This is a genomic window from Streptomyces sp. NPDC044921 (genome assembly GCF_056432865.1).
In genome coordinates, this window is the sequence record NZ_JBWKIF010000012.1 from 1 (window position 1) to 55593 (window position 55593).

A 55593-nucleotide genomic window follows, 5' to 3' on the forward strand; every position below is an offset into this window, starting at 1 on the left:
CGTAGATGTCGCAATCCACACCGAACCCAGAAGGCCCTCACCCGTTCAAGCACCCAGCACGCGTGTCACCAACGTCCCGGGACAGCACAGCTAGCTCCTGTCGTCCCGCTCGCACACGAAGACGGCCGTGCCGGGGATCAGGTTTCCGCGCAGCGGCGACCAGCCGCCCCACTCGGACGTGTTCCAGGCCGGCCACTCGGGCTCGACCAGGTCGACCAGCCGGAAGCCCGACGCGACGACGTCCCGGACGCGGTCGCCCAGCGTGCGGTGGTGTTCCACGTAGACCGCGCGGCCCTCCTCGTCCTGCTCGACGTAGGGCGTGCGGTCGAAGTACGAGCCCGACACCGACAGGCCCTCGGGGCCCGGCTCGTCCGGGAAGGCCCAGCGGATCGGGTGCGTCACCGAGAACACGAGACGGCCCCCGGGCCGCAGCACCCGGTGCACCTCGCGCAGCACCTGGCGTGGATCGGCCACGAAGGGCAGCGCCCCGTAGGCGGAGCAGGCCAGGTCGAAGGAGCCGTCCGCGAAGGGCAGCGCACCGGCGTCGGCGCACACCAGCGGGAACGATCCGCCGATCCGCAGCGCGTGCTGCAACTGCCGGTGCGAGATGTCCAGGGCCACCGGACGCGCCCCTTGCGCGGCCAGCCAGCGCGAGCACTGGGCGGCGCCGGCGCCGATCTCCAGCACGTCCCGGCCCTTCAGCTCCTCCGGCGGGCCGAGCAGCTCCGCCTCCACCTCGTCCAGGCCCTCGGGGCCCCACACGAAGCGGTCGTCGCCGAGGAACGTGCCGTGCTCGGTCTGGTACTCGTCCGCGTTGCGGTCCCACCAGCCGCGGTTGGCGCGGGAGCTCTCCGTGACGCCGGCGCTGCGCCGGGTGGCCTCGGGTTCGGACGGTTCAGGCTCTTGGATGATCGGCTCCCTCGTCGTACTCTTCCGTCCAGCCGGTCCCGGAGGTCACGAAGGGGTCGTCCAAGGGCCCGCGTGGCCTCGGACGACACGACTTGTGCCGGGTATGCGGGTGTTCCGCCCCGCGTGGGCGGCTTCGCGCATTGACCCTGCCCGGCTGCCCCCGTATGCTACAAGTTGCGCTGCGGGCCTGCGCACCTCAGACGTAGCAGGCTGCGCTCGCATCTGTATGTATGTCCCCTCGGTTGTCGAGGCGCCACCGATCTTGTGTGGCGCTTCCTTGGCTGTCCGGCTTCTGCAGAGCGAAACGGGCTCCCGGCGTAGCAGTACCTACGACTTCAATGTCCGTACCGGAGCCCTTTCCCACATGACGAGCAGCACCGAGACCACCGCCACCACCCCGCAGGTAGCGGTCAACGACATCGGTAACGAGGAAGCCTTCCTCGCCGCGATCGACGAGACGATCAAGTACTTCAACGACGGCGACATCGTCGACGGCGTCATCGTGAAGGTCGACCGGGACGAGGTCCTGCTCGACATCGGTTACAAGACCGAAGGTGTGATCCCGAGCCGCGAGCTCTCGATCAAGCACGACGTCGACCCGAACGAGGTCGTCGCCGTCGGCGACGAGATCGAGGCCCTCGTCCTCCAGAAGGAGGACAAGGAAGGCCGCCTGATCCTCTCGAAGAAGCGCGCCCAGTACGAGCGTGCCTGGGGCACCATCGAGAAGATCAAGGAAGAGGACGGGATCGTCACCGGTACCGTCATCGAGGTCGTCAAGGGTGGTCTCATCCTCGACATCGGCCTCCGTGGCTTCCTCCCGGCCTCCCTGGTCGAGATGCGCCGCGTCCGCGACCTCCAGCCCTACGTGGGCAAGGAGCTCGAGGCCAAGATCATCGAGCTGGACAAGAACCGCAACAACGTGGTCCTGTCCCGCCGTGCCTGGCTGGAGCAGACCCAGTCCGAGGTCCGCCAGACGTTCCTCACCACCCTCCAGAAGGGTCAGGTCCGTTCCGGCGTCGTCTCCTCGATCGTCAACTTCGGTGCCTTCGTGGACCTGGGTGGCGTCGACGGTCTGGTCCACGTCTCCGAGCTGTCCTGGAAGCACATCGACCACCCGTCCGAGGTCGTCGAGGTCGGCCAGGAGGTCACCGTCGAGGTCCTCGACGTCGACATGGACCGCGAGCGTGTCTCCCTGTCGCTGAAGGCGACCCAGGAAGACCCGTGGCAGCAGTTCGCCCGCACCCACCAGATCGGCCAGGTCGTGCCCGGCAAGGTCACGAAGCTGGTTCCGTTCGGTGCGTTCGTCCGCGTGGACGAGGGCATCGAGGGTCTGGTCCACATCTCCGAGCTGGCCGAGCGCCACGTGGAGATCCCGGAGCAGGTCGTCCAGGTCAACGACGAGATCTTCGTCAAGGTCATCGACATCGACCTCGAGCGCCGTCGCATCAGCCTCTCGCTGAAGCAGGCCAACGAGTCCTTCGGTGCCGACCCGTCGGCGGTCGAGTTCGACCCGACCCTGTACGGCATGGCCGCGTCCTACGACGACCAGGGCAACTACATCTACCCCGAGGGCTTCGACCCCGAGACCAACGACTGGCTCGAGGGCTACGAGAAGCAGCGCGAGGAGTGGGAGCGCCAGTACGCCGAGGCGCAGCAGCGCTTCGAGCAGCACCAGGCGCAGGTCATCAAGTCCCGCGAGGCGGACGCCCAGGCCGCTGCCGAGGGTGGCGACACCGCCGCTCCGGCCGCGTCCGGTGGTGGCGGTTCGTACTCCTCCGAGGGCCCGGACAACTCCGGCGCGCTGGCCTCGGACGAGGCGCTGGCCGCGCTGCGCGAGAAGCTGGCCGGCGGCCAGAGCTGAACGCGCACTGAGCACTAGCTCCTGACCGAGGGGCCGTACCTTCCGGGGTGCGGCCCCTCGGTGCTGCTCGGGTCGCCACCCCGGGCCGCCAAGATCAATAATCTCCTCGGTCCGGGAATGCCCCTGCCCGCAACGGCGTTGTCGCGTGTGGACACGAGGAGGAGCGGTCACTGTGCTTGATCCGCAGGATTTGTACGCATGGGAGCCGAAAGGGCTGGCCGTCGTCGACATGGCGCTCGCCCAGGAGTCGGCCGGACTTGTCATGCTCTACCACTTCGACGGATACATCGACGCGGGCGAGACGGGCGACCAGATCGTCGACCGGCTGCTCGACTCGCTGCCCCACCAGGTCGTCGCCCGATTCGACCACGACCGGCTCGTCGACTACCGCGCCCGCCGCCCGCTGCTGACGTTCAAGCGCGACCGCTGGAGCGACTACGAGGTCCCCGCCATCGAGGTGCGGCTCGTCCAGGACGCCACCGGCGCGCCCTTCCTGCTGCTGTCCGGCCCCGAGCCGGACGTGGAGTGGGAGCGCTTCGCCGCGGCCGTGCGGCAGATCGTGGAGCGGCTGGGCGTGCGCCTCTCCGTGAACTTCCACGGCATCCCCATGGGCGTGCCGCACACCCGGCCCGTCGGCCTCACCCCGCACGGCAACCGCACCGACCTCGTCCCGGGCCACCGCAGCCCGTTCGAGGAGGCGCAGGTACCCGGCAGCGCCGAGTCCCTGGTCGAGTACCGCCTGCTCCAGGCCGGCCATGACGTCCTCGGCGTCGCCGCGCACGTCCCGCACTACATCGCCCGCTCGCCCTACCCGGACGCGGCCCTGACCGTCCTGGAGGCGATCACGGCGGCGACCGGTCTGGTCCTGCCCGGCATCGCCCACGCCCTGCGCTCGGACGCCCACCGCACCCAGACGGAGATCGACCGGCAGATCCGCGAGGGCGACGAGGACCTCACCGCCCTCGTCGAGGGCCTGGAGCACCAGTACGACGCGGTGGCCGGCGCCGAGACCCGCGGCAACATGCTCGCCGAGCCGGTGGACATCCCGTCGGCGGACGAGATCGGCCGGGAGTTCGAGAAGTTCCTGGCGGAACGAGAAGGCGACAACTGACCCGGCCGCCGCACCGGTTGCGCACCCTCTGCCCGGCGCCCCCGGCGCAGCGTCTAGGCTGCGGCCATGCTGAAGGTGGGCCTGACCGGCGGCATCGGCGCCGGCAAGAGTGAGGTGTCACGGCTGCTCGTGGAGTGCGGAGCCGTGCTGATCGACGCGGACCGCATCGCCCGGGAGGTCGTCGCGCCGGGGACGCCGGGGCTCGCCGCGGTGGTGGAGGCCTTCGGCGAGGAGATCCTCGCCGAGGACGGTGGCCTGGACCGGCCCAGGCTCGGCTCCCTCGTCTTCGCCGACCCGGCGAAGCTCGCCACCCTCAACGCGATCGTGCATCCGCTGGTCGGCGCCCGCTCCCGCGAGCTGGAGGAGGCCGCCGCCGAGGACGCGATCGTCGTCCACGACGTCCCCCTCCTCACCGAGAACGGCCTGGCACCGCTGTACGACGTGGTGATCGTCGTCGACGCCGGCCCCGAGACCCAGCTCGACCGGCTCGTACGGCGACGGGGCATGACCGAGGAGGACGCCCGTGCGCGGATGGCCGCCCAGGCGACCCGGGAGCAGCGCCGCGCGATCGCGGACATCGTGATCGACAACGACGTGCCGCTGGAGGATCTGGAGCGCCGGGTGAAGGACGTGTGGGCCGAGCTCGTGCGCAGGTCCCAGGCGTCCCGGCAGTCCCCTGCGGAATAGCGGCACCGCCGGGGGGCGTTGAACCGGGGGAGTGAGGGAAGGACTCTGCCGTGCCCGAGACCAGCGGTTCGACCGGACGTACCCCGGAGACGCACGTCATCGACTTCCGTGCCGCCGAGCAACTGCTCGCGGCGCGTGACCCGCGGGGTGCGGTGAAGCTGCTCGACGAGGTCGTCGCCGCGCACCCGGAGAACACCGCCGCTCGGCTGCTGCGCGCGCGTGCCTTCTTCGCGGCGGCGCAGCTGAGGCCGGCGGAGCTGGAGTTCTCGATCGTGCTGGAGCGCGAGCCGGACAACGCCTTCGCGCACTTCGCACTCGCCCGCACCTTCGAACGACAGGGCCGTCCCGACCAGGCGAAACGTCACTTCCGCCTGGCGGCCGCGCTGGACCCGAACCCCGAGTTCCTGAAGGCGGCGCGCTTCGACTCGTGAGGGCGTGCTCGCGGCGGCCGCGGGCCCGGGGCCTGTCTCCCGGAGGCCTTGGGTGGAGGGCCTTCGCCCTGGAGGCCTTCGTCCTAGGGGTCTTCGCCCTAGAGGCCTTCGCCCTGGGAGCGGTCGTCCGGCGGCGGGTTCTCCGGCGGCCGGGGGCTCTCCGGACGGTGATCCTTCGAGCGGTGGTTTTTCGAAGGCTGGTCCTTCGAAGCCTGGTCCTTCGAAGGCTGGTCCTTCGAGCGGTGGTCCGGCACGCCGTGGTCAGGCGAACCGTGGTCCGTCGGCCTGCCACCCGTCGACAGGTCGTCCACCGGCCGGTAGGGCGGGATGCCCGGGCCCGGCTGGTAGTGCGGGCCCTGGCGGATGTGCCGGAGGACGACCACGAGGTCGATCGTGACGACCAGCAGCAGCACGCCGCAGGCGATGGCCCAGCCGGACCGCCCGGCGAGCGCGAACGCGACCGTCCCGGCGACCGCCCAGACCAGCCCCCACAGGCTCAGCCAGAAGCGGGCCCGCAGTGCGCTGCGCGCCGTCCTCGGTTCACTGCCCGTACGCATCGTTCGATCACCACTCCTCCGGGAAACGTACTCTTCGTCGCGGGGCTTCACCAAGGCCGACAGGGGAGCCGCGCATGCTGCCGGACGCCGACGCCCTGCCGGGGATTCTGCTCGACCAGGCGGTGCCGCACGAGGACATCGACGACCTGGTCGCGCTGCGGCGGACGCTCACCCCGGATTCGGACCCGGACCCAGTACCCCGTACCTGTGTGTGCGGATGCGGGACGGCTGTTGGACAGCGATGAGTTCCGGAGCGCGGGGCGGTCCACCTCTGCGACACCGGCACGGGCCGCACGGCACGACGGAGCGCGTGGCCCGCGCGGACCGCTTCCCAGGGAGACCCTCATGTCCGAGACCACCGCTTCCGCAGCCCCCTCCACCGCTTCGTCCCTCCCGACCGGCGTCGTCGGCGGCGCGTCCGCGACGCCGTGGGGGCGGCGCGCCCGGATCGCGCTGCGCGGCCTTCAGGTCCTGCTCGCCCTCTTCTACGCGATCGCCAGCGCCCTGCCCAAGCTGATCGGGCACGAGTCGGCCGCCGGGTCCTTCGAGCGACTCGGCTGGGGCAGTGCGGGGATGTACACGATCGGTGTGCTCGAACTGGCCGGGGCGGTCGCCCTGTTGGTCCCGGTGCTGCAGTCGGTGGCGGCGGTGGCGCTGGGCGCGTTGATGGTGGGCGCGTTCGTCGTGCAGACAACCGTGCTCGACGGGGAGCACGCGGCGACGCCCCTCATCCTGGTCGTGCCGCTCGCCCTCATCGCCTGGGCGCGACGGGGGCACAACGCGGATCTGGTGAGGCTGCTGCGGCGGAGCGCGTGAGGTCGCCCGGCTGGGACCGACCGGGGCCGAGCCCGGTCAGGGCCTCGGCTTGCGCGACCCGCTGTCCGGTCCGGGGCCGAACCCACGTCCCGGTCCGGGGCCGAAGCCGCCGGCGGGGCCCGGGCCGGGCATGCCGCGCAGGCGTTCCAGCTCGCGGCGGTCCCGCTTGGTCGGGCGGCCCGCGCCGCGGTCGCGGATGCCGGCGGGGGCGACGGCCTCGCGGGGCGGGGGCGGCGGGGAGTTGTCGATGTAGCACTGCGCGGCCACGGGTGCGCCGACGCGCTTGCGGATCAGCCGGGTGACGACGACGATCCGCTCCCGGCCTTCGTGCCGAAGACGGACCTCGTCACCGACGCGTACGCCGTGGGCGGGCTTCACGCGTTCGCCGTTGACCCGCACGTGACCTCCCCGGCAGGCGGTGGCGCCCAGCGAGCGCGTCTTCACGAGACGCACGGACCAGATCCAGCTGTCGACCCGGACGGTCTGGCCGCCCTGCGGACCGGCGGCCTCGGCAGCGGCGATGGCGGCGGCGACCTTCGGGTCCGGCACCTTCGCCTGGCCCGGTCCGGAGTCGGCGTGCGGGATGGCGGGCCGCTCGGCACCGGCGGGTGCGTCGGGTGTGATCTCCCCCGTCTCCCCGGTTCCTCCGGTTCCGGTCGTCCTGCCGTACTCCGCATCTCGAGAAGCCATGTGTCCGACCTTAGCCCTCCGGAACGGCCGAGCGTGCGGGGATCATCGGTACCGAACGGGAGCACGGCCCGAGTCGCCAAAAATAATTTTGCAAAAAGTCTTCTGTCGACGTGTGCGGGCGCTCTAACCTCCCGTCATGGACAGCGACGAGCACCGCCGCGTACTCGACCCCGAGCACGACACCGCCGCCCTCAAGGCCCTCACCCACCCCTTGCGGATCCGGTTGCTCGGGCTGCTGCGGCAGGACGGGCCAGCGACGGCCAGTGAGCTCGCGGCGCGGACGGGGGAGTCGTCGGCGTCGACCAGTTACCACCTGCGAGTGCTGGCGAAGTACGCGTTCATCGGCGAGGCCGAGCACCGGGACGGTCGGGAGCGGCGGTGGCGGGCGCTGCACACCGTGACTTCCTGGAGCAACGAGTCGATGGAGTCCTCCGCGGCCGGCCGTGCCTTCGTCGGGCTGGCGCGGCGGCGGCAGATCGAGCACCTGGAGTCGTCCCTCGCCCGGCACGAGGCGGACATGGCCGCGGGGCGGTTCGGCCAGGAGTGGGTGGAGCCGTCCGGGATCAGCGATCTCATGCCCCGGCTGACGGCCGAGTCGCTCACCGAGCTCTGGGGGACGATCGCCGGGAAACTGGAGGAACTGACCGCCCGGGACGCGGACGACCCGCGCGCCGAGCACGTCATGTTCCTCACCGCCGGACTGCCGCTCGCCCCGCCCGAGCGCACCGCGGGCGACCCGGCCGGGCAACACGGGGGCCAGGGGGCCCGAGGGGGCCACCAGGACGAGGCGCGAGAGGTCCCAGGGGCACACGAGGCCTCCTCGTGACGGACCGGCTGGCCGAGACGCCCGGGATCCCCGGGACACCGGTCCTCTCCGGCGTCCCCGAGCCGTCCGGGCCGACCGGGCCGCGGACCGCCCGCCGTCGTTACGTCACCGTCTGCGCGTTCCTCTGGCTGCCGCCGGGACTGGGGCTGGCCTCGATGGTTCTGCTGTTCGGCGAGCGCGGCTTGTCCCTCGCCGCCGTCGCGGGGCTGTTCGCCGCCCACTCGCTCACCGTGGCCGTGCTGGAACTGCCCACCGGCGGCCTCTCCGACGTCCTCGGGCGGCGCCCGGTGCTCGCCCTGGCCGGCGTGCTCAACGTGGTCGCCTTCACCGTGCTCGGCCTCGGCACCGCCGTCTGGGTACTCGCCGCGGGCATGGTGCTCATGGGCGCCGCCCGCGCCCTGGCCAGTGGGACCGCGGAGGCCTGGTACGTCGACACCGTCCACCGATCCTCCGGCCCCGACGCCGAGTTGCGCACCGGGCTGGCGCGCGGCGGTACCGCCACCTCCGCGGCGCTCGCGGCGGGCCTCCTGATCGGCGGCGGCCTGCCCTGGCTGCTGGGCCTCGGACCCGACGCCGGAGCCCGGCTGAGCGAGGCGACCTCCGGGGCGGTGCTGCCGTTGTCCGTCCCCCTCCTGCTGGGAGCGGTGCTGCGGATCGTCTTCGTCGGCTACGTGCTGACCGCCCTGCGGGAACCGCCGCGGCCACCGGCCACACCGCGCTCCGTGGTGCGCGGTGTCCCCGTCACCGTGCTGAGCGGGGTGCGGCTGGGCGGACGGGACGCGCTGGTGCGCCGGGTCCTGCTCACGGCCGCGGCCGTCGGCAGCGCCCTGGCCGCCGTCGAACTGCTCGTCCCGGGCCGCACCGTCGAGCTGACCGGTGGTACCGGCTCGGGAGCGCTGGTCTACGCGGTGCTGGCCTGCGCGGGCTTCGTCTGTTCCGGGATCGGCAGCCACCTGGCGCCGCTCGCCGCCCGGGTCACGGGCAGTGGTGAGCGGGCCGTGCTGGGGTGTCTCGCGACCGGCGCGGGCGGACTGCTGCTGCTCGGCCTCACCGCGTCCGCCGCGCACCCGGTCGCGACGGCCCTCGCGGTGGCCGGCTTCGGACTGGTGTACCTCGGTCTGGGCGCGGCGTCCCCGAACGGAAACGAACTGCTGCACCGGCGTGTCCCCGGTGCGAACCGCGCCACCGCCCTGTCCGTGCAGTCCCTCGCCCAGCAGCTCGTGGGCGCGCTCACCGGCCTGGTCGTCGGTGCCCTGCGGCCGGGGCCGTTGCCCTGGTTGCTGACGGGTACGGTCCTGCTGGCCGGGGCCCTCCTCTGGCTCCGGCGGGTCCGGCCGTCCCCGACCCCGTGCCCGCCGTGCCCCGCGCGGGGGCCTACCGTGGAGTGATGGACGCCAGCGGTCTCCCCCTCCTCGACCGGCGCATCGCCGACTGCCGGGCCTGTCCGCGGCTGGTCTCCTGGCGCGAGGAGGTGGCCCGCACCAAGCGGGCCGCCTACGCTGACTGGACCTACTGGGGCCGGCCGGTGCCCGGGTTCGGCCCGGCGGACGCGCGGCTGCTGATCGTGGGACTGGCCCCCGCGGCCCACGGTGGCAACCGCACCGGCCGGATGTTCACCGGTGACCGCTCCGGGGACGTCCTCTACCAGGCGCTCCACGACATCGGGCTCGCCTCGCGGCCCACCGCCGAACACGTGGGCGACGGGCTGGAGTTGTACGGCGTGCGCGTCACCTCACCCGTGCACTGCGCCCCGCCCGGGAACAAGCCCACGCCCGGGGAGCGGGACACCTGCCGCCCCTGGCTCGTGCAGGAACTGAGGCTGCTGCGGCCCACGCTGCGGGCCGTCGTCGTGCTCGGCGGCTTCGGCTGGCAGGCCGCGCTGCCCGCGTTCGCCGAGGCCGGCTGGCCCGTGCCCCGGCCCCGTCCCGCCTTCGCCCACGGCGCCCGGTACCCGCTCGGCGACCTGGACCTCTTCGGCTGCTTCCACGTCAGCCAGCGCAACACCTTCACGGGCCGGCTCACCCCCGCGATGCTGCGTGACGTGCTGCGCAGTGCGGCACGTGCGGCGGGACTCCGTCCCGCCGAGGAGCGGCCGCGGACGGGCGAAGGCCGGCCGGACTAGGGAACCCCGTCCCCGAACAGGTGCCGGACGGTGGAGCGGTAGTTGGTCCGTACGTGCGTCAGCGCGAGCGCGCGGGCCCGGTCCGGGTCCCCCGAGGCGATGGCCTCGTACAGCTCGCGGTGCTCCACGAGGAGCTGGGGCCACTCCTCGTTGCGGCGGGTCATCCAGCGCAGCCGGCCGGCGACCGGCTCCAGGGCCTCGGTCAGCAGGCCGTTGCCGGCCATCGCCATGATGCGGTCGTGCAGACGGCTGTTGACGTCGGTGATCGCCTCGGCGTCCCCGGCCTCGGTGGCGGCGGCCGCGCGGTCCAGCAGCTCCCGGACCTCGGCCAGGTCCTCGGGGGTCGCGCGGGACGCGGCGAGTCCGGCGGCGTAGACCTCCAGGGCCTCACGCAGTTCGAACAGTTCCTTGACGTCGGTCGGGGTGAGACGGCGCACGACCGTGCGGCGGGGCGTCTCGAAGTGGACGAAGCCCTCGGCGACGAGGGAGCGGATGGCCTCCCGGACCGGCACCCGCGAGACGCCGAAACGCTCCGCCAGCTCGCGTTCCACCAGGCGGTCGCCGGGGCGCAGGCTGCCCGCGATGATCTCCCGGCGCAGTGCGGCCGTGACGCGTTCGCGTACCGCTCCGAGGGGTTCGATCTTCGTCATGCGCCCATCTTCGTCGACGCGGGGCGTCTTTTACGGAGCGTTAACGAGAGCGACATCGGTCAGAACGGTTGACGGGGAGACCATGAGCGCAGTTTGGTATACCAACCCCCCCCACTGGGCGGCTGCCCCATCGAACGGCTGCCGGTCGAGCAGTCGCCCTTCGAGCAGTCCCCGCCGAGCATTCCCCGTCCCCTTGCTCAGGGAGGCCCCGTGTCCCTCGCCGACCGTGCCGCGACCACCGGCACCCCCGCGTTCGTCCCCGACCCCCGGCTCACCAACGAGGACCTCGCGCCCGCCGGGAAGCGCAACTGGAAGGTCTTCGACCTCTTCGCCATGTGGATGTCCGACGTCCACAACCTCGGCAACTACACCTTCGCCGCCGGACTGCTCTTCCTCGGCATGAACGTGTGGCAGATCTTCACGTCCCTGCTCGTCGGCTTCGTGATCATCTACATCGGCATGAACTGGATGGGGAAGATCGGCCAGCGCCACGGCGTGCCGTTCCCGGTGGTGAGCCGTATCGCCTTCGGTGTCTGGGGCGCCAACATCCCGGCGCTGATCAGGGCCGTGATCGCCATCATGTGGTACGGCATCCAGACCTACCTCGCCTCCGTCGCCGTCAACGTCATGCTGCTGGCGGCCTGGCCGGGCCTGGAGTCCTGGACGCACACCTCCTTCCTGGGCCTGGACGCGCTCGGCTGGGTCTCCTTCGTCGCCCTGTGGCTGGTGCAGGCGGCGATCATCAGCCGCGGCATGGAATCGGTGCGCAAGTTCCAGGACTTCTGCGGTCCGGCGATCTGGCTCGTGATGATCGTGCTGGCCGTGTGGATCCTGGCCAAGGCCGGCTGGACGATCTCCCTCACCTCCACCCCGCACCCGGTGTCCGTCGGCGAGCAGTGGCGCCAGTGGTTCGGCGCGATCGGACTCGTCCTGGCCACCTACGGCACGCTGATGCTCAACTTCTGCGACTTCTCCCGGTTCGCGCCCGACTACCGGTCCGTCAGGCGCGGCAACTTCTGGGGCCTGCCGATCAACTCCACGGCCTTCGTGATCGTCTCCGTCATCGTCACCGCGGGCGCCTTCGAGGTCTTCGGCAAGGAGATCACCGACCCCGCCCATCTGGTCGCCGAGATCGGCAACACCTGGGTGCTCGTGCTGGGCGCGCTGACCTTCGCCATCGCCACCATGGGCGTCAACATCGTCGCCAACTTCGTCTCCCCGGCGTACGACCTCGCCAACGTCTGGCCGCAGAAGATCACCTTCAAGGTCGGCGGCATGATCAGCACGGTCGCCGCGCTGCTGGTCACCCCCTGGAACCTCTTCTCCAGCCCGACCGTCGTCAACTACTTCCTCGGCGGTCTCGGCGCCTTCCTGGGCCCGCTGTTCGGCGTGATCATGGTCGACTACTACTGGGTCAAGCGCGGCCGCGTGAACGTCGACGAACTGTTCGACGCCACGCCCGGCTCCCGCTACCACTACCGCCGGGGCGTCAACCCCAAGGCCCTGTGGGCGTTCCTGCCGGCGGCCGGTGTCGCGGCGGTGCTCGCCCTGGTGACGACGTTCGGCGCCGTGGCGCCCTACTCCTGGTTCATCGGCACGGCCATCGCGGCCGGACTGTACGCGGCGCTGTGCCGCCCCGAGCGCGCCACCGCGGAGGTCTGAGAGACGTGCGGATCGTCGTCACCAACTGCAACACCACGCAGGAGATGACCGAGGAGATCGTGCGAGGTGCCCGGGCCGCCGCAGGCCCGGGCACCACCGTGACCGGACTGACCCCCGCCTGGGGGCCCGCCTCCGCGGAGGGCTGGCTCGACAGCTACCTGTCGGCGGCGGCCGTCCTGGACACCCTGCGGACCTACGACGGGCCGCCGTACGACGCCGTGGTGATGGCCGGGTTCGGGGAGCACGGGCGCGAGGGCGTACGGGAGCTGGTGGACGTCCCGGTCGTCGACATCACCGAGGCGGCGGCCCATCTGGCCTGCCTGCTGGGCCGCCGCTACGGGGTGGTCACCACACTGGAGCGGTCCCGGGGCCAGATCGAGGACAGCCTGGAGACGGCGGGCGTCGCGCGGAACTGCGCCGCGGTCGTCGGCACGGGCCTGAACGTGCTCGACCTCACTGACGACGAGCGCACGGAGACGGCGTTCCTCGCCGCCGCCGAGCGGGCGTGCGCGGCCGGGGCCGAGGTGCTGGTGCTGGGCTGTGCCGGCATGACCGGCCTGCAGCGCGCGGTCGGGGAGAAGCTCGGCCTGCCGGTCGTCGACGGCGTCGCGGCGGCGGTGAAACTGGCGGAGTCGCTGGTGGCGCTGGGACTGACGACCAGCCGGGTGGGCAGCTACGCCGAGCCGCTGCCGAAACGGAGAGTGTGGGGGAGGGCGGACGGGGGCGGCTCATGAGGGGCCGTCGCCCGTGACGTCGGACGGGCCGTCGTGTGCGACGTCGGACGGGCCTTCGCCGTCTCCCGGGGCGCCGGACGGGGCATCGAGTGCGACGTCGTCGTGGTGGGCCCCGTAGAGATCCACCTGGCGGGCCATGACCTCGCGCATCGAGGTGCCGCGCGGGACGCCGTACACGGTCCCGGGAAAGTCCAGCGCCTCCTGGATCTGCCACAGTTCGTCGTGCTCGCCGGGCGCGAACAGCCGCGCCCGGGGTGCTCCCGCCGCGATCCAGCCGATGGGCAGGACGGTGCCGGGCGGGAGCACCGAGTTCACGTGCAGCACGCTGTGGATGCGCAGTTCGGACCCGGCGCCAGCGACGGCCCCGGGGAAGACGCAGGCGCCGGTGGCCACGAAGACCTCGTCCTCCAGCGTGCCGCCGTTGACGTGCGCGTGCGGCCCGACGAGCACGGCGCCACCGAGCACGGCGGGGTGCCGGGCCCGCCCCCGCACCAGCGCGTTCTCCATGACGACGACGTCCGAGCCCACCCGCACCTCCCCGTCCTCGGCGGTGAGCACGGCCCCGTGCAGCACCCGGCTGCGCTCACCGAGGACGACGCCCCCGCACAGCACGGCCGTCGGGGCGACGTACGCGGACTCGGGGACGACGGGGCGCTGCCCGCGATGCTCGATCAACATGGCGGTCCTCCAAGGGGCGGTCCTGAAGCGGGCGGTCCGCCGGGCGGCGGTCGCCGCCTATCCGGGAACGACGGCCGTGGCCGTGATCTCCACCAGCTGTCCCGAGTACCCGAGGCACGCCACGCCGATCAGCGTCGAGGAGTGCGGACCGGCACTGAGCCCCGACGCCTCGACGACGGCCCAGACGGCGGACAGGACCGACGGTTCGCTGCTCACCACGTACACGTCGGTCGTCACGACGTGCTCCACATCGCTGCCGACGGCGCGCAACTGCTCGCGCAGATTGCTGATCACCTGCTCGGCCTGCCGCACGGGATCCCCGGGGCCGACCACCTCCCCCCGGGCGTCCAGGGGCACGGACCCGGCGAGGAAGGCCAGCCGTGCGCCGGCCTCGACGACCGAGACGTGGGAGTAGGCGGGCGGCGGGAAGAGGCTCGGGACGGTGACACGGCGGATCACGTGAGGGCTCCGATCTGCGCACGACGACGCTGCGGAAACGGCAACCGGGCAACCTGCCGATCATGCGTGTCCCGGCCGTCCGAGCGCACCCGTATTTCGCCGTGCCGGGTCCGGCGGGGGAGCGGACGGTGCCGTCAGCCGGCCCGCGCGAACTGGACGCGGGTCGGCTGTAGCGCGTCCGGGCGTACGGTGACGCCGTCGACGGTGAGCTGTTCGCCGTGGATGTCGGTGAGCCGGAGGGGGCCGCCGCAGCCGGTGCCGTCGGGGGAGAGGAAGTAGTTGTACTCCGTGCGGGTCAGCCGCTGCCAGCCGCCGCCGGTGCGGACCTCCAGGCGGGCCAGGGGGTTGCGGTGCCCCAGGGCCTGGATGCCGCACCAGTGGCGGCTGGAGCCGGTCTTGTAGCGGATCGAGATCGTGCCGGAGGTGGCGGGGCTCAGCAGGCTCCAGCTGATCGGTATCCGGCCCGCGGACAGCCCGGCGAGCTTCGCGAACGCCTCCTTGCTGAGGTCCAGCTGCCCGGGGGCGCAGGGCAGGGGGCATTCGTTGGTGACCCGGACCGTGACGGAGGCGCCGTTCGCCGCGCGGACCAGCAGGTGGGCCCCGCACGCCGCGGACGTCTCGTAGTCGGTGTGGTTCATCGCCGCGACCATGAGGTCGGGGCTCGGGCCGTACGAGCAGGCGCCGTCACCGTCCGCGGCGTCGTAGTGGGTGGCGATGCCCCGGTAGGTGACGCCGGGCTCGACGCGGCCCGCGAGCGGCGCCGGGCCGGACGCCTGCCGTGCCGGGGTCCGCGGCGTGGGGGCGGGCGAGCGGCGCGCCGGGGTGGCGGCCGGCGGGGGCGTCCGGGTGGGAGAGGCGGTGGAGGGTTCCGGCTTCGCCTCCGGGGCGGGCGCCGGCTTGCCGGCCGTGGGCGTGCCGCTCCGGCGGCCGTGGACCTCGGAGCCGGCCGCCGTACGGACGGTGTCCGGCGCACCGCCGGGGCGGAGCGCCACGACGAGGGAGACGACGAGCCCCACCACCGCCACGGCGGCGGCACAGAGCAGCGCCGTGCGCCGCTCACGCGGACGACGGGGACGGCGGTGGGATGCGGGTGCCACGGATGAGCCCTTCGAGTCCTTGCGCGGTTCGGGAGACGCGCGCTTCCGACTCGTCAGTGGCCACCGGGCCCGGGAAGGTTGCCGTGGACGGCACTCCGGTCACGCCACGCCGGTCACGGCACGGGGGCCGCGGGGCCACGGGACCGTGTATCCAGGGGATTGCGTACATAAAGAACGCGGCCGTCGAGGTCGTCCGTCACGTTCCGGAAACCTTCCCTCCGGGAACCCCGCCTACCGTGGAGGTCACACCACGCCCCGGCCACCGTCGCCCGAAGGCCCACCCCCGCCTCCGACCGGACGACAGGAGCCCCGTGTCCCGCCGCCCCGCCCCGCACCTCCCGCCCTGGCTCGCGCACGCCCTGCGCGCTCAGCGGGGCCCGGTGCCCTGGAACGCGGTGACACGGGGAGCCCTGTCGGCCGGGCCGCTGCTGCTCGTGGCCGTCGGGACCGGGCACACCACCCTCGGAGTCGTCGCCGCCATCGCCGCCATGCTCGCCGGGATCAACGACCGGCCCGGGAGCCGGCGGGCCTCGGTCAAGCGGCTCGGGGTGCCCGCGCTCGGCGGTGCCCTGGGGCTGGTCGTCGGCACCTACGCCGGGCAGGAGACCGGCGCGGTCGTGCTCACCGCGCTGTTCACGGTCGTCGGGCTGGTCGCCGGCGGGATCAGCGCGGTGGGACCCGTCGCGTCCGCCACCGGCACACAGCTGCTCGTCGGCGTCGCGGTCGGGGCCGGGATGCCCCTGCCGGATCCGGGCTGGGAACGCGCGCTGGCCTTCCTCGCCGGCGCCGGCTGGCTGCTCGGCCTGCGGCTGGCGCTGCCCACGCCCGGGTCATTCGCCGGGGACTTCCGGTTCGACGGGGAGCGTGCAGCGGTGGCCGGGGTGTACGACGCCGTCGCCGAGCTCCTCGACGCCGTCGGCGGGCCCGACGCCATCCGCCGCCGGGCCGCGCTGACCGCCGCCCTCGACCACGCCCAGGACGCCCTGGCCGGACCCCGGTTGCGGCGGTACGCCTCCTCCGCCGCCGAGCGGCGGCTGCACGCGCAGTACGCGGCCGCCCTGCCCCTCGCCGAGGCCGCCACCGCGCTGGCCTGGGCGGAGGAGGCCGTGTCCGAGCGGGCCTCCGAGGGCCCCAGGCGGCTCGCCGCCGCCGTACGCGGCAACAGTCACACCGGGCCCCTGCCCGCTCCCTCCCGCTCGGCGCCCGCCCTGCGCGCCCTCGACGACGCCCTGCTGCACGCCGCCGAGGTGTTCGACCAGGGCCGGGGCGGGGACCTGCACACCCGGCCCCGGTCCACCGGGAACCGGTTGCGCGCCGCCTTCGGAGACGCCGGACGCGAGTACGGGCTGCGCGTCGCCCTCTGCTTCGGGGCCAGCGCGGCCGTGGCCCAGGCCCTGCACCAGAGCCGGTGGTACGGGCAGCACGAGCACTGGTACTGGCTGCCCGCCACCGCCGTCTTCCTGGTCAAGCCCGACCTGGGGCCGCTCGCCTCCCGCGTGCTGAACCGGGCCGCCGGGACCGTGCTCGGCGCGCTCCTGTTCGCCGGGTTCGCCGCGGTCCTGCCCAGACCCGAGGGGCTGATCGCGCTGGTCGCCCTCAGCGGCGCGCTGATCCCCGTCGCCACGCGGCACTTCGCCGCCCAGACGGCCGTCGTCACCGTCCTCGTCCTCGCGCTCGTCATGGTCGGCGGCGAACCGCAGGCCTCCGCGGGCCGGATCGGCGAGACGCTGCTGGCCTGCGCGATCGTGCTGATCGCCGGCCACCTGACGATGCCCGGGCAGCGCGGCGGGGGAGTACGCGCCCGGCTCGCGGCGGCGAGCGAGGCCGCGTACGCCTACCTCACCCACGTCCTCGACGAGGCCGACGCCCCGCGCATCGGCAGCGCCGGCACCCCCTCCGACCACCGCGCCACCCGCTGGACCCTGCGCCGCGAGGCGTACCGCACCCTCGCCGAGGCCCGTACGGCCGTCTCCCTCGCCGCCCACGAACTGCCCGCCCTCGCCCGGCACACCGAGGGCGCGGACGAGGTGGCCGCCCTCCTCGAACGGCTCGTCGACACGACCACCGCCTGCGCGGTGCATCTCGACGACACGGGCCGGATCGGCCCCCGCCACCGGGAACGGCTGGCCGCGGTCCTCACCGAACTCGCCGCCCCGGCGGAACGCCTCGGCCTGCGCCCACCCCGCCCGTCCCTCGCGGGGTAGCACACCCGGCGGCCAGCGCGACCAGTGCGACCGGCGCGGCCGATACGGCCGGCAGGGTCGGCACGGCCGGCACAGCCGCGCCGCCGCGTCACCGGGTGGCGCGGTCCGGCACCCGTCTGCTCAGCCGTCGATCCGTACCCACACCGGCGCGTGGTCCGAGCCGGGCGCGCCCCGCCGCTCCCCGGGGTCGGGGCCGACCGAGGGCAGGGCGGGCGGGCCCTCGCCGGGCAGGCCCGTGCCCGCCGCCGAGGCCCGGCGCACCAGGCGGTGGCTCAGCAGCACGTGGTCGATCAGCTCCCGCCGCCCGGAGTTGACGCGGGACCAGCGCTGCCCGGCCGGGATGAGCGGGGCCACGTTCCACAGGCGTGCCGCGTCGCCCCGGTCCGGCCGGTCGTGGCCCGGCGTGCCGATCTCCGAGCCGGGCGGGCCCAGCAGGATCTGCGTGGTCGCGGCCTGCGCCTCGTCGTTGAGGTCGCCCAGTACCGCCACGTCCCTGCCCTGCCCGTCCCCGTCGAGCAACTCGTCCGCGAGGGCGCGCAGGGCCGTCGCCTCCGCCGCCCGCCGGTACAGCGCGTAGGCGCCGTAGCGGGCGCGTTCGCCCTCGTCGCGGGGGTGGAAGCGGCCGTCCGGGTACGACAGCAGCTTCGACTTCAGGTGGCAGACGGCCACCCGCAGGGGCCCGTCCCCGACCTCCACCGCGAGCACGCCCCGCCCCGCCGCCGTCACCACCGCCCCGGAGTCGTCGACCTGGACGGGCCGCACCTCGGCCGGGAACCCGGCCGTGTCGGCCAGCACCGTCGGCTCCGCCCGGCTGAGGAACCCCACCCGTACGCCCCGGCTGTCCGCGTGCTCGGACAGGACGGTGTGCCAGTCGTCGTCGAGCATCCCGGCCAGGTCCTCGAGGGCTTGCGGGTCGCCCACCTCCTGCACGCCGAGCAGGTACGGGTCGAGTTCCGTGATCACGGCGGCCAGGGCGGCGAGCTTCGCCCCGTACGCGGCCTCGTCCCCCGGGCCGTACGGGCCGCCGGGCCGGTAGAGGTTCTCCAGGTTCCAGGTGCCGAGGAGCATGCCGGGCTCCTTTCCGAAGCCGACCGGCGGGGTGGTGGGGCCAGGGTGCGCGCCCGGCCCGCCCCGCGACAGAGCCGCGGCGAGAAGTGCGGTTCGGCTCATACCGCCCTACGACCTCGTCGTACGTTGGCGTGATGACGCCTTCTGCCGCGGACAGTCCCGCCGAGCTCATCATCAGCGCATGTACGGTCCTCGTGCACGACGATCAAGAGCGGATCGGGTTCCGGGAGGACGCCGCGATCGTCGTACGCGACGGGATCGTCGAGGCGGTCACCGGCAGCGGGGCGGTCGCGGACCTGCCCGCCGCCGAGCGCGTCGACGCCCGCGGCCAGGTGGCCCTGCCGGGCCTGATCAACTGTCACACGCACGCGCCGATGGTCGCGCTGCGCGGCCTCGCCGAGGACCTGCCGACCGAGGAGTGGTTCAACGACGTCGTCTGGCCGGTGGAGTCCAACCTCACCGACCGCGACGTCGCGTTGGGGGCGCGGCTGGCCTGCGCCGAGATGATCCGCGCCGGCGTCACCTGCTTCGCCGACCACTACTTCGCGATGGACGCGGTCGCGGACGTGGTCGCCGAGTGCGGCATGCGGGCGCTGCTGGGCCAGGCCTACTTCTCCCCCCAGGGACGCGAAGGGCGTGAGCGCTCCCTGGACTTCGCGCTGCGCCGGCGCGGCTCGGCCGGCGGGCGCATCACCACCGCCCTCGCGCCCCACGCCCCCTACACGGTCGACGACACCGACCTCGCCGCCACCGCCGGCCTCGCCCGCGAGCACGGCCTGCCCGTGCACCTGCACGCCGCCGAGAACCGCGCCCAGACGGAGACCAGCCTCGCCCGCCGCGGCGCCACCCCCATCGAGGTCCTGCACCGCACGGGCATCCTCGACACGGACGTCCTGCTCGCCCACGGCACCGGCATCGCCGACCGCGACCTGCCCCTGCTGGAACGGGCGGGCGGCCGTACCGCCGTCGCCAGCGCGCCCCGCGGGTACCTCAAGTTCGCCTGGCCCGACACCACACCGGTGCGCGCGCTGCGCGACATCGGCGTCGACGTGGGGCTCGCCACCGACGGCGCCGCCTCCAACAACTCCCTCGACGTCTGGGAGTCCATGGCCCTCACCTCGCTGGTCCAGAAGTCGGCCGAGGGCGATCCGCGCTGGCTGACCTCCCGCCAGGCCCTGCACCACGCCACCCTGCAGAGCGCCCGGGCCGTGGGGCTGGGGGACGTGGTGGGCAGGATCGCGCCCGGGCACAGGGCCGACCTCATCCTGGTCGACCTCACCGGGCCGCACACCCGGCCGGTCCACGACCTCGCCGCCACCCTCGTGCACAGCGTCCGCTCCGCCGACGTGCGCACCACGATCGTCGACGGACGGATCCTGATGCGGGACCGCGAGCTGCTGAGCATCGACGTGCCGGCGGTCGTACAGGAGCTGGAGGACCGGCTGCCCGCGCTCGTGGACCGCAGCCACGGCCGACGCGTCCAGGAGTACGACACCTGAGCCCCCTCAAGGGGGGCGGGACGTCGTCCGGGATTTCTCCGGGGACCTGCCCGGGCGGCGATGAGTTCCGCTCCTCCCGTCGGTCACCACCCCGGACGGACCGTTGTCACAGGAGGGCCCATGTCGCTTCCGGAGATCGTCTCGCGCGAGCAGTGGCGCGCGGCGCGCGCGGAACTGCTGGTGAAGGAGAAGGCCGCCACCCGCGCGCGGGACGCGCTCAACGCCGAGCGGCGCCGACTGCCCATGGTGGAGATCGCCGAGGAGTACGTCTTCGAGGGAGGGGACGGCAAGGCGACCCTGCTCGACCTGTTCGAGGGCCGGCACCAGCTCGTCGTCTACCACTTCATGTTCGCGCCCGAGTGGGACGCCGGGTGCCGCAGCTGTTCCGCATTCCTGGACCAAGTAGGGCATCTCGCTCATCTCGCGGCGCGTGGCACGTCGTTCGCGGCCGTGTCCCGGGCGCCGTACCCGAGGATCCTGCCCTTCAAGGCGCGGATGGGCTGGTCGCTGCCCTGGTACTCGTCGTACGGCAGCGACTTCAACCGCGACTTCGAGGTGACGCTCGAACGCGACGGCGAGCTCGTCGAGCGGCCCGGCCTGAGCTGCTTCCTGCGGGACCGCGACCGCGTGTTCCACACGTACTCGACGTACGAGCGCGGCCTCGACGGCCTCGGCTCGACCACCAGCCTGCTGGACCTCACCGCCCTGGGCCGGCAGGAGGAGTGGGAAGAGCCCAAGGGGCGCGCGTCGGCTCTCGGGGCTCCTGCGGGCAGTGAGCGTGTCCGGTATCACGACGAGTACGACGACTGACACGCAAAGTGAGCAAATCAGCCAAGCGGCTGAGAATTCGCTCACACTTGACGGTGAACGCGTGTCAACTACGTCTCAGAACCATCACTTCCCGAGCCGTTCACCCCATGGTTGGCGTTTAACTCTACGAGTGCAGCGCTACATGGAGGTGCAGGGTGGTGAACGGGCGAACGGTGCTCGAGCGCTTTCCCGCCGGCGGGCCGCGTGGCTCCTGGCCGGCGGAGGAGTTCGCGCAGGCGCGGCGTCTTGAGGGCCTGCCCGCCGAGGTCGTCATGGACCTGGCATCGGACATGTTCCTGGTCATCGTGCGCAGCGCGGACGGCGCCGACGCCACCGCCTGACCCGTGCGGCTCCGTGTTCGGCGGGCGTCCTCAGCCCGCCTTCGGGGCCGGCACCTTCCCGGCCGGCGGGGCCGGCGCGGCGAACTGCTCCGCCTGGAGCGCGTACAGCTCGGCGTACAGCCCGCCGGACTTCAGCAGTTCGTCCGGCGTCCCGGACTCCACGAGCCGCCCCTGGTCCAGGACGTGCACCAGATCCGCGTGGCGTACGGACGCCAGCCGGTGCGTGATCAGCACGACCGTCTGACCGCTGTCGGCCAGGGCGCGGATCCGCTCGAAGACCTCCAGTTCGGCCCGGGCGTCCAGGGCCGCCGTCGGCTCGTCCACGATCAGGATGCGGCCCCTGCGGTAGGCCGCCCGGGCGATGCCCAGCCGCTGCCACTGGCCGCCGGAGAGCTCGTGCCCGCCGGAGAAGTTGCGGGCCAGCAGCGTGTCCAGCCCGCGCGGCAGATCCGCGATCACGGGCTCCGCCCCGGCCTCGGCGATCGACGCGGCCAGCCGCTCCTCGCCGATCGGCGCCGCAGGCCGCCCCAGGGCGACGTTCACCCGGGCCGTGAAGGGCCACCTCTTGAAGTCCTGCGCGACCATCGCGATCCGTTCGGCCAGCCGGTGCCGGTCCGCGGTCGCCGCGTCCACGTCGTCCCACAGGATCCGCCCCCGGTCCGGCTTGTACAGTCCGGCGAGCAGCTTGACCAGCGTTGTCTTGCCGGAGCCGTTCTCCCCGACGAGTGCCACGATCCGGCCCAGCGGCAGGGTGAGCGTGACGTCGTCCAGGGCGGGACGGGCCGAGTCCCCCGGGTAGCGGAACGTGACGTTCTCGAAGCGGATCTCGCGCGGGTCCTCCGGCAGCGCCCGGCCCCCCGCCGGGATGGCCCGCTCAGCCGCCTCCGCGTACAACCGGTGCAGGTCACCGACGAAGAGCGCCTCCTCGTGCAGCGCGTTGACCTCCACCACGAGTGTGTCGAGGCTCTGCGAGCCGGTGCGGATGGCGATCACGGCCGTACCCGCCACGGACAGGGCCATCGCCCCCGCGAGCAGCAGCCAGCCGAGCGTCGCGTACGTCGCCACGGTCGCGAGGCCGGTCCAGGCCGCCGCGATCAGGCCGGTACGGGCGGCGAGCCGGGCGAGCCGGGCCTGCTCGGCCTCCGCCGTCTCCGACATCGCGCGGAAGTGCCGCAGCAGGAACGCGCCCACTCCGTGCACCCGGATCTCGGGGGCCGCCTCCGGCTCGATGAGGAGGTTGCCGAGCAGCCGGCCGGCCCGGACGTGCTGCACCCAGGCGTGGAAGGACTCGTAGCGCCGCCGGGCGACGGTCAGCGCGCTCCAGGCGCTCGGCAGCACCATCGTGGCCAGCAGCGGCAGCAGGGCCGGGTGCAGCACGGTCAGCACGCCGGCGGCCGCGACGAGCGAGATCATCGCGTTGATCACGCGGGTCCCGTACGAGATCATCCGGCGGGCGGAGGCGGCCCCGTACTGCGCGGTGTCCAGCAGCTTGTGGAAGGCGTGGTCCTCGATGGCGGACAGCTCCACGACCGCCGCCCGCTCCAGGTACCGCTCGGTCGCGACCCGCTCCACCTTGGGTTCCAGGCGGCCGGTGGCGTAGGTGCTGGCGGCTCGCAGCAGGGCCGCCAGCAGCATCACGGCGGCCACCGTGACCAGCGCGGGGACGGCCCCGCGCAGCCGGTCCTCGATGGGGCCGGCGACCATCAGCCGGGCCAGCACGCTGTTGACGGCGAGCAGGCTCACGGCCTGCGCCACGCCCCGCCCCGCCTCGGCGGCCAGCACGACGCGCGCGGCGCCCGGGTCGGCCTGCCGGGCGAGCCGGAGGCTGGACGCCAGCAGTGAGGGGAGCCGGGTGACCATGGCGCGGAAGCTCAGTTCGAGGAACGCTTCGGCGTGCTGGTTCCAGCCCATGTCGTAGCGGAGCGGCCCGCCGAAGAGCAGCCGTTCCGACTCGGACACCTCCGGCGCGGTCCGCTTCTTCGCCACCGTCGACCGACCTCCCCGCTCGTCCCGCCGCCCCGGTTCGTCCCGGCTCGTGAGCGGCCACTATCGCGGGGCGGAGACGGCCGGGGCAGGGCGCAGCCCGGGGCGCCGGATGCGCGCGGGCGCACGACGTGACGTGCCGAGGCCCGCGACGGCGCGGGAGGTGGGGCGGGGGTGACGGCGGTGTGCCGCGGGCTCGGCCCGGCAGAAGGGGTGCGGCCCGGGTGGGGGAGGGGCGATGGCTCGGGTGCGGGGGAGGAGGGGGCGGATCGACGCGGGGTGGGTCGTGCCTACGCGCTGACCGGCCGTGACCAGGCGGGAGCCGTCCCCGTCACGCGGCACAGGGTCAGATACAGGGGGATCGGCGGGGTGTACGGAAACGTGCCGTCCGGCCGGTGGATCAGCCGGGGCATCTCCGGCACGTCCGACACGACCGCTCCGGCGGCGTACCGCGCGGGGGCGGGCCACTCCAGGGCGTGGTCGGAGTCCGACGGCACCAGCCACCACCAGTGCGCGGCGTCGGCGTAGACGCAGCCCACGCGGGGCAGACGGGGCATGATCAGCGGGCCGAAGTGGGCGGGCATCGCCACGGCGTCGCAGCCCAGCGGGGTGGTCATGCCCTCGGGTACGGGCAGGCGCAGGACCGGGAGCGGTGTGCGCTGCGCGCGCCGGAGGCGGGCCAGGGTGTCCAGGTGCAGGACCCGGCCGCCGGGCCTCATGCCGGTCCCCGCTCTCGGCGCCGCTCCTGCGGGGGGACCTCCGGGGCGGCGGGATCCGGGTGGGTCCGATGCCGTGCCTGGTGGGTGTCCTCGCCGTCGCCCGGGTCGTCGGACGGGCCGCGCTTGGGGCGCGCGCCCCAGCCGAGGTCGTTGCGGGGTGCGTCCGGGCCGACGGCGCCGGGGTGGCCGGCGTCGACGCGGGGGTCCTTGAGCTCCGGGTCGTCCAGGGCGCCGCTCCAGTCCAGGTCGTTCCAGGTCCCGGCGCCGTCGTCCGGGGTGTCCGCCGTGCGCGGCAGCTCGGCCCAGACCAGCAGCCCGGGCCCGTGTTCGTGGGCACCCCAGGCGTGGCACAGGGCGTCGACGAGGAGCAGTCCCCTCCCGTGCTCCTCCTCGGGCCGGGTCCGGCTGGCGGCGTGGGGCTGGCCCGGGGCGCAGCCCTCGTCGCGCACGGCTATCCGCACCAGGTCGTCGCCGTCGTGCAGCTCGCACACTATGCGGGTGCTCGCCGTGTGCACGATGGCGTTGGTGACCAGCTCGGAGACCACCAGGGCCGCGCTGTCGCACGTGTCCTCGCACACCGACCAGCCGGTCAGCCGGGCCCGTGTCAGGCGTCTGGCCTGCGCGGGAGAGCCCGGATGTGCGGCCAGCTCGAAACGGAACCGGCGCCCGGCAGCCGCCCCGAGGGGGCCTGCTCCCGCGGCGGCGCCGAGCCCGAGGGGGCCTGCGGCGGCGTCTGTTCCTAAGGGCGCGGACGGAATCACGCTTGCCACTATCGCCCCGGCGTGAACACTTGGCAAGTGTCACTCTGAAAATTGCAGAGTGCGGTGTGACGGTCTGGAAGGGCGTGGCACACTGCTCGCAACAGCACCCCGCGCGGCGCCAGTTGAGATCGTCGAAGAAGTGTTCGAAATGCTGTGCTCGAATTCGCTCTTCGAAAAGGTCTTCGAATGGCGCCGCAGGGCTGTCAGCGTTCTTTCTGTGGCCGGCTCGTCAGGACTTCTCGTGGAGGTGGAGCGTGAGCGAACCGCGGTCCGCGCCGACGGTCGGCCAGGTCGTTCTCGGCCGACGCCTATTGGACCTGCGGGAACGCGCCGGGATGAAGCGCGAGGAGGCCGCCCGCATCCTGCGCGTCGCCCCCGCCACGGTCCGCCGGATGGAGATGGCCGAGGTCGGGCTCAAAATCCCGTACCTGCAACTGCTCCTCAAGGCCTACGGGATTTCCGACGAGGAGGCCGACGCCTTCGTCCAGCTGGCCGAGGAGGCGAACAAGCCCGGCTGGTGGCAGCGCTTCCACGACATCCTGCCCGGCTGGTTCTCCATGTACGTGAGCCTGGAGGGCGCGGCCGGCGTCATCCGCAGTTACGAACCCCATTTCGTCCCCGGGCTGTTGCAGACCGAGGACTACGCGCGCGGGGTGCTCCGCTCGGGCGCCATCGGCCAGACCCGGCCCGAGGACATCGAGCGCCATGTCGCCCTGCGCATGCAGCGCCAGCAGCTCCTCACCCGCGAGGACGCGCCCCGGCTGTGGGTCGTGATGGACGAGACCGCGCTGCGGCGCCCGGTCGGCGGCCCGGAGGTGATGCGCGCCCAGATCGACCGACTGCTGGAGGCGACCGCGCTGCCCAACGTGACGCTGCAGATCGCCCCCTTCGCGGCCGGGCCGCACCCGGGCACGTACGGACCGTTCGTGCTGTTCCGATTCGCCATGCCCGAACTGCCGGACATGGTCTACAGCGAGTACCTGACCGGCGCGGTCTACCTGGACGCGCGCGCCGAGGTGGCGACCCACCTCGAGGTCATGGACCGCATGGCGGCGCAGGCCGCCACGGCACATCGCACGAAGGAGATCCTCCGGGATCTCCGCAAGGAGCTGTGAATGGATCGCATCAAGCCGCGCAAACACGTCTACAACGGCATGCCCGCGCGCGACTTGGGCAGCGAAGGCTGGCACAAGCCGTGGAGCGGCGGCAACGGAGGCAACTGCCTGGAGGCGATGAAGCTCGCCGACGGCCGGATCGCCGTCCGCCAGTCCACCGACCCGGACGGGCCGGCGCTGATCTACACCACCGCCGAGATGACCGCCTTCATCGAGGGGGCGAAGGCGGGGGAGGCGGACTTCCTGCTGTCCTGACGTGCTCGCCGTTGCTCACGCTCGACCTGATCCGGCTGGTGCCGCGTCGCCGGGGCCGCGCAGCCGCAGCCGCATCGCCGATACTGAATCACTGGTGCTGAAGTGACCACCCTCTGTGCCTTATGGAGTGCCTCATGACCGGGCAGGACCCCACGTCGGCCGTCAGGATCGACACGACCAGACCCCATCCCGCGCGGATGTACGACTGGTACCTCGGTGGCAAGGACAACTATCCGGTCGACGAGGAGATGGGCCGTCAGATGCTCACCCTCGACCCCCGGGTGCCGGTCATGGCGCGCGTCAACCGCGCGTTCATGCACCGGGCCACGCGCTGGCTGGCCCGGAACGGCGTGCGCCAGTTCCTGGACATCGGCACGGGCATACCGACCGAGCCCAACCTCCACCAGGTCGCCCAGGAGATCGCCCCCGACGCCCGGGTCGTCTACTGCGACAACGACCCCATCGTGCTGGCCCACGCGGCGGCCCTCCTGCGCGGCACGGACGAGGGCGCGACCGAGTACCTCCAGGCCGACGTGCGCGATCCGGACGCCATCCTGGAGGGCGCGCGGAAGGTCCTGGACCTCACCCGGCCCGTCGCGCTGTCGCTCATCGCGCTGCTGCACTTCGTCTCCGACGAGGACGGCGCGCACGACCTGGTCGGCCGGCTGCTCGCCGCACTGCCCTCCGGCAGCTACCTGGTGATGACCCACGCGACCTCCGACTTCACCCCGGAGGAGTCCGCGGCCGCCACCGCGAAGATGCGAGCCGCCGGGGTCACCCTCGCCCTGCGCTCCCGCGAGGAGTTCACCCGCTTCTTCGACGGCCTGGACCTCGTCGAGCCCGGCGTCGAGGTGCCCCACCACTGGCACCCCGAGCTGGGTGAGCCCGTGCCCGGGCAGGACGACGGGGTGATCCCGGGGTACGGGGCGGTGGCCCGCAAGCCGTAGCGGCTCGGGCTCCGGCTCCTCCCGCTCCACGGGCCGGTCAGGGCGGCGGCAGTGCACCGCACAGCGCCTCCAGGGCCGGCCCGTAGGCGTGCTCCGAGGGGGTCGCGTACCCGACGACGAGCCCGTCGTCCACCGGCATGTCCGTCTCCGGGTGCCGGAACGCGGCCAGGCCGTCGAGCGCGACGCCCTGCCAGGCGGCGGCCTTGACCGCGGACGCCTCGGTCCCGGGCGGCAGCCGCAGCACCGCGTGCAGCCCGGCCGCGACACCGGTCACCCCGATGTGCGGCGCGTGCTCGGCGAGTGCCGCGACCAGCCGGTCCCGGCGGCCGCGGTAGCGCTGCCGCATCCGCCGCACGTGCCGGTCGTACGCCCCCGACGCGATGAAGTCCGCCAGGCACAACTGGTCGAGGACGCTCGCCCACGCCTCCCGTTCCCCCTTGGCCGCCCGCACGGCCCCGACGTACCGCTCCGGCAGCACCATCCAGCCCAGCCGCACCGCCGGGGACAGGCTCTTGCTGACCGAGCCGATGTGGATCACCCGCTCGGGGTCGAGGCCCTGGACGGCGCCGACCGGCTTGCGGTCGTAGCGGAACTCCCCGTCGTAGTCGTCCTCCAGGACCAGCCCGTCCCGCGTGCGCGCCCAGTCGACCACGGCGGCCCGGCGCGCCGGGTGCAGCGGGCCGCCGGTCGGGAACTGGTGCGCCGGCGTCAGCAGCACGGCCCGCTCGGGCCCCAACCGGTCCACCCGGGCGCCGTGTTCGTCCAGGGGCAGCGGCACCGTCCGCACCCCCGCGGCCGCGAGGACCTCGCGGTGGAACCCCAGCCCGTACGCCTCCACCGCCAGGGGCCCGCGCAGCACACCCCCGCCGAACAGCAGCCGCAGCGCGTGCGCGAAGCCGGAGCAGACCACCACCCGGTCCGGCTCGGTCCGTACGCCCCGGGCACGCGCGAGGTACTCGGTCAGCGCCTCCCGCAGCTCCCTGCGGCCTGCCGGGTCGCCCGGCCCGAACACCTCGCGGGGCGCCTGCTGCAGGGCCCGCCGGTAGGAGGCCAGCCAGGCCGTGCGCGGGAACGCCGAGGCGTCCGGGGTGCCCTGCGTCAGATCGTGCCGGGGGACACGCGCGCGTGCGGGCGCCCGTCCGGGCCCGCGGCCCGCGGCCCGCAGCGGTGCCACGCGCTCCGCGACCCGCGTGCCCGAGCCCTGCCGCGCGGTCAGCCAGCCCTCCGCGACGAGTTCGGCGTACGCGTCCGCCACCGTGTTGCGGGCCACGCCGAGGTCCGCGGCGAGCGACCGGTACGGCGGCAGCCGGGTCCCCGGAGCCAGCCGTCCACTGCGGACGGCCTCCCGCAGGGCCCGGATCAGCGCCGCCCGCCGACCGCCCGGACCGGACAGCTCCAGATGCAGGTCGGACCCGATCCGCTCCGCCGCATTGACCCACGAATCCGTCATGAAAATGCACCCTATCGTGGGTCTTTCCGGCCCGTAGGTTGAACGGCATGACGACGTACACGAGCTCGCACCACACCCCCGTGAAGACGCCCCGGCTGGAGTTCGCCAAGGCCGCCCCGAAGGCCTTCCGGGCCCTGGTCGCCTTCGACGCCGCCGCCCGCGAGGGCCTCGACCCGGCCCTCGTGGAACTGATCCAGATCCGCGCCTCCCACCTCAACCACTGCGCGTACTGCCTCCACATGCACACCAACGACGCCCGCAAGGCCGGAGAGCGCGAGGACCGGCTGCACATGGTCGCCGTGTGGCGCGAGGCCCGGCACTTCTTCACCGAGCGGGAGCAGGCGGCCCTCGCCCTCACGGAGGCGGTGACGCTGGTGGCCGGCGCGGGCGTCCCGGACGACGTCTACGCCGAGGCTGCCGCCCGGTTCGACGAGCGGGAGCTGGCCCAGGTGCTCGCCCTGATCTTCACGATCAACACGTGGAACCGGGTGGCGCTGTCCACGCGGAAGGTGGCGGGGACGGACGAGCGCTGAGGGGGGCGGAGCACCGGGAGTCCGGCCCGGTGGTCACACCGCCATCGGCCGGTCGTACGGCCCGATCGGCGCCGGCAGTGCCGAACTGCCCGTCAGATGACGGTCCACGGCGGCCGCCACCGCCCGCCCCTCGGCGATCGCCCAGACGATGAGCGACTGTCCCCGGGCGGCGTCCCCCGCGGCGAACACCCCGGGCACGTTGGTGGCGAACCCGGCGTCCCGCGCGATCGTGCCCCGGGGATCCAGCTCGAGGCCCAGCTGGTCCACGAGCCCGTCCTGCCGGTCCGGCCCCGAGAAGCCGAGCGCGAGCAGCACGAGGTCGGCGGGGAGCGTCCGTCCCGTGCCGTCCACCGGGCGGCGCCGCTCGTCCACCTCCACCAGGTGCAGCGAGCGGACATGCCCCCGCGCGTCGCCGTCGAAGCGCAGGGTGGACGCCGCGAACAGCCGCGCGTCCGCGTCCGCGACCGGGGCGGTCCGCAGATCACGGGCCTCCTCGTGCGCGGCGGACAGCCGGTAGACGCGCATCGGGTAGGTCGGCCACGGCTCGGTGTCCTCGTCGCGCTCCGCGTCCGGCAGCGCGTAGATGTCCAGCTGGGTCACGGACGCGGCGCCCTCCCGCACGGCCGTGCCCAGGCAGTCCGCGCCGGTGTCGCCCCCGCCGACGATGACGACGTGCTTCCCGGCGGCCGACAACGGGGACGTGTCCAGATCGCCCTCGCACACCCGGTTGGCCAGCGGGAGGTACTCCATCGCCTGGTGCACACCCGTCAGCTCGCGCCCCGGCACCGGGAGGTCGCGCCAGGCCGTCGCGCCCGTCGCGATCACCACGGCGTCGTAGCGGCTCCGCAGCTCGCCGGCGCCGATGTCCCGCCCGACCGTCGTCGACGTGCGGAACTTGGTCCCCTCGGCCCGCATCTGCTCCAGCCGCCGTTCCAGGTGGCGCTTCTCCATCTTGAACGCGGGGATGCCGTACCGCATCAGCCCGCCGAGCCGGTCGTCCCGCTCGTACACCGCCACCGTGTGCCCGGCCCGGGTCAGCTGCTGCGCGGCGGCCAGCCCGGTCGGTCCCGAACCGATCACCGCGACCGTCCTGCCCGACAGCCGGTCCGGCGGCCGCGGCGGCGTGAAACCCTCCTCCCAGGCCCGGTCGGCGATCGCGCACTCGACGTTCTTGATGGTCACGGCCGGCTGGTTGATCGCCAGCACACACCCCGCCTCGCACGGCGCCGGGCACAACCGGCCCGTGAACTCGGGGAAGTTGTTCGTGGCGTGCAGCCGGTCGGCGGCCGCCCGCCAGTCCGCCCGCGACACCAGGTCGTTCCACTCCGGGATCAGGTTGCCCAGCGGGCAGGCCTCGTGGCAGAAGGGGATGCCGCAGTCCATGCAGCGGTCGGCCTGTCCGCCGATGATCGGCAGCAGCGCCCCCGGGACGTGGACCTCGTCCCAGTCCCGCACCCGCTCCTCGACCGGCCTGCGCGGCCAGTCCTGGCGGGGCGTGGTCAGGAAACCCTTGGGATCGGCCATGGCCGTGTTCCTTGCGTGCGCGGGTGACAGGCCGTGCGTCGTCGGGCGGCACTCCTCCCGTCACGATACGTCCGTCCCCGGACCGCTGCCTGGCGCCGCGGGGCGAAGGGGTGAGGGCCGGGACCGGGCCCGGAAGGCGGGGGCGGGCGGGCCGGGGCGGGGATCAGGTGAGTGCCAGGACGTAGGCCAAGGCGGCTCCGGCCGAGGCCACCGTGCGGACGTGGTTCCACAGCGTCCACTCGCGTATGTACGCCGGCCAGTACGCCGCCGCCTCGGACGTGCCCGGCTCCAGCCCCGCCAGCGTGTCGTTGCGCGGCACGTTGGCGACCATCGTGAGCCCGAACGAGCCGAACAGGTACAACGCACTGCCGACGAGCAGCTCCACCGTCCCCTCCTCCGGCCACAACACGAACGTGACGACGGCGATCACCGCGCACAGCACGGCCGAACCGAGGAACAGCACCATGAAGGGCGGTGTCACCGCGGCCACGTTGACCGCCTGCATCGCGGCGACCCCCTGCGCGGGCGGCAGCGCGGCGAGGCCCCGCATGACGAACGTCGAGAAGCCGCAGAACACCCCGGCCACCAGGCCGGTCCCGAGCACACCCAGCACCGTCAGCCAGAAGTACGGTCCGTCGATCATGTCAGCCTCTCCCACCCGTCGAGCCGGAACCCTGCCCGGCACCGCCACCACACCTAGTGAAAAGCCGCCCCAACCCCGTGCCCATGGCCGAGCGGCGCGGGGGCATGCGCGTGCGTCCACGGGCTGGCGTGCGTCCACGGGTCCGCGTGCGTCCAGGGGTCCGCGTAGGTCCACGGCCCTCCGGCGCGTCCAACAGGCCCCGTACGTCCGCGGGCCCCCGTTGCTCCCCCAGTCCCGTACGTCCGCGGCCCCCGGACAGCCGCGGTCAGAGGAGGGACGGACGCGAAGCGGAAGGGGATGGGGAACGGGGGAGGGGCACCGTTGCTGCCGCTGCCGCCGCTGCCGTCGGGCCGCCGGTGTGCCCTCTCCGTCACCCCGTGGAGCCGAGCCCCGCCTCCGTCCACCCCCTCAGCACCGTCTCCACCGCCGGTGCGATCCGCCGTCGTGCCTCGTGCCGTGGCACACCACTCATCAGCAGCCGGTCGTACGGCGTGTCCAGATGCCGCACGGACGCCGCGACCGCCGAGAGCACCGCCCCCTCGGTCAGCGTCCGCCCCGCCGCACTGCGGCCCACCCGCCCGCTGCCCCGCTCCGAGGCGTGCGCGGCGATGGCCCGCGCCCGGTCGGGCGGGCAGCCCGGAAGCAGCCGGAGTATCGCAGCGGTGAACGCCTGCGCGAACACGGCGTCCTGGGCAGCGCGCCGCCGCGCGTCCCGGACCCGGCGCCGCCGCCGCGCCTCGGCGTCCGCGAGACACCGCTGCTCCGCCCTGGCCAGCGCCGCCTCCTCCACCAGGACACCCTGCCGCTCGTAACGGCTCTTGCGCCGGTTGAACCGCACCACCACCGCCGACAGCGCGCTCTCCTCCCGCGCTCTGCGTGTCAGCGCGGTGTCGCCGCGCGGCAGGAACACCAGATGGCCGAGGTCGGCGCAGTCGAGGCAGCGCGGGCTGCCGTCCTCCAGGACGAGCAGGGACAGCGGCCCTCGCCGGCACTCGGCGCAGTGCCGCCGCTTCAACGGCTGGAACACGAGAAGTCCGGAGTGGGGCGGGAGCGTCGCGCGAGCGGCCATATCGGGTTCATTCCCCGGCGGCAGCGCGCACCACGCGGGTGGGAGGGCCACGTGGGAACCTCCCGGCGGCCGTGTCGAGGCCTGACGCATCATGGGCCGTGTGCGACTCGAAGCGATCACCTGGGACCGGCTTGGCGAACTGCTCGCCGAGCGCCTGCTCGACCTGAAGCCCGCCGACGGCAGTCCCTGGCCGCGCATCGCCTTCGACGGCGCCCCGGCGGCTGACCCGGGCGACCTCGCCCGCCGCGTGGGTGAGGCGCTGCGCGTCCGCGGCCGCTCCTCGCTCGTCGTCGGCACCGAGGGCTTCCTGCGGCCCGCCTCCGTGCGACTGGAGTACGGCCACCGGGAGGTGGAGGCCTACTACAGCGGCTGGTACGACACCGGCGCGCTGTGGCGCGAGGTCTTCGGGCCTCTCGAAGCCGGCGGTGACGGCCGCGTCCTGCCGGACCTGTGGGACCCGGCCGCGGACCGGGCGACCCGCAGTCCCTACGTCCAACTTCCGCAAGGCGGCCTGCTGTTGCTGCACGGTCCCTTCCTCCTGCGGCACTGGTTCCCCTTCGACCTGAGCGTCCACGTCCTCCTCTCCCCGGGCGCCTTGCGCCGCCGTACCCCCGAGGACCGGCACTGGACCCTGCCGGCCTTCGAACGCTACGAGCGGGAGACGGACCCGGCGGGTACGGCGGACGTGCTGGTGCGGGCGGACGATCCGCGCCATCCCGCCTGGAGCGGCTGATCGGTGTCTCCGTGTGCGGGCGTCCGGTGGCGCGGCGAGAATGAAGGACGCCGGGACTCGCGGTGCCCTCCCGCGCCGCGCCGGCCGTCCGGCACAGGGAGGTACTCCATGACCACCGCCGGAGACATCATGCACCGCGGCGTCCAGTGGATCCCCGCCCACGAAACCCTCGACCGCGCCGCCCAGCTGATGCGCGAGCTGAACGTCGGCGCCCTGCCCATCAGCGACGACAACGAGCGGCTCTGCGGCATCCTCACCGACCGCGACATCGTCGTCGGCTGCGTCGCCGTGGGCCACGACCCCGCCAGGATCACCGCCGGTGAGATGGCCAAGGGCACGCCCCGCTGGATCGACGCGGACGCCGACGTCGGCGAGGTGCTCCGCGAGATGCGCGAGCACCAGATCCGCCGCCTGCCCGTGATCCAGGACAAGCGCCTGGTCGGCATGATCAGCGAATCCGACCTCGCCCGGCACCTGGCCGGCGACCAGATCGCCTCCTTCGCCGAGGGCGTCTACGCCAGGAACACGACCATGGCCTGATCCACGTCTTGCCCTCGGTGGGCCGGGCCCGCGTCAGAGCCAGCCGCTGCGCCGGAACATCCGGTACAGCGACAGACACGCCACGGATATGACGCCGACGACCATGCCGTAGCCGTATCTCCAGTGCAGCTCCGGCATGTGATCGAAGTTCATGCCGTACACCCCGCAGACCATCGTCGGGACGGCGATGATCGCGGCCCACGCCGTGATCTTCCGCATGTCCTCGTTCTGCGCGACCGTGACCTGCGCGAGGTGCGCCTGCAGGATGGAGTTGAGCAGTTCGTCGAAGGCCGCGATCTGCTCCTTCGCCCGCAGCAGGTGGTCCGAGACGTCGCGGAAGTACGCCTGTATCTCGGGGTCGACCGCGCGGATCGGCCGGGTGGCGAGATCCTCCAGCGGCCGGCTGAGCGGCACCACCGCCCGCTTCAGTTCGAGCAGTTCACGCTTGAGCTGGTAGATGCGGCCCGGGTCGGCCCGCGCGCCGTCCTGTGCGAACACGTCCGTCTCGACCTGGTCGATGTCCAGCTGCACCGAGTCCGTGACCGACAGATAGTCGTCGACCACGTGGTCCGCGATCGCGTGCAGCACCGCGGAGGGGCCCTTGGCGAGCTGCTGGGGGTCGGACTCCAGCTCCTCGCGCAACGGGCCGAGCGAGCCGTGCCGGCCGTGCCGCACCGTGATCACGAAGTCGTGGCCGACGAACACCATGATCTCGCCGGTGTTCACCACCTCGCTGGTGGCCGTGAGCTCCTCGTGCTCGACGTAGCAGACCGTCTTGAACACCGCGAACAGCGTCTCGCCGTAGCGTTCCAGCTTGGGGCGCTGGTGGGCCTCGACCGCGTCCTCGACGGCCAGGGGATGCAGGTCGAAGAGCTCGGCGATGCCCGCGAACTCCTGGTTCGTCGGCTCGTGCAGGCCGAGCCAGACGAAGCCCTCCCGGTGCTTGCGCACCCGCTCCACGACATCCACCAGATCGCCGCGCGTGGGAGTGCGGACGCCGTCCCGGTACGACACGCAGTTGACCACCGAGGAGCCCAGCGGGGAGCGGGCCGGGTGGCTCAGGTCGACGCGCGGGCGCCGCCGGGCCAGCCGAGCCACCTTGCGCAGGCCACCGACCCCGCCGAGGCTGGTGACCTTCCGCAGATTCCCTGCCATGGACATCCGGATCTCCTTGCGTGGAACTCCTCGGGCCGTCCCTGCGCCCTGGCCCGCCAGTCTGCCAGGCCCGCGTGAGCTGCGGGTAAGCCTGTGGAAACGACCCATTCCGCTTGGTTCCCGGCTGTGGACGAACGACGTGCCGGCGCTGACGCCCTGCCACATCGACGCGTGCCGCAGCCGCGTGGTTCTGCGGAGAAGGAACCGGGCGTCGGCGTGGTCTTCGTCGTCCGTGGTGCCCATGGGAGCGTCGACCGTTCCGGACAAGAAGGACAACTGGGATGATCGCGGCATGACGCGAACCGACGGGTACCTCCTCGACACCCCGCAGACCGAGGCGGCCGAGCACTTCAGCGCCTTCGCCGCCCTCTTCGACCCCACGACGTTCCGGCATCTCGAAACGCTCGGCATCGGATCCGGCTGGCGCTGCTGGGAGGTCGGAGCCGGCACGACCGTGGTGGCCTGGCTCGCGAAGAAGGTCGGCCCCACCGGACGCGTCGTCGCCACCGGCGGCGACACGGCGCGGCTGGCCTCCGCGGCCCGGCCACCCGTGGAGGTGCTGGTCCACGAACTCGGGTCCCAGGAGCCGCCCGGGGAGGGCTTCGACCTGGTGCACGCCCGCCTCGCCCTCGTCCACGTCACCGACCGCGAGCGGGCCTTGCGGTCCATGGTCCGGGCCCTGCGCCCCGGCGGCCGCCTCCTCGTCGAGGACGCCGACCCCGCCCTTCAGCCCCTGCTGTGCCCCGACGAGTACGGCCCCGAGCAGCAGCTCGCGAACCGGCTGCGCAGCGGCTTCCGCGAGCTGCTCGCCGACCGCGGCACCGATCTGCCCTGCGGACGTACCCTGCCCCGACTGCTCCGGGAGGCCGGACTGACCCGCGTCCACGCCGACGCCTACTTCCCCCTCACCTCACCGGCCTGCGCGGCCCTGGAGTCCGCGACGATCCGCCAGGTCCGCGACCAGCTGGTTGCCGCCGGGCTCGCCACGGACCAGGACATCGACCGCCACCTCGCGAACGTCACGTCGGGCGCGCTCGACCTGACGACGCCGCCGATGATCTCGGCGTGGGGACGCAGGGAGTAGGGGGCGGTGGCGGGAGGCGCGGCCGTAGTCGTCGGGCGTGGTCGTGGCCCGGGCGGCAGGCGTGGGGCGTGGTCGTGGACCGGCCGTAGTCGTGGTCGTGCCCGGGCCGTAGTCGTGGTCGTGGTCGTGCCCGGGCCGTAGTCGTCGGGCGCGGTCGTGGTCGTGGTCGTGGTCGTTGGACGTGATCGTGGCTCGGCCGTAGGCGTCAGCGCGTCTGCGCCAGGGGCGCAGGGCGCGCCGTCAGTCCGGCGGAGGCGGCCGTCCCCCCACCCGCTCCACCGCCCGCGCACCCGCCCGGCAGCCCTCCGCCGCCGCGTCCGCCGGTCCGGCGCCCGCGAGCAGGGCGGCGAGGAACGCGCCGGTGAAGGCGTCACCGGCTCCCGTGGTGTCCCGCGGCCTCGCCGCCACGGCGGGAACGCGGGCGCGCACCTTCCCGGCGCGCGCCACGAGCGCCCCCTCGCACCCCTGTTTGGCCACCACCAGCGGAACGCGCCGGCTCAGCTCGGCCGCCGCGTCGGCCGCATCCGTCACCCCCGTGAGCAGACACGCCTCGTCCCGGCTGGGCAGCAGTACGTCCACGCCCTCCACGAGCGCCAGGAACCGCTCGGCGCCCAGTTCCCGGAGGAACCCGGTCGAAGCAGGGTCCAGACTCACCGGCACTCCACGCGCGCGTGCATCCTCCAGGACCACGGTCACCAGCGCGCGGCCCGGCTCCGAGAACAGCAGGTAGCCCGACAGATGGAGCCGGGCGACGCCGTCGAGCAGCGCGTCCGACCAGTCGGCGGGTTCCAGCCGCAGGGACGCGCCGCTGTCGGTGAGGAACGTCCGCTCCGCCGAAGCGCCCTCGTCGACCAGGCAGATCACCGTGCCGGTCGGTGCCCGCGGGTCGACGACGAGCCGCGGACGCACACCCTGCGCTACCAGTTCCCGCTCGTGCCAGGCAGCCGCCTCCGCCCCGACCCGCCCGAGCAGCCGCACCTCCGCGGCGCCCTGGTGGGCGGCCCAGCAGGCCACGTTGGCGCCCGCCCCGCCCGGCAGCGTCCGGATGGCGGCAGCCGTGTCCGTGCCGGCGGCGAGCGGTCCCCGATGCCGCGCGACAACGTCCGTGACGACGTCTCCGACGACGAGCAGCGCCCGCGGCGCGCCCGAGCCGACAGCGCCGCCCGCGGCACCCGCTCCGCCACCGCTCCCTGCGGCACCCCTTCCGCCGTGGCCACCGGTGGCATCCGCTCCGCCACCGCTCCTCGCGGGACCGCTTCCGTCATGGCCACCGGTGGCATCCGCTCCGCCACCGCTCCCCGCTGCACCCCCTCCGCCCTCGCCCCCGGCGGCGTCCACTCCACCACCGCTGCCCGCGGGGTCCACTCCGCGACCGCCTCCGGGCCCGCCCCCGCTCATCCCCGGGCCCAAGCCGCCGCGATCCGCGCCGCCAGGCGGACATTGCCGCGGACCGCCGCCAGGTTGGCGCTCAGGGAGGCACCGTCGGTGTGCCGTACCAGGTAGTCGAGCAGGAACGGGGTGACCGCCTGACCGGTGATCCCCTCCGCCTCGCAGGCCTGCAACGCGTCCGCCAGCACGCGTGCGTGCAGGTCCGGATCGAGCTGTTCCGCCGCGGGCACGGGATGGGCCACGATCAGCGCGGACCCGGGACCGCCGAGCGCGTCCTGGGCCCGCATGGCGTCCGCCACCTGCTCCGGCGTCCCCAGCGTCCAGTCCACCGGATGCCCCGAGTCGGACAGGTAGAAGCCGGGGAACCGGTCCGTGCCGTACCCGGCCACCGCCACCCCGAGCGTCTCCAGCCGCTGCAGGGTCGCCGGCACGTCCAGGATCGACTTCACCCCGGCGCACACCACCGTGATCCGCGTCCGGGCGAGCAGCCTCAGATCGGCCGACTCGTCCTGGGTCACCGTCCACTCGCGGTGCACACCGCCGAGCCCGCCCGTGGCGAACACCCGCACCCCGGCCAGCGCAGCCAGCAGCGCGGTCGCGGACACCGTGGTCGCCCCGCTCGCCCCGGAGGCCACGGCGAGCGGCAGGTCGCGATGGCCCAGCTTGCGGATGCCGTCCTCGTTCGCGACCCGTTCCAGCTGCTCCTTGTCCAGCCCGACGCGGGGCCGCCCGTCCAGCACGGCGATCGTGGCGGGCACCGCGCCCTCCTGCCGCACGGCCGTCTCCAGCTCCAGCGCCACCTGGAGGTTGCGGGGCCGCGGCAACCCGTGGGCGATGATCGTGGACTCCAGCGCCACCACGGGCCGACCCGCGTCGAGCGCCTCCCGCACCTCTTCGGACACCACCAGCACCACGCGCCTGCCTCCCGTCAGCCGGCCAGTCGGTCTTTACTCATCCCTGGCGGGCGGCACACCGGGCCAAACCCTTGCGGGCCGTCGGACCGCTCAGGAGCCTGGGGTGCATGACCGACCACACAGCACGTCTCGACCACGTCGTCCTCTGGGTGCGCGACCCGCTCGCCGCCGCCGACTTCTACGCGAAGGCCGTCGGCTTGGAGGCGATCAGGCTGACCGAGTTCGCCGCCGGCCAGGTGCCGTTCCCCTCCGTGCGTGTCAACGACGAGACCATCCTCGACCTCATGCCGCTGACCTTCGCGGAACGCATGACGATGCTGCCCGGCGCCTCCGACAGCGCGGGGCACCCCGTGAACCACGTCTGCCTGTCCCTGCCCTGCGGCGACTTCGACGCGCTCCTCAGCCGCCTGCAGGAACGCTCCGTCCCCGTGTCGGGCCTTTCGCACGACTCCTTCGGAGCGCAGGGCAAGGCCACCCGCAGCTTCTACTTCCGGGACCCGGACGGCAACGTCTTCGAGGCACGGCACTACGACTGACCAGGCACCCGGCGCGGCCTCAGAACAGCGGCTCGGGAAGCACGCCCTCCAGGGCGAGCAGCCTCCGCTTGGTCTCCAGCCCGCCCCCGAACCCTCCGATGCCGCCGCCGCTCTCGACGACCCGGTGGCAGGGCACCACCACGGGGAGCGGATTGGCCCCCATCGCCATGCCGACGGCCTGTGCGGCCCCCGGCTGCCCGACCCGCCCGGCGAGATCGCCGTACCCCACGACCGAGCCGTACGGCACGCCGGCGGCGAGCGCGCGCAGGACCTGCCGGTTGAAGCCGGAGATCAGCGACCAGTCCAGCGGCAGGTCGAAGTCCCGGAGCTCACCGGCGAAGTACGCCTCCACCTGGCGTATCGCCTCGGCGAGCAGCGGAGAACCGGGCGCCTCGACGGGCTCGGTACCGAACCGCGACGCCAGCTGCTCGACCGCCCGGTCCCGTACCGCGTCCGTCGCGTGGAACACGACGTTCACCAGGCCGTCCTTCGTCGCGGCCAGCAGCAGCGGACCGATCCGGGTGCCGATCACGGCCCACACGACCCGCTGCCCGACCTGCTCCTGACTGTCCATGCGCCCACCGTACGACCCACCACCGACAGCGCCCTCCGGCCGGGACCGATCACCTCAGCCGGAGCGCCGTCCGAACCGCCTGCCAGCCGCGCAAGCCCTCCCCCGAGACCTTGAGTCGCCCTCCTCCGGCACGGGCCGTCACCCTCCCACGGCCTTCCGGACCACGTCCGGCCTGTTCGTGATGATCCCGTCGACGCCGTACCCGACGACCCGCCGGGCCGTCGCCGCGTCGTCGACCGTCCAGGTGAAGACCTCCAGCGGCCTGCCGTGCGGTCCCCTGAACGCCTGGACGGAGGAGACGTACGCCAGGCTGATCGAAGCGTGCGAGGGGTTGATCTGGTCGGCGAAGCCGGCCAGGTTCGGCAGGTCCGACACGGACGGTGTCCCGAGGAGCGCGGTCTTCACCCCGGGCTTGAGCGCGTGCACCGTCCGCACGCTGTCCGCGCTGAAGCTCTGCACGATCAGCCGGCCCGCCAGATGCGACCGGTCGAGCCAGCCCTCGTTGCTGAGGACCTTCAGCGTCTGCCGCTCGATGCCGGGATAGAGCTCCGGGTTCTTGATCTCCAGCAGCAGCTTCTGGTGGTGCCGCTCGACACGGCGCACGAACTGCTCCAGCGTCGGCACGCGCGCGCCCGCGTACGCGGGGCCGAACCAGCTGCCCGCGTCCAGCCGGGCGATCTCCGCCGCCGTGAAGTCCCTCACCTTCCAGGGGGCCCGGTCGGGGAAGACCTCCTCGGCATCGGTGGTGCGCCGCAGGTTGTCGTCGTGCAGGACGACCAGCTCGCCGTCCCTGGTGCGCTGGACGTCGTTCTCCACCCAGCGGATGCCCAGCTCCGCCGCCTTGTCCACCGCGGCCAGCGTGTTCTCGGGCGCGTACGCGGAGGCACCCCGGTGCGCGACGACACGGGGCGGGCCGCCGCCGTCGGTGGCGGCCCGCGCGGGGGAGACGGGGAAGAGGAGGGCGGCGGTCCCCAGGAGCGCGGTGGTCGAGGCGGCAACAGCGCGCGCGTGCATGCGTACTCCTCGCGTCGAACGTTCATCGGCTTCATCACGGACAGCACAACTGTGACAGCAGAGGGTCAACACGAGAGGGGCGCAGGATGGCCACGAACTGAACGCAGGAGACCCAACTCCGCTCACTGATGCCGCACAACTGGGGCAGGGCCGTGTTTCTTTGCCGGAAAGTCGTTCGACCATTCCGGTGGGGGTCATACTCTCTGCGTCGACCCTGACCGCTCGTGCGGTCCTGGGAGGGGGGGCGCACATCAGGTATTCCGGGACGCAAAGGCGGGAAGGGCAGCCGCGCATGCACAGCACGGTCGACGGATTCAGCTACGGGCTGGTCACACCGCTGGTCGCCTACCTCATGGCCTGCCTCGGCGGTGCCCTGGGATTGCGCTGCACCACCAGATCCATGCTGGTCGCCCACTCCTGGCGCCCCGGCTGGCTCGCCCTCGGCTCGGCCGCCATCGGCTCCGGCATATGGACCATGCACTTCATCGCCATGATGGGCTTCACGGTCCGGGGGACCCCGATCCACTACGACAAGGCGATGACCTTCGCGAGCCTGGCCGTCGCGATCGTGATGGTGGGTGTCGGGATCTTCATCGTCGGCTACAAGGGCGCCCGCGGAACCGCCCTGTTCACCGGCGGGACGATCACCGGCCTGGGCATCGCCTCCATGCACTACCTCGGCATGGCGAGCATGAGCCTGGACGGGAAGTTCGAGTACAACACCGTCACCGTCGGCGCCTCCGTCGTGATCGCCATGTGCGCCGCCACCGCCGCCCTGTGGGCGGCCGGCCAGGTCCGCGGCCTGATGTGGAGCGTCGGCGCCAGCCTCGTCATGGGCCTGGCCGTCAGCGGCATGCACTACACCGGGATGGCCGCCCTCAGCGTCCACCTCCACGGCACGGCCGAGCCCACCACGGGGGAGTCGCCCGCCGCCCTGCTCGCCCCCATGCTGATCGGCCCGCTCGCGTTCCTCCTGCTCGCCGGCGTCGTGGTGATGTTCGACCCGCTGATGGTCATGGGCAAGCCCGCCGTCGCCCCCGTCGAGCACAAGCCCGGCATCCCCGCCCGCACGCACCACACCGTCCACCACAACCCGGCGCGCCTGCGGCTCCGCCCCCATCGCCCCGTGCGGCACCAGAGCTTCCGCACCCCGCAGAACCGCTGATCAGAGCCGGTTGTCAGTGGGAGGTCGTACGGTGGAACCCATGCGGCCCGTTTCCCACATCGAACGCACGGTGGCGCCCTTCGAGGTCGTCAGCCCCTACCAGCCCAGCGGCGACCAGCCCGCGGCCATCGCCGAACTCGCCCGGCGCATCCAGGCGGGCGAGAAGGACGTCGTCCTGCTCGGCGCGACCGGCACCGGCAAGTCCGCCACCACCGCGTGGATGATCGAGAAGCTCCAGCGCCCCACGCTCGTCATGGCGCCGAACAAGACGCTGGCCGCCCAGCTGGCGAACGAGTTCCGCGAGCTGCTGCCGAACAACGCGGTCGAGTACTTCGTCTCGTACTACGACTACTACCAGCCCGAGGCCTACGTCCCGCAGTCGGACACCTACATCGAGAAGGACTCCTCGATCAACGAGGAGGTGGAGCGCCTGCGGCACTCCGCGACCAACTCGCTGCTCACCCGCCGCGACGTCGTCGTGGTCGCCTCGGTGTCCTGCATCTACGGCCTCGGCACCCCGCAGGAGTACGTGGACCGCATGGTCCCCCTCCGGGTCGGCGACGAGATCGACCGCGACGAGCTGCTGCGCCGCTTCGTGGACATCCAGTACACGCGCAACGACATGGCCTTCGCCCGGGGCACCTTCCGCGTCCGCGGCGACACGATCGAGATCTTCCCGGTCTACGAGGAGCTCGCCGTCCGCATCGAGATGTTCGGCGACGAGATCGAGGCGCTCTCCACCCTGCACCCGCTCACCGGCGAGATCATCAGCGACGACCAGCAGCTCTACGTCTTCCCGGCCTCCCACTACGTCGCGGGCCCCGAGCGTCTGGAGCGGGCCGTCAACGACATCGAGAAGGAGCTGGCCGAGCGCCTCGCGGAGCTGGAGAAGCAGGGCAAGCTCCTGGAGGCCCAGCGCCTGCGCATGCGCACCACCTACGACATCGAGATGCTGCGCCAGATCGGCACCTGCTCCGGCGTGGAGAACTACTCGATGCACTTCGACGGCCGCCTGCCCGGCTCCCCGCCCAACACCCTGCTGGACTACTTCCCGGACGACTTCCTCCTCGTCATCGACGAGTCGCACGTGACGGTCCCGCAGATCGGCGCCATGTACGAGGGCGACGCCTCCCGCAAGCGGACCCTGGTCGACCACGGCTTCCGCCTGCCGTCCGCCCTGGACAACCGCCCGCTGAAGTGGGAGGAGTTCCAGGAGCGCATCGGCCAGACGGTCTACCTCTCGGCCACCCCGGGCACCTACGAGATGTCCCGCGCGGACGGCTACGTCGAGCAGATCATCCGCCCCACCGGCCTCGTCGACCCGGAGGTCGTCGTCAAGCCCACCGAGGGCCAGATCGACGACCTGGTGCACGAGATCCGGCAGCGCATCGAGAAGGACGAGCGCGTCCTGGTCACCACGCTCACCAAGAAGATGGCCGAGGACCTCACGGACTACTTCCTGGAGCTGGGCATCCAGGTGCGCTACCTGCACAGCGACGTCGACACGCTGCGCCGCGTCGAGCTCCTGCGCGAGCTGCGCGCCGGTGAGTACGACGTCCTCGTCGGCATCAACCTGCTGCGCGAGGGCCTCGACCTGCCCGAGGTGTCCCTGGTGGCGATCCTGGACGCCGACAAGGAGGGCTTCCTGCGCTCCGGCACGTCCCTGATCCAGACCATCGGCCGCGCCGCGCGCAACGTCTCCGGCCAGGTCCACATGTACGCCGACAAGATCACCCCGGCGATGGAGAAGGCCATCGACGAGACCAACCGCCGCCGGGAGAAGCAGATCGCGTACAACACGGAGAAGGGCATCGACCCGCAGCCCCTGCGCAAGAAGATCAACGACATCGTCGCCCAGATCGCCCGCGAGGACGTCGACACGGAGCAGCTGCTCGGCTCGGGCTACCGCAAGTCGAGGAAGGACGGCGGCGGCACCAAGGCGCCCGTGCCCTCCCTCGGCAAGGCGGCCGAGCTGGCCAAGCCCGCCAAGGGCAAGGGCAAGGCGTCCAAGGAGACGGTGCCGACCGACCGCCCCGCGGCCGAACTCGCCGAGCAGATCGAGGAACTCACCGTGCGGATGCGGGCCGCCGCCGCGGACCTCCAGTTCGAGATCGCGGCCCGGCTGCGCGACGAGGTCTCCGAGATGAAGAAGGAACTGCGCCAGATGAAGGAGGCCGGTCTGGCCTGACGGCGCACCGCGTACGCGCTGTGTTGCAAGACCGACACAAAGTGCGGAGCGGGCTACGTCACTGTCAGTGCCCCTGCGTAAGGTGCTGGTCAACCGCGACCGCGCGGCAACAGGGGACGTTCGAGAGGGGAATCAGCGCGTGACCGTCAACATGACCAAGGGTCAGGCCATCAGTCTGCAGAAGAACGACGGGGGCAGCCTGACCGCGGTGCGCATGGGTCTCGGCTGGCAGGCGGCTCCCCGGCGCGGCCTGTTCGGCTCGCGTACGCGAGAGGTCGACCTCGACGCCTCCGCCGTGCTGTTCGCCGACAAGCAGCCGGTCGACGTGGTCTTCTTCCGCCACCTGGTGAGCGACGACGGCTCGGTCCGCCACACCGGCGACAACCTCGTCGGCGGTGTCGGCCAGGGCGGCGACGACGAGGCGATCCTCGTCGACCTGTCTCGGGTCCCGGTCCACATCGACCAGATCGTCTTCACCGTGAACTCCTTCACGGGCCAGACGTTCCAGGAGGTGCAGAACGCGTTCTGCCGCCTCGTCGACGAGACCAACGGCCAGGAGCTCGCCCGCTACACGCTGGCCGGCGGCGGCCAGTACACGGCCCAGATCATGGCCAAGGTGCACCGCTCGGGCTCCGGCTGGACGATGACGGCCCTGGGCAACCCGGCCAACGGCCGCACCTTCCAGGACCTGATGCCGGCGATCCTGCCGGTGCTCTGAGAGCACCCCGCGGCCCGGACCGGCGGGCCCGGCGGGCAGCACACGACACCAGACAACGACACAGGGGGACGAAAGGCGATGACGGCCGAGCTGGTGCGGGGGCAGAACCACCCGCTCTCCCAGGCCCGTCTCGAGATCCGGATCTCGGCCGGCACGCCGATCGTGGCCGCGGCCGCGCTCAGCGACGAGCACGGCCGGATCCACGGCGTGGAGTGGGTCGCCCACCCGGGCGCGCCCACCCAGCCGGGTCTCGAGGTCTCCCGGCAGGCCGCCGCGGACCACCGCCTCGCCGTGGACCTGGACGCCATGCCCGAGACCGTCCACCGGGTCGGCGTGCTGCTCGCCCTGCCCACCGGCGGAGCGGGCCCGGTCCGTTTCGGCTCCGTGGCCGCCCCGTTCGTCGCCGTCACCGGTCTCGACGGCGCCGAGATCGCCAGCTACACCATCCACGGCCTGGACGCGGAGTCGGCCGTCGTCGCCCTGGAGCTCTACCGCCGGCAGGGCGCCTGGAAGGTGCGCGCCGTCGGCCAGGGCTACGCCGGTGGCCTCGCCGAACTCCTCACCGACCAGGGCCTGCCGCAGGCCCAGCAGCTCGCCGGCAGCATCGACGAGGCGGTGGCCCACGGACTGGCGCGCTCGGTGCAGGCACCCCCGCCGCGCACCGCGGAGGGCGACCGCTCCCGGCAGGCGGCGGCCCCGGCGCTCGGCCCGGACCAGGGCGGCCCGGCACCCCAGCCCGGGCCGGTCCCGCCGGTGTCCCCGTACGGCGGCCAGACGTCCGGCGGCCCGGGACAAACGACCCCGCAGCCGCCGTCGTCGTACCCCGGCGCCACAGCGGACCCCCACGCCGTCACCCAGCCGTCGACTCCCGCGGCGGGCGGCGGCCCGATCGACTACAGCCACCCGCGCCGGCAGAACGCCGCCCCGCCCCCGCCGCCGCCCACCGCGCCCCCGGCCGCGCCCGGACAGCCCGCCCAGCCCGTCGCGGGCGACGCGACCGGCTGGTCCATGGAGGAGCGGCTCTACAACCAGGTGTGGGGCATGTTCGAGGACCTCGCCCGGACCACGGCCGCCTACCGCAGCGCCGTCGACTTCGCCGAGTCCCGCATGGACAAGGAACTCGAACAGGTCCTGTCCGACCCGCGCAGCCGGACCGGCGGGCAGGGCGACGCGGCCCGCGAGGCGGCCCGCGCCCGGCACGCCCAGCTCGTCGACCAGGCCCGGGAAGCCCTCGACCGGGACCTCGCCCAGCTGCAGGCCGAGGCGGACGTCGTCGAACCGGCCCTGCCACCGGCGTACGCCCGCTGGGACAACCCGGTGTGGCACGCCTACCGGGTGCCGATGGAGATCCCCATGGCCCTGCGCCTGGGCGACCTCCACCTTCCCGAGGCGGAAGGGGTCCGGATCCCGATGCTGGTCCGGCTGCCGCTGGAGCGCGGCCTGTGGATCGACAGCGGTCGCACCGCGTCGTCCGACGGTTCGTTCGCCGACGCCCACTCCCTGGCACGTCTCGCCATGGAGACGGCGGTCGCGCACGCGGCGCGGCTGCTCGCCGTCTACCCGGCGGGCGAGTTCACCGTCCACGTCGTCGACCCGGCCGGCTCGGGAGCGCAGCCGCTGGCGCCCCTCGTGCAGAGCGGTGTGCTCGCGGCCCCGCCCGCGCTCGGCGCGGCGGGCGTGACGGACGTGCTGACCCGGCTGACCCAGCGGGTCGACCTGGTGCAGATGGCGGTCCGGGGCGGCGCCGCGGACGCCCTCCCGCCCGGGTTCGACACCGCCCAGCAGTTGCTGATCGTCAACGACTTCCCGCACGGCTTCGACGACCGGGCGGTGAACCAGTTGCGCTATCTCGCCGACGAGGGTCCCGCCTTCGGGGTCCACCTGATGATGGTGGCCGACCGTGAGGAGTCCTCCGCGTACGGGCCGTTGCTGGACCCGTTGTGGCGCTCCCTGCTGCGACTGACGCCCGTGCCCGACGACCACCTCGCCGACCCGTGGGTCGGCCACGCCTGGACGTACGAGCCGTCGCTCGTGCCGCCCGGGAGTCAGGTGCTCCAGCAGGTGCTCGCGCGGGTCGCGGCGGCCCGTACCAAGTACGCGTAAAGCCTCCTGACCAGCGTTCTTGGTCTTTCTTTTGCCAAGCGCTTTACCTGCTCTTGGTGATTGGGTAGTGTGGAGGGCACGGAGGGGAGTACTCCCTGTCTGCTGCGGCGTACCCGTCAATACGGAGCAGGTCGGTGAAGACCGCACCTGGTCCCGGGGCGTCGGCCCATCCTTGGGTGGAAGAGACCTCCGGCAGCTACGACGCTGACTTTTGCCGTGACGACTGCCGGAGGCGCAGTGGATGTTTCCGTGACCCTATGGGTCCTGACGATCGTGGGCCTGGCCGCCCTCATCGCGGTCGACTTCTTCATCGGCCGCAAGCCGCACGACGTGTCGATCAAGGAAGCCGGAATCTGGACGATCGTCTGGATCGTCCTCGCCGTGCTCTTCGGGCTCGGCCTGCTGGTCTTCGCCGGCGGTCAGCCGGCCGGTGAGTTCTTCGCGGGCTTCATCACCGAGAAGTCACTGAGCGTCGACAACCTGTTCGTCTTCGTCCTGATCATGGCGAAGTTCGCGGTGCCCTCGCAGTACCAGCAGCGCGTGCTGCTCATCGGCGTCCTCATCGCCCTGGTCCTGCGCGCGATCTTCATCGCAGCCGGTGCCGCGATCCTCGCCAGCTTCTCGTGGGTGTTCTACCTCTTCGGCGCCTTCCTCATCTGGACCGCCTGGAAGCTCATCCAGGAGGCCCGCGCGGAGGAGGAGGACGAGGAGTGGGAGGAGAACAAGCTCCTCAAGGCCGTCGAGCGACGCTTCGGCGTGGCCGACCGCTACCACGGCACCAAGCTGTGGATCCAGGAGAACGGCAAGCGGGTCATGACCCCGATGCTGGTCGTGATGCTCGCGATCGGCATGACGGACGTCCTGTTCGCCCTGGACTCCATCCCCGCGATCTTCGGCCTGACCCAGGACCCGTACATCGTCTTCACCGCCAACGCGTTCGCCCTGATGGGTCTGCGCCAGCTGTACTTCCTCATCGGCGGCCTGCTCAAGAAGCTGGTCCACCTCAGCTACGGCCTGTCGATCATCCTGGGCTTCATCGGCGTGAAGCTGGTGCTGCACGCCCTGCACGAGTCCGGGGTGCACGTCCCCGAGATCAGCATTCCGGTCTCGCTCGGCGTGATCTGCTCCGTCCTGATCGTCACCACGATCACCAGCCTCCGGGCCTCCAAGAAGCAGGCGGCGGCCGAGGCGGCACAGGGGGAGAGCGGAAGCGCTCCGAAGGACAGCATCGACGTCTGACCCCGTCGGACGCAGGAACAACCATCACCCGGACCGGTGGTCGGCGAATTGCCGACCACCGGTCCCGGTGCTTGCTTGGTCCTGAGCGCGTTCCCCGTCCCGGGGGCGCCGTGGCCGGCTGGAGGTGCCGTGAAGTTCGTTCAGATCATCGACTTCGAGACCGAGCGCTTGGACGAGATGGAGCAGATCTTCGAAGAAGCCGGGCAGCGCTTGGCCGGCCGGTCGGGCGGCCCCACCCGCCGGACGCTCCTGAAGGACCGGGACAACCCCCGCCGCTACCTGGCCCTCATCGAGTTCGACTCGTACGAGGAGGCCATGCGCAACAGCGACGACCCCGAGACCAGCAGACTGGCGGAACGGGTGGGCGCGCTCTGCATCGGCGACCGGGTCTACACCAACTGCGACCTGCTGGACGCGCGTGACCTCACGTAGGGCGTCCCGCGGGTGACGGGGCCCGCACGACCGGAGTGCGGGGCTCCGCCACCTCTGGGACGATCACTGCATGATCGCTCGGCGCCGGCCGCTCGTGGCACAGTGGACGACCCTGGTGCCCGTGCTGGCCGCCGTGCTGCTGGTGCTCACCTGGGGGCGCGAGCTGCCCGGCGCGATCGTCGCCCTGGTGACGCTGGTCCTCGCGGGAGCCGTGCTGGCAGCGGTGCACCACGCCGAGGTGGTGGCCCACCGGGTCGGCGAACCGTTCGGCTCCCTCGTCCTCGCCGTCGCCGTGACGATCATCGAGGTCGCCCTCATCGTCACCCTCATGGTCGACGGCGGGGACAAGACCGCGAGCCTGGCGCGCGACACGGTCTTCGCCGCCGTGATGATCACCTGCAACGGCATCATCGGGCTGTGTCTGCTGGTGGCCTCGCTGCGGCACCGCACGGCCGTCTTCAACCCCGAGGGCACCGGGGCGGCACTCGCGACCGTCGCCACCCTGGCCACGCTCAGCCTGGTGTTGCCGACGTTCACCACCAGCAAGCCCGGCCCGGAGTTCTCCACGGTCCAGCTGACCTTCGCTGCGCTGTCCTCGCTGGTGCTGTACGGCCTGTTCGTCACGACGCAGACCGTGCGGCACCGGGACTACTTCTTGCCGATCACCCGGCACGGCGAGGTGATCACCACGGAGGCGCACGCCGAGGCGCCGACCGCCCGCACCGCCCTGGTCAGCCTGGGACTGCTGGGTCTGGCCCTGATCGGGGTGGTCGGCCTGGCCAAAGGGGTCTCGCCCACCATCGAGTCCGGAGTGGAGGCGGCGGGTCTGCACCACGCCGTCGTCGGTGTGATCATCGCGTTGCTGGTTCTCCTGCCGGAGACCATCGCCGCCCTGCGCTCCGCCCGCCGCGACCGTGTCCAGACCAGCCTGAACCTCGCCCTCGGTTCGGCGATGGCCAGCATCGGCCTGACCATCCCCGCCGTCGCGCTCGCCTCGCTCTGGCTCTCCGGCCCCCTGGTCCTCGGCCTCGGCGCCACGCACATGGTGCTGCTCGCCCTGACGGTGGTGGTCGCCTCGCTGACCGTCGTACCCGGCCGGGCGACGCCGCTTCAAGGCGGCGTCCACCTGGTGCTGTTCGCCGCGTACCTGGAGCTGGCGATCAACCCGTGAGGGGGTCAACCGGTGAGGGTGTCAACCGGTGAGGCTGTCAACCCATGAGGGCGCGTAAGCGCTTGCGCGAGCGCTTACGCACGCTCGTCCCTCCGTGCCCGTCTCAAGCCGCCTCGGCGGCCGCCCCGGCCGGCACCGGCCGTGTCTCCGGCAGCATCGCGAAGCACGCCAGACTGAACAGCGCGATCGCCGTCAGGTACGCGGCCACACCCCACGGCACCCGACCGCCCTGTTCGGCGAGGGCCGTGGCCACGATCGGGGTGAGCGCGCCCCCGAAGACACCGCCGAGGTTGTAGCCGACGGCGGCACCGGTGCAGCGCACCCGCGGCTCGTAGAGCTCCGGCAGGTACGCGGCGATCACGGCGAACATCGTGATGAACGAGAGCATCGCGCCGAGGAAGCCGAGGAACATCGGCAGCGGCGCGCCGGTGGCGAGCAGCGCGACCATCGGGAACATCCACAGGGCCGCGGCGGCGCAGCCGGTCAGGCACAGCGGCCGCCGCCCGTAGCGGTCGCCGAGCAGCGCCACCAGGGGCGTGAGCGCGCCCTTCACCACCACCGCGGCCATGATGCAGGTCAGCATGACATCGCGGCCGACACCGAGCCGCTCCGTGCCGTAGGCGAGGGACCAGGTCGTCACGGCGTAGAAGATCGCGTAGCCGATGGCGAGGGCGCCGCCGGTCAGCAGGAGGAGGCGCCAGTGATGGCGCACGACCTCGACGAGCGGCACGCGCGCGTGCTCGTCGAGCTCCAGGAAGCGCGGGCTCTCGGCGAGCGAGGAGCGCAGCCACAGCCCCACCACGGCCAGCACGCCCGCGACCCAGAACGGCACCCGCCACCCCCATGCGGCGAACTGCTCCTCGGACAGCGCCGAGGACAGTCCCAGGACCACCCCGTTGGCGAGCAGGAACCCCAGGGCCGGCCCGACCTGCGGGAAGCTCGACCACAGCCCGCGCCGTCCGGCGGGCGCGTGTTCCACCGTCAGCAGCACCGCCCCGCCCCACTCCCCGCCGAGTCCCAGCCCCTGCAGGAAGCGCAGCACCAGGAGCAGCAGGGGAGCGGCCACGCCGATCGTGTCGTAGGTCGGCACGCAGCCGACCGCGACCGTGGAGGCTCCGGTCAGCAGCAGCGAGGCGACGAGGACGGGCCGCCGCCCGCGCCGGTCGCCGATGTGTCCGAACAGCACCGAGCCCAGCGGCCTGGCCACGAAGCCCACGCCGAAGGTGGCGAAGGCGGCCAGCGTCCCCGCCACCGGCGAGAAGGTCGGGAAGAACAGCGGCCCCAGGATCAGTGCCGCCGCGGTGCCGTAGACGAAGAAGTCGTAGAACTCGATGGCCGTGCCGGCGAGCGAGGCGGCCGCGAGGCGCGGCATGGAGGGTGCCCTTACGGTGCGTACGTCGTGCATGCCGCGTCAACTACCCACGGTGACCGGCGGTTACGGGGGCGCGTGGTGGGCCCGGGGTTCTCAGTAGGTGACCGTGATGCGCCGGGCCGGCCCGTCCACGCGCACCGTGCCCCCGTACGGGATCACCAGTTGCGGATCGGTGTGCCCGAAGTCCACGTCGAAGACGATCGTGGTGCCGGGGGCGTAGGCGTGCATGGCGCGCAGCACGGCCTCGCGCTGTTCGGCGGCGTAACGGGCGGATTCCTCCGGGCTGTTGCGGCGTTCCAGGGACCAGGTCTTGGCACGGCCCATCAGCAGGGCCGAGAAGCGCCGGAGCAACCCGCGCTCGCCCATGTTCCGGACCGTGCAGTACACCTCCGTGGCGCTCGGCATGTCCTCCGAGGTCTCCAGCAGCAGGACACCGCCGTCGTACTCGGAGAGGTCGTGCGAGACCTCCCGGTCCGCCATCAGCAGCCAGCCGACGATCTCCAGACAGCCGCCCCAACTGCGGCCCTCCACCACCCGGTCGGGGTTGACCCAGGTCCATCCGGTGCCGGGGCGGGTCTCCGGTTCGGCGTCGAAGGTCGCCGGGTCGGCCCAGTCCCGGTCGACGTCCCGCCACCGCTCGGCGGGCCGCAACTCGTACGGGCCCGACGTGAACAGGGCCGCCCGGAGGGAGTCGGCGGTCTGCGGGTGCATGGCGCCGGGGCGGCCCAGCTCGCACATGACGCTGCCGCCGTGGTAGGCGACGATGCCGCTGTTGCGCAGGAACGCGAGCAGGTTGATGTTGTCGCTCATCCCGAAGAACGGCTTCGGGCCGGCCCGGATCACCTCTCGGTCCAGGTACGGCAGCACGGTGATCTGGTCGTCGCCGCCGATCGACGCGATGACCGCCTTGATGTCCGGGTCGGCGAACGCGGCGTGGATGTCGGCGGCCCGCTCCCGGGGCGTGGACCCCATGCGACGGGTCGCCGGGTACTCGACCGGCTCCAGCCCGTACTCCGTGCGCAGCCGCTCCAGGCCCAGTTCGTAGGGGAGCGGGAAGAGCCCCGGCAGGCCGGACGAGGGCGAGAGCACGGCGATGCGGTCACCGGGCGACGGCTTGGGCGGGTAGGCGGGGCTCGTCATGCGGTGAGGCTACGGCCAGGCGGGCTGTCGGCGCACCGTGATAAACCGGCGGTGAGCAGCGGTCCGTCGCGGGCCGCCCGACCCGAACGGACCGGAGGTACCGTGCGCCGCACCCTGGCCAACGCCCCGATCATGATCCTCAACGGCCCCAACCTCAACCTGCTGGGCCAGCGTCAGCCGGAGATCTACGGCTCCGACACCCTCGCCGACGTCGAGGCGCTGTGCGCCAAGGCGGCGGCCGCGCACGGCGGCACGGTGGACTTCCGGCAGTCCAACCATGAGGGCGAGTTGGTGGACTGGATCCACGAGGCACGGCTGAACCACTGCGGGATCGTGATCAACCCGGGCGCCTACTCGCACACCTCCGTCGCCCTCCTCGACGCCCTCAACACCTGCGACGGCATGCCCGTGATCGAGGTCCACATCTCCAACATCCACCGGCGCGAGTCGTTCCGGCACCACTCCTTCGTCTCCCTGCGCGCCGACGGGGTCATCGCCGGGTGCGGAGTACAGGGGTACGTGTTCGGCGTGGAGCGCGTCGCGGCGCTGGCGGGGGCGGGTCACGCCGAGGCGTGAACCCCGGCCGCCGGGCGTGCGGTCCGCCGAGGGGCGTGCGGTCCGCGGAGGGTGAGGTGCGGTGCTCAGGGGCGGCGTGCCGTTCTCACAGGCGCCCCGCCTCCACGATCCGCCGCAGGAACCGCCGGGTGCGCTCCTGCCGCGGCCGGCCGAAGACCTGCTCGGGGGTGCCGCGTTCCAGCACCACACCGCCCTCCAGGAAACACACCTGGTCGGCGACCTCCCGGGCGAATCCCATCTCGTGCGTGGCCAGCACCATGGTCATGCCCTCCTCCTTCAGGCCGCGCACGACGGTCAGGACCTCACCCACCAGCTCGGGGCCGAGGGCGGCGGTGATCTCGTCGAGGAGCAGCAGGCGGGGGCGCACGGCGAGGGCGCGCACGATCGCCACGCGCTGCTGCTGGCCGCCGCTCAGCCGGTCCGGGTACTCACCCGCCTTCCCGGCGAGCCCCAGCCGCTGAAGCAGCTCACGCGCGCGTGCCTCCGCCTCGGCTCGGGGCACCCCGTGCACCCGGCGCGGAGCGAGCGTGATGTTCTCCAGAACGGTCATGTGCGGAAACAGGTTGTACGCCTGGAACACCACCCCGATCCGGCGGCGGACGGCGTCCTGGTCGGCACGCGGGTCGGTGATCTCCTCGCCGTCCAGCCAGATCGCCCCGTCGTCGATCTCCTCCAGCAGGTTGGCGCACCGCAGCAGCGTGGACTTGCCGGAGCCGGAGGCGCCGATCAGCGCGGTCACCGTGTGCGGGGCGACCTCCAGGTCGACGTCCCGGAGCACGACCGAACCGCCGAAGCTCTTGCGGACGGACTCCATCCGCAGCACGGGCGTCCCGCTCATGCGACTCCTCCCTGGGCCCGTCGGCGGTCCATGCGTGCCGTCACCCAGTCCGTGAAGCGGGTCATGGGGATGGTCAGCGCGACGAACACCAGGCCGGCCACGATGTACGGCGTGTAGTTGAGGCTGCGCCCCACGATGATGTCGGCGGCCCGCACGGCGTCCACCGCGCCGCCGATCGAGACCAGCCCGGTGTCCTTCTGCAGCGACACCAGGTCGTTGAGCAGCGGCGGCACCTGCCGGCGCACCGCCTGCGGCAGCACCACGTACCGCAGCGCCTGCCGGTTGCTGAGCCCGAGCGAACGGGCCGCGGCGCGCTGCGAGGGGTGCACGGACTCGATGCCGGCCCGGAACACCTCGGCCACGTACGCCGAGTAGGTCAGGGTGAGCGCCGCGCCGCCGAGGAGCACCGGGTCGACGGTCACCCCCTGCAGCCGCAGTGCCGGGACGCCGAGGACCACGATCATCAGGTTGATGATGAGCGGCAGCCCGCGGAAGAAGTCGGTGTACGCGGCGGCCAGGAACCGCAGCGGGAAGAACACCGGGCCGCGCAGTGTCCGCGCGACGGCGATCAGCATGCCGAGGACGAGCACCGCGGCCCCGCAGACCAGCAGCAGCCGGACGTTCAGCCAGAGCCCTTCGAGGACCTTCGGGAGCGCCTCACGCGCGTAACCCCAGTCGAAGAACGTCTCCTTGGTGCGCGGCCAGCCCGGAGCGCCGACCACGACCAGGTAGAGGACGGCTCCGGTGACCAGGGTCGACACCGCGCCGATCGCCGTCGCGCGCCGGGCGCGGCCGCGCCGGTAGCGCTCACGCTCCAGGCGCCGTGGGGAGGGGACGTACCCGTCGTGCTCGCCGGAGCCCTCGGTCAGCTCCTCCTTGTTCACCGTCACGTGTTCCCCGTCGCCTGTTCCCCGGCACCTGTTCCCGTCACTTGAGCACCGGCGCGTCGACGGCGTCCGACAGCCACCGCTTCTCGAGCTGCCCGAGCGTGCCGTCACCGCGCAGCTCGTCCACGGCCCGCGAGACGCAGGCGGTGAGCGCGCTGCCCTTGTCGAGGACGAGCCCGAACTGCTCGGGCGTCCCGCCCCGGTGCTCGAACTGGCCGACGATCCTCGCGTCCGTCACCTCGGCCCCGGTGATGTAGAAGGCGGTCGGCAGGTCCACGACGATGGCGTCGACCTGTCCGTTCCTCAGTGCGGACTTGGCCTGGTCGTTCTTGCCGTACACTGCGGGCGCCCGCGTGGGCCGCACCACGTCGTTGATGTAGTCGAGGCTGGTGGTGCCGACCTGGGCGCCCAGCTTCACGCCCGTCAGGTCGGCGACGCTCCTCGCCGTCGCCGCCCGGGAGTTCTTCAGCGCGACGACGGCCTGACGGACGTCGTAGTAGCCGGACGAGAAGTCCACGGCCTTCTTGCGCTCGTCGCTGACGGACACCTGGTTGATGTCGAAGTCGAAGGTCTTGTCGCCGGGGGCGAAGGCCTTGTTGAAGGGGACGGTCTGCCAGACGACCTGGTCCTTGCCGTACCCGAGGCGCTCGGCGACGGCGTAGGCCACCGCGGACTCGAAGCCCTTGCCGTTGGCGGGGTCGTCGTCCTTGAACCAGGGCTCGTAGGCGGGTTCGTCGGTCGCGACCGTCAGCCTGCCCGGTGTCTCGGTGGCCAGCTCGCCCTTCGCGCACGAGGGGGAGGCCGACGCCGACGGCTCGTCCGCGCTCTCGGGCTGCGGGGCACAGCTCACGGCGGTGGTGAGGACGGCGACGGCGACGGCGGTGCGGCGCAGGGCGCGCTGGAGGGGACGCATGGCGGGAGATTGACAGCCGACGGTCCTCTTTGTCGAGGTCACGGCAAGGAATGTCCGGATAGTGGGAACGGGTGTTGCGGGCGCGTGAACTGCCCTTGTCGCCCGCCGTTTCCGGCAGTCGCCGGGGCCGCCGGTCGAGGGCGGGGATCGACAGACCGGCGGCCCGTCCGCCCAGGAGATGTCATCCTGCGCGGGGCTGCCACCAGTTCAGCGCGTACGCGGACACGAGGGGAGCGCGTGTGCGAGACCGGCGTGTGCGAACGATTCACACGGGGCGCGTGCGCGGCGCACGCCTCGGCGTGCCCGCGCCCCGCGCGGTCGGTCACCACCCGCGCGCGTGCCACTCCGGCAGGTGCGGGCGCTCCGCGCCGAGGCTCGTGTCGTTGCCGTGTCCCGGGTAGACCCACGTCTCGTCCGGGAGGACGTCGAAGATCTTGGTCTCGACGTCGTGGATGAGGCTGGCGAACGCTTTGGGGTCCTGGTGGGTGTTGCCCACACCGCCCGGGAACAGACAGTCCCCCGTGAACACATGGGGATGCCCGTGCGGGTCGTCGTAGACGAGGGCGATCGAACCGGGAGTGTGCCCGACCAGGTGGCGCGCGGTGAGCTCCACCTGCCCCACCCGGATCGTGTCGCCGTCGTCCACCAGGACGTCCGTGCGTACGGGGATGCCCTCGGCGTCCTCCCGGCCCGCGTACGTG

Annotated in this window: 56 protein-coding genes and 1 pseudogene (1 of these 57 only partly in view); 31 read left to right on the plus strand and 26 right to left on the minus strand. The window is 72.7% G+C overall.

Annotated features, from left to right (window positions below; translation table 11 throughout):
* Positions 1–90: 90 nt before the first annotated feature.
* Positions 91–909 (minus strand): class I SAM-dependent methyltransferase, encoded by an 819-nt coding sequence (locus AC07DA_RS19765; RefSeq protein ID WP_479129685.1) that lies wholly within the window; start codon positions 907–909, stop codon positions 91–93.
* A gap of 364 nt (positions 910–1273) precedes the next feature.
* Here AC07DA_RS19765 and rpsA point away from each other — a divergent pair, with 364 nt between their 5' ends.
* From rpsA to AC07DA_RS19785, 4 genes are all read left to right on the plus strand, one after another.
* Entirely contained in the window at positions 1274–2770 is a 1497-nt protein-coding gene (gene rpsA / locus AC07DA_RS19770) for a 30S ribosomal protein S1 (RefSeq protein ID WP_479129463.1), read from the plus strand.
* A 172-nt stretch (positions 2771–2942) separates the two neighbouring features.
* Positions 2943–3881: a PAC2 family protein gene (locus AC07DA_RS19775; protein ID WP_479129464.1), complete on the plus strand. Its 939-nt coding sequence runs from the start codon at positions 2943–2945 to the stop codon at positions 3879–3881.
* A 66-nt stretch (positions 3882–3947) separates the two neighbouring features.
* On the plus strand, positions 3948–4568 hold the full coding sequence (gene coaE / locus AC07DA_RS19780; protein ID WP_479129465.1) for a dephospho-CoA kinase: 621 nt from the start codon (positions 3948–3950) through the stop codon (positions 4566–4568).
* Between the two features lie 50 nt (positions 4569–4618).
* Positions 4619–4999, plus strand: coding sequence for a tetratricopeptide repeat protein (locus AC07DA_RS19785; RefSeq protein ID WP_309098167.1), 381 nt, complete (start codon positions 4619–4621; stop codon positions 4997–4999).
* 311 nt (positions 5000–5310) lie between these two features.
* Here the strand turns inward: AC07DA_RS19785 and AC07DA_RS19790 are convergent.
* Positions 5311–5556 (minus strand): annotated as a pseudogene (locus AC07DA_RS19790) (DUF6343 family protein); the annotation flags it as partial.
* A 74-nt stretch (positions 5557–5630) separates the two neighbouring features.
* Here AC07DA_RS19790 and AC07DA_RS19795 point away from each other — a divergent pair.
* Both AC07DA_RS19795 and AC07DA_RS19800 read left to right on the plus strand, forming a co-directional pair.
* Positions 5631–5801, plus strand: coding sequence for a hypothetical protein (locus tag AC07DA_RS19795; protein ID WP_479129466.1), 171 nt, complete (start codon positions 5631–5633; stop codon positions 5799–5801).
* Between the two features lie 100 nt (positions 5802–5901).
* On the plus strand, positions 5902–6372 hold the full coding sequence (locus AC07DA_RS19800; RefSeq protein WP_479129467.1) for a DoxX family protein: 471 nt from the start codon (positions 5902–5904) through the stop codon (positions 6370–6372).
* 36 nt (positions 6373–6408) lie between these two features.
* On the opposite strand, the gene AC07DA_RS19805 is transcribed toward AC07DA_RS19800, so the two are convergent.
* Entirely contained in the window at positions 6409–7062 is a 654-nt protein-coding gene (locus AC07DA_RS19805; protein ID WP_479129468.1) for an RNA-binding S4 domain-containing protein, read from the minus strand.
* A 136-nt stretch (positions 7063–7198) separates the two neighbouring features.
* Here AC07DA_RS19805 and AC07DA_RS19810 point away from each other — a divergent pair, with 136 nt between their 5' ends.
* Genes AC07DA_RS19810 through AC07DA_RS19820 form a run of 3 tightly spaced genes read left to right on the plus strand, consistent with a single transcriptional unit; the run spans position 7199 to position 10010 of the window.
* Positions 7199–7888, plus strand: a complete 690-nt coding sequence (locus AC07DA_RS19810) for an ArsR/SmtB family transcription factor (protein ID WP_479129469.1) — start codon at positions 7199–7201, stop codon at positions 7886–7888.
* Positions 7889–7896: 8 nt separating this feature from the next.
* On the plus strand, positions 7897–9276 hold the full coding sequence (locus AC07DA_RS19815) for an MFS transporter (protein ID WP_479129686.1): 1380 nt from the start codon (positions 7897–7899) through the stop codon (positions 9274–9276).
* Entirely contained in the window at positions 9276–10010 is a 735-nt protein-coding gene (locus AC07DA_RS19820; RefSeq protein ID WP_479129470.1) for a uracil-DNA glycosylase, read from the plus strand. Before AC07DA_RS19815 ends, AC07DA_RS19820 begins: the two co-directional genes overlap by 1 nt.
* Here the strand turns inward: AC07DA_RS19820 and AC07DA_RS19825 are convergent.
* Entirely contained in the window at positions 10007–10660 is a 654-nt protein-coding gene (locus tag AC07DA_RS19825; protein ID WP_479129471.1) for a GntR family transcriptional regulator, read from the minus strand. The genes AC07DA_RS19820 and AC07DA_RS19825 overlap by 4 nt on opposite strands.
* A 210-nt stretch (positions 10661–10870) precedes the next feature.
* Here AC07DA_RS19825 and AC07DA_RS19830 point away from each other — a divergent pair, with 210 nt between their 5' ends.
* The gene (locus AC07DA_RS19830; RefSeq protein WP_479129472.1) at positions 10871–12322 is read left to right on the plus strand and encodes an NCS1 family nucleobase:cation symporter-1; all 1452 of its coding nucleotides are present in this window, start codon (positions 10871–10873) and stop codon (positions 12320–12322) included.
* A gap of 5 nt (positions 12323–12327) precedes the next feature.
* On the plus strand, positions 12328–13056 hold the full coding sequence (locus AC07DA_RS19835) for an aspartate/glutamate racemase family protein (RefSeq protein ID WP_479129473.1): 729 nt from the start codon (positions 12328–12330) through the stop codon (positions 13054–13056).
* Here AC07DA_RS19835 and AC07DA_RS19840 read toward each other — a convergent pair.
* From AC07DA_RS19840 to AC07DA_RS19850, 3 genes are all read right to left on the minus strand, one after another.
* On the minus strand, positions 13051–13734 hold the full coding sequence (locus AC07DA_RS19840) for a gamma carbonic anhydrase family protein (RefSeq protein WP_479129474.1): 684 nt from the start codon (positions 13732–13734) through the stop codon (positions 13051–13053). The genes AC07DA_RS19835 and AC07DA_RS19840 overlap by 6 nt on opposite strands.
* Positions 13735–13791: 57 nt before the next feature.
* Positions 13792–14193: a RidA family protein gene (locus AC07DA_RS19845; protein ID WP_479129475.1), complete on the minus strand. Its 402-nt coding sequence runs from the start codon at positions 14191–14193 to the stop codon at positions 13792–13794.
* A 134-nt stretch (positions 14194–14327) separates the two neighbouring features.
* Positions 14328–15290 carry an expansin EXLX1 family cellulose-binding protein gene (locus AC07DA_RS19850; protein WP_479129476.1) on the minus strand — a complete coding sequence of 321 codons (963 nt, stop codon included), beginning with the start codon at positions 15288–15290 and terminating at the stop codon, positions 14328–14330.
* Between the two features lie 311 nt (positions 15291–15601).
* Here AC07DA_RS19850 and AC07DA_RS19855 point away from each other — a divergent pair, with 311 nt between their 5' ends.
* Positions 15602–17494: an FUSC family protein gene (locus AC07DA_RS19855; RefSeq protein ID WP_479129477.1), complete on the plus strand. Its 1893-nt coding sequence runs from the start codon at positions 15602–15604 to the stop codon at positions 17492–17494.
* Positions 17495–17614: 120 nt separating this feature from the next.
* On the opposite strand, the gene AC07DA_RS19860 is transcribed toward AC07DA_RS19855, so the two are convergent.
* Positions 17615–18562 carry an endonuclease/exonuclease/phosphatase family protein gene (locus AC07DA_RS19860; RefSeq protein ID WP_479129478.1) on the minus strand — a complete coding sequence of 316 codons (948 nt, stop codon included), beginning with the start codon at positions 18560–18562 and terminating at the stop codon, positions 17615–17617.
* A 134-nt stretch (positions 18563–18696) separates the two neighbouring features.
* Between AC07DA_RS19860 and AC07DA_RS19865 the strand changes: the two genes are divergently transcribed.
* From AC07DA_RS19865 to AC07DA_RS19875, 3 genes are all read left to right on the plus strand, one after another.
* Positions 18697–20061 carry an amidohydrolase gene (locus AC07DA_RS19865; protein ID WP_479129479.1) on the plus strand — a complete coding sequence of 455 codons (1365 nt, stop codon included), beginning with the start codon at positions 18697–18699 and terminating at the stop codon, positions 20059–20061.
* Positions 20062–20181: 120 nt separating this feature from the next.
* The gene (locus AC07DA_RS19870; RefSeq protein WP_479129480.1) at positions 20182–20871 is read left to right on the plus strand and encodes a DUF899 domain-containing protein; all 690 of its coding nucleotides are present in this window, start codon (positions 20182–20184) and stop codon (positions 20869–20871) included.
* A gap of 158 nt (positions 20872–21029) precedes the next feature.
* A complete protein-coding gene (locus AC07DA_RS19875) occupies positions 21030–21212 on the plus strand; it encodes a hypothetical protein (protein WP_479129481.1) in 183 nt (60 codons plus the stop codon).
* 30 nt (positions 21213–21242) lie between these two features.
* On the opposite strand, the gene AC07DA_RS19880 is transcribed toward AC07DA_RS19875, so the two are convergent.
* From AC07DA_RS19880 to AC07DA_RS19890, 3 genes are all read right to left on the minus strand, one after another.
* On the minus strand, positions 21243–23198 hold the full coding sequence (locus tag AC07DA_RS19880; protein WP_479129482.1) for an ABC transporter ATP-binding protein: 1956 nt from the start codon (positions 23196–23198) through the stop codon (positions 21243–21245).
* 287 nt (positions 23199–23485) lie between these two features.
* Positions 23486–23914: a hypothetical protein gene (locus tag AC07DA_RS19885; protein ID WP_479129483.1), complete on the minus strand. Its 429-nt coding sequence runs from the start codon at positions 23912–23914 to the stop codon at positions 23486–23488.
* Positions 23911–24711, minus strand: coding sequence for an ATP-binding protein (locus AC07DA_RS19890; RefSeq protein WP_479129484.1), 801 nt, complete (start codon positions 24709–24711; stop codon positions 23911–23913). The genes AC07DA_RS19885 and AC07DA_RS19890 overlap by 4 nt, the downstream gene beginning before the upstream one ends.
* 218 nt (positions 24712–24929) lie before the next feature.
* Here AC07DA_RS19890 and AC07DA_RS19895 point away from each other — a divergent pair, with 218 nt between their 5' ends.
* The 3 genes from AC07DA_RS19895 to AC07DA_RS19905 all read left to right on the plus strand — a co-directional run bounded on the left by AC07DA_RS19895 (position 24930) and on the right by AC07DA_RS19905 (position 26992).
* Positions 24930–25790 carry a helix-turn-helix domain-containing protein gene (locus AC07DA_RS19895; RefSeq protein WP_479129485.1) on the plus strand — a complete coding sequence of 287 codons (861 nt, stop codon included), beginning with the start codon at positions 24930–24932 and terminating at the stop codon, positions 25788–25790.
* The gene (locus AC07DA_RS19900; RefSeq protein ID WP_030246665.1) at positions 25791–26045 is read left to right on the plus strand and encodes a DUF397 domain-containing protein; all 255 of its coding nucleotides are present in this window, start codon (positions 25791–25793) and stop codon (positions 26043–26045) included. It begins immediately after the preceding gene.
* Between the two features lie 134 nt (positions 26046–26179).
* Positions 26180–26992 carry an SAM-dependent methyltransferase gene (locus AC07DA_RS19905; RefSeq protein ID WP_479129486.1) on the plus strand — a complete coding sequence of 271 codons (813 nt, stop codon included), beginning with the start codon at positions 26180–26182 and terminating at the stop codon, positions 26990–26992.
* A gap of 37 nt (positions 26993–27029) precedes the next feature.
* Here AC07DA_RS19905 and pdxR read toward each other — a convergent pair whose 3' ends face one another.
* A complete protein-coding gene (gene pdxR, locus AC07DA_RS19910) occupies positions 27030–28442 on the minus strand; it encodes a MocR-like pyridoxine biosynthesis transcription factor PdxR (protein ID WP_479129487.1) in 1413 nt (470 codons plus the stop codon).
* A gap of 47 nt (positions 28443–28489) precedes the next feature.
* Between pdxR and AC07DA_RS19915 the strand changes: the two genes are divergently transcribed.
* Positions 28490–28975, plus strand: coding sequence for a carboxymuconolactone decarboxylase family protein (locus tag AC07DA_RS19915; RefSeq protein ID WP_479129488.1), 486 nt, complete (start codon positions 28490–28492; stop codon positions 28973–28975).
* A gap of 33 nt (positions 28976–29008) precedes the next feature.
* On the opposite strand, the gene AC07DA_RS19920 is transcribed toward AC07DA_RS19915, so the two are convergent.
* The 3 genes from AC07DA_RS19920 to AC07DA_RS19930 form a co-directional block, all read right to left on the minus strand.
* Complete coding sequence (locus AC07DA_RS19920; RefSeq protein WP_479129489.1) at positions 29009–30499, minus strand: glutamate synthase subunit beta; 1491 nt, start codon at positions 30497–30499, stop codon at positions 29009–29011.
* A gap of 163 nt (positions 30500–30662) precedes the next feature.
* A complete protein-coding gene (locus tag AC07DA_RS19925; RefSeq protein ID WP_479129490.1) occupies positions 30663–31142 on the minus strand; it encodes an anthrone oxygenase family protein in 480 nt (159 codons plus the stop codon).
* Positions 31143–31512: 370 nt separating this feature from the next.
* Positions 31513–32211 (minus strand): DUF2293 domain-containing protein, encoded by a 699-nt coding sequence (locus AC07DA_RS19930; protein WP_479129491.1) that lies wholly within the window; start codon positions 32209–32211, stop codon positions 31513–31515.
* 100 nt (positions 32212–32311) lie between these two features.
* On the opposite strand from AC07DA_RS19930, the gene AC07DA_RS19935 reads away from it, so the two are divergent.
* The gene (locus AC07DA_RS19935; protein WP_479129492.1) at positions 32312–32944 is read left to right on the plus strand and encodes a nucleoside/nucleotide kinase family protein; all 633 of its coding nucleotides are present in this window, start codon (positions 32312–32314) and stop codon (positions 32942–32944) included.
* 108 nt (positions 32945–33052) lie between these two features.
* Positions 33053–33484 (plus strand): CBS domain-containing protein, encoded by a 432-nt coding sequence (locus AC07DA_RS19940; RefSeq protein ID WP_479129493.1) that lies wholly within the window; start codon positions 33053–33055, stop codon positions 33482–33484.
* Between the two features lie 33 nt (positions 33485–33517).
* Here the strand turns inward: AC07DA_RS19940 and AC07DA_RS19945 are convergent, their stop codons facing one another.
* Positions 33518–34645, minus strand: a complete 1128-nt coding sequence (locus AC07DA_RS19945) for a magnesium and cobalt transport protein CorA (protein WP_479129494.1) — start codon at positions 34643–34645, stop codon at positions 33518–33520.
* A gap of 286 nt (positions 34646–34931) precedes the next feature.
* On the opposite strand from AC07DA_RS19945, the gene AC07DA_RS19950 reads away from it, so the two are divergent.
* On the plus strand, positions 34932–35723 hold the full coding sequence (locus tag AC07DA_RS19950) for a methyltransferase domain-containing protein (RefSeq protein WP_479129495.1): 792 nt from the start codon (positions 34932–34934) through the stop codon (positions 35721–35723).
* Between the two features lie 240 nt (positions 35724–35963).
* On the opposite strand, the gene AC07DA_RS19955 is transcribed toward AC07DA_RS19950, so the two are convergent.
* Positions 35964–36854: a carbohydrate kinase family protein gene (locus AC07DA_RS19955; protein WP_479129687.1), complete on the minus strand. Its 891-nt coding sequence runs from the start codon at positions 36852–36854 to the stop codon at positions 35964–35966.
* A gap of 263 nt (positions 36855–37117) precedes the next feature.
* Positions 37118–38023, minus strand: a complete 906-nt coding sequence (locus AC07DA_RS19960) for a pseudouridine-5'-phosphate glycosidase (protein WP_479129688.1) — start codon at positions 38021–38023, stop codon at positions 37118–37120.
* Between the two features lie 110 nt (positions 38024–38133).
* Here AC07DA_RS19960 and AC07DA_RS19965 point away from each other — a divergent pair, with 110 nt between their 5' ends.
* The gene (locus tag AC07DA_RS19965; protein ID WP_479129496.1) at positions 38134–38562 is read left to right on the plus strand and encodes a VOC family protein; all 429 of its coding nucleotides are present in this window, start codon (positions 38134–38136) and stop codon (positions 38560–38562) included.
* A 19-nt stretch (positions 38563–38581) separates the two neighbouring features.
* Here AC07DA_RS19965 and AC07DA_RS19970 read toward each other — a convergent pair whose 3' ends face one another.
* Complete coding sequence (locus AC07DA_RS19970; RefSeq protein WP_479129497.1) at positions 38582–39136, minus strand: methylated-DNA--[protein]-cysteine S-methyltransferase; 555 nt, start codon at positions 39134–39136, stop codon at positions 38582–38584.
* A gap of 138 nt (positions 39137–39274) precedes the next feature.
* Positions 39275–40150 carry a glycerophosphodiester phosphodiesterase gene (locus AC07DA_RS19975; RefSeq protein WP_479129498.1) on the minus strand — a complete coding sequence of 292 codons (876 nt, stop codon included), beginning with the start codon at positions 40148–40150 and terminating at the stop codon, positions 39275–39277.
* A gap of 292 nt (positions 40151–40442) precedes the next feature.
* Between AC07DA_RS19975 and AC07DA_RS19980 the strand changes: the two genes are divergently transcribed.
* From AC07DA_RS19980 to AC07DA_RS20010, 7 genes are all read left to right on the plus strand, one after another.
* On the plus strand, positions 40443–41315 hold the full coding sequence (locus AC07DA_RS19980; RefSeq protein ID WP_479129499.1) for an MHYT domain-containing protein: 873 nt from the start codon (positions 40443–40445) through the stop codon (positions 41313–41315).
* A 40-nt stretch (positions 41316–41355) separates the two neighbouring features.
* Entirely contained in the window at positions 41356–43503 is a 2148-nt protein-coding gene (gene uvrB / locus AC07DA_RS19985) for an excinuclease ABC subunit UvrB (protein WP_479129500.1), read from the plus strand.
* A gap of 139 nt (positions 43504–43642) precedes the next feature.
* The gene (locus AC07DA_RS19990; RefSeq protein ID WP_479129501.1) at positions 43643–44221 is read left to right on the plus strand and encodes a TerD family protein; all 579 of its coding nucleotides are present in this window, start codon (positions 43643–43645) and stop codon (positions 44219–44221) included.
* A 78-nt stretch (positions 44222–44299) separates the two neighbouring features.
* On the plus strand, positions 44300–46324 hold the full coding sequence (locus AC07DA_RS19995; protein WP_479129502.1) for a TerD family protein: 2025 nt from the start codon (positions 44300–44302) through the stop codon (positions 46322–46324).
* A 237-nt stretch (positions 46325–46561) separates the two neighbouring features.
* Positions 46562–47563 carry a TerC/Alx family metal homeostasis membrane protein gene (locus tag AC07DA_RS20000; RefSeq protein WP_479129503.1) on the plus strand — a complete coding sequence of 334 codons (1002 nt, stop codon included), beginning with the start codon at positions 46562–46564 and terminating at the stop codon, positions 47561–47563.
* 129 nt (positions 47564–47692) lie between these two features.
* Complete coding sequence (locus AC07DA_RS20005; protein WP_479129504.1) at positions 47693–47995, plus strand: hypothetical protein; 303 nt, start codon at positions 47693–47695, stop codon at positions 47993–47995.
* Positions 47996–48065: 70 nt separating this feature from the next.
* Complete coding sequence (locus AC07DA_RS20010; RefSeq protein WP_479129505.1) at positions 48066–49166, plus strand: calcium:cation antiporter; 1101 nt, start codon at positions 48066–48068, stop codon at positions 49164–49166.
* 103 nt (positions 49167–49269) lie between these two features.
* Here the strand turns inward: AC07DA_RS20010 and AC07DA_RS20015 are convergent, their stop codons facing one another.
* Both AC07DA_RS20015 and AC07DA_RS20020 read right to left on the minus strand, forming a co-directional pair.
* Complete coding sequence (locus AC07DA_RS20015; RefSeq protein ID WP_479129506.1) at positions 49270–50538, minus strand: MFS transporter; 1269 nt, start codon at positions 50536–50538, stop codon at positions 49270–49272.
* Between the two features lie 93 nt (positions 50539–50631).
* The gene (locus AC07DA_RS20020) at positions 50632–51678 is read right to left on the minus strand and encodes a S66 family peptidase (RefSeq protein ID WP_479129507.1); all 1047 of its coding nucleotides are present in this window, start codon (positions 51676–51678) and stop codon (positions 50632–50634) included.
* Positions 51679–51780: 102 nt separating this feature from the next.
* Between AC07DA_RS20020 and aroQ the strand changes: the two genes are divergently transcribed.
* On the plus strand, positions 51781–52254 hold the full coding sequence (aroQ, locus tag AC07DA_RS20025; protein WP_479129508.1) for a type II 3-dehydroquinate dehydratase: 474 nt from the start codon (positions 51781–51783) through the stop codon (positions 52252–52254).
* A gap of 85 nt (positions 52255–52339) precedes the next feature.
* Here aroQ and AC07DA_RS20030 read toward each other — a convergent pair whose 3' ends face one another.
* The 4 genes from AC07DA_RS20030 to AC07DA_RS20045 form a co-directional block, all read right to left on the minus strand.
* Positions 52340–53092 carry an amino acid ABC transporter ATP-binding protein gene (locus AC07DA_RS20030; protein ID WP_479129509.1) on the minus strand — a complete coding sequence of 251 codons (753 nt, stop codon included), beginning with the start codon at positions 53090–53092 and terminating at the stop codon, positions 52340–52342.
* Complete coding sequence (locus tag AC07DA_RS20035) at positions 53089–53982, minus strand: amino acid ABC transporter permease (protein WP_479129510.1); 894 nt, start codon at positions 53980–53982, stop codon at positions 53089–53091. Before AC07DA_RS20035 ends, AC07DA_RS20030 begins: the two co-directional genes overlap by 4 nt.
* Positions 53983–54019: 37 nt before the next feature.
* On the minus strand, positions 54020–54892 hold the full coding sequence (locus AC07DA_RS20040) for an ABC transporter substrate-binding protein (RefSeq protein ID WP_479129511.1): 873 nt from the start codon (positions 54890–54892) through the stop codon (positions 54020–54022).
* Positions 54893–55214: 322 nt separating this feature from the next.
* On the minus strand, positions 55215–55593 hold the 3' portion of the coding sequence (locus AC07DA_RS20045) for an MBL fold metallo-hydrolase (RefSeq protein ID WP_479129512.1). Its footprint extends 278 nt past the window's final position; the window shows 379 of its 657 coding nt (coding positions 279–657); the start codon falls outside the window, past its right edge; the stop codon is at positions 55215–55217.

Excerpts from the sequence above, each read along its gene's own strand:
- rpsA (WP_479129463.1), top strand. The coding sequence starts at position 1,274 with ATGACGAGCAGCACCGAGACCACCGCCACCACCCCGCAGGTAGCGGTC.
- coaE (WP_479129465.1), top strand. The coding sequence starts at position 3,948 with ATGCTGAAGGTGGGCCTGACCGGCGGCATCGGCGCCGGCAAGAGTGAG.
- AC07DA_RS19795 (WP_479129466.1), top strand. The coding sequence starts at position 5,631 with ATGCTGCCGGACGCCGACGCCCTGCCGGGGATTCTGCTCGACCAGGCG.
- AC07DA_RS19800 (WP_479129467.1), top strand. The coding sequence starts at position 5,902 with ATGTCCGAGACCACCGCTTCCGCAGCCCCCTCCACCGCTTCGTCCCTC.
- AC07DA_RS19805 (WP_479129468.1), bottom strand. The coding sequence starts at position 7,062 with ATGGCTTCTCGAGATGCGGAGTACGGCAGGACGACCGGAACCGGAGGA.
- AC07DA_RS19810 (WP_479129469.1), top strand. The coding sequence starts at position 7,199 with ATGGACAGCGACGAGCACCGCCGCGTACTCGACCCCGAGCACGACACC.
- AC07DA_RS19820 (WP_479129470.1), top strand. The coding sequence starts at position 9,276 with ATGGACGCCAGCGGTCTCCCCCTCCTCGACCGGCGCATCGCCGACTGC.
- AC07DA_RS19825 (WP_479129471.1), bottom strand. The coding sequence starts at position 10,660 with ATGACGAAGATCGAACCCCTCGGAGCGGTACGCGAACGCGTCACGGCC.
- AC07DA_RS19840 (WP_479129474.1), bottom strand. The coding sequence starts at position 13,734 with ATGTTGATCGAGCATCGCGGGCAGCGCCCCGTCGTCCCCGAGTCCGCG.
- AC07DA_RS19860 (WP_479129478.1), bottom strand. The coding sequence starts at position 18,562 with ATGCTCCTCGGCACCTGGAACCTGGAGAACCTCTACCGGCCCGGCGGC.
- AC07DA_RS19865 (WP_479129479.1), top strand. The coding sequence starts at position 18,697 with ATGACGCCTTCTGCCGCGGACAGTCCCGCCGAGCTCATCATCAGCGCA.
- AC07DA_RS19870 (WP_479129480.1), top strand. The coding sequence starts at position 20,182 with ATGTCGCTTCCGGAGATCGTCTCGCGCGAGCAGTGGCGCGCGGCGCGC.
- AC07DA_RS19885 (WP_479129483.1), bottom strand. The coding sequence starts at position 23,914 with ATGAGGCCCGGCGGCCGGGTCCTGCACCTGGACACCCTGGCCCGCCTC.
- AC07DA_RS19900 (WP_030246665.1), top strand. The coding sequence starts at position 25,791 with ATGGATCGCATCAAGCCGCGCAAACACGTCTACAACGGCATGCCCGCG.
- AC07DA_RS19905 (WP_479129486.1), top strand. The coding sequence starts at position 26,180 with ATGACCGGGCAGGACCCCACGTCGGCCGTCAGGATCGACACGACCAGA.
- pdxR (WP_479129487.1), bottom strand. The coding sequence starts at position 28,442 with ATGACGGATTCGTGGGTCAATGCGGCGGAGCGGATCGGGTCCGACCTG.
- AC07DA_RS19915 (WP_479129488.1), top strand. The coding sequence starts at position 28,490 with ATGACGACGTACACGAGCTCGCACCACACCCCCGTGAAGACGCCCCGG.
- AC07DA_RS19920 (WP_479129489.1), bottom strand. The coding sequence starts at position 30,499 with ATGGCCGATCCCAAGGGTTTCCTGACCACGCCCCGCCAGGACTGGCCG.
- AC07DA_RS19925 (WP_479129490.1), bottom strand. The coding sequence starts at position 31,142 with ATGATCGACGGACCGTACTTCTGGCTGACGGTGCTGGGTGTGCTCGGG.
- AC07DA_RS19930 (WP_479129491.1), bottom strand. The coding sequence starts at position 32,211 with ATGGCCGCTCGCGCGACGCTCCCGCCCCACTCCGGACTTCTCGTGTTC.
- AC07DA_RS19940 (WP_479129493.1), top strand. The coding sequence starts at position 33,053 with ATGACCACCGCCGGAGACATCATGCACCGCGGCGTCCAGTGGATCCCC.
- AC07DA_RS19945 (WP_479129494.1), bottom strand. The coding sequence starts at position 34,645 with ATGTCCATGGCAGGGAATCTGCGGAAGGTCACCAGCCTCGGCGGGGTC.
- AC07DA_RS19950 (WP_479129495.1), top strand. The coding sequence starts at position 34,932 with ATGACGCGAACCGACGGGTACCTCCTCGACACCCCGCAGACCGAGGCG.
- AC07DA_RS19965 (WP_479129496.1), top strand. The coding sequence starts at position 38,134 with ATGACCGACCACACAGCACGTCTCGACCACGTCGTCCTCTGGGTGCGC.
- AC07DA_RS19970 (WP_479129497.1), bottom strand. The coding sequence starts at position 39,136 with ATGGACAGTCAGGAGCAGGTCGGGCAGCGGGTCGTGTGGGCCGTGATC.
- AC07DA_RS19975 (WP_479129498.1), bottom strand. The coding sequence starts at position 40,150 with ATGCACGCGCGCGCTGTTGCCGCCTCGACCACCGCGCTCCTGGGGACC.
- AC07DA_RS19980 (WP_479129499.1), top strand. The coding sequence starts at position 40,443 with ATGCACAGCACGGTCGACGGATTCAGCTACGGGCTGGTCACACCGCTG.
- uvrB (WP_479129500.1), top strand. The coding sequence starts at position 41,356 with ATGCGGCCCGTTTCCCACATCGAACGCACGGTGGCGCCCTTCGAGGTC.
- AC07DA_RS19995 (WP_479129502.1), top strand. The coding sequence starts at position 44,300 with ATGACGGCCGAGCTGGTGCGGGGGCAGAACCACCCGCTCTCCCAGGCC.
- AC07DA_RS20010 (WP_479129505.1), top strand. The coding sequence starts at position 48,066 with ATGATCGCTCGGCGCCGGCCGCTCGTGGCACAGTGGACGACCCTGGTG.
- AC07DA_RS20015 (WP_479129506.1), bottom strand. The coding sequence starts at position 50,538 with ATGCCGCGCCTCGCGGCCGCCTCGCTCGCCGGCACGGCCATCGAGTTC.
- AC07DA_RS20020 (WP_479129507.1), bottom strand. The coding sequence starts at position 51,678 with ATGACGAGCCCCGCCTACCCGCCCAAGCCGTCGCCCGGTGACCGCATC.
- AC07DA_RS20030 (WP_479129509.1), bottom strand. The coding sequence starts at position 53,092 with ATGAGCGGGACGCCCGTGCTGCGGATGGAGTCCGTCCGCAAGAGCTTC.
- AC07DA_RS20040 (WP_479129511.1), bottom strand. The coding sequence starts at position 54,892 with ATGCGTCCCCTCCAGCGCGCCCTGCGCCGCACCGCCGTCGCCGTCGCC.